A 55,757-nucleotide genomic window follows, 5' to 3' on the forward strand; every position below is an offset into this window, starting at 1 on the left:
CTTCGTCCTCAAGGTGCCCGACGCCACCTTCCCCAGCAAGATCGCCTCCGGTGCCGGCTCCATCGTCGACCACCGCGAGTACCGGGCCGACCGCCTCCGCACCGACGGCGGGGCCGTCGGGTCCGGTCCGTACCGGCTGGACTCCTTCGACGACGGGAAGGCCGTCTTCTCCGTCAACCCCGGGTACAAGGGCTCCGCCAGGATCAAGAACGGCGGCGTCACCCTGAGGTTCTACGACGGCGACCGCAAGGCCCTCGCCGAAGGGCTGGTGAAGGGCGACGTCGACGTCGCCTATCGCGGCCTCGCCGCCGAGGACATCCGGAGGTTCGAGGACTCCCCGGCCGACGGCGGGAAGGGCGTCGAGGTGGTCGAGGGCTCCAGCGCCGAGGTCCAGTACCTGGTCTTCAACATGAAGGACCCGGTCGCCGGCAGGCTCGGCGTCCGCAGGGCCATCGCCCACCTCGTCGACCGCCGGGCGCTCGTCCGGGACGTCCACCACTCCACGGCGACCCCCCTGTACTCGGTCGTCCCCGCCGGCATCCTCGGGCACAACACCGCCTTCTTCGACCGCTACGGCGACCGCCCGCGGCCCGACCTCGCGAGGAAGGCGCTCCGCGACGAGGGCATCGAGGGCAAGGTCGAGATCACGCTCCACTCCACGCCCAGCCGCTACGGCCCCGGCACGAACGAGCAGACCGAGGCCATCGCCGCCCAGCTCAACAGGAGCGGGTTGTTCGAGGCCCGGGTGGAGTCCGTCGAGTACGGCCGGTACGAGAAGGAGATCCGGGCCGGCAGGTACGGCGTCTACGTCAAGGGCTGGGTCCCCGACTACCCGGACCCGGACAACTTCGCCCAGCCGTTCTTCGGCAGGGACAACGTCCTCGGCAACCACTACGAGAACGCCGAGATCACCGGCAGGATCATCCCGGACACCGCGGCGGCCGCCGACCGCGGCGCCGCCCGGGACGACTTCGACCGGCTCCAGGACATCGTCGCCGAGGACGTCCCGCTCCTCCCGCTCTGGCAGGCCAAGCAGTACGCCGTCGCCCGCGGCACGGTCTCCGGCCTGGAGTGGACCCTCGACGCGTCCACCGTGTTCCGGTTCTGGGAGATCGGAAAGGACTGACCCCGGCCGGCCGGCCGGCCGGGCGCCGGTGCCCTCCCCGCGGATGCGCCACGGGGGCACCGGCGCCGCCCCTCCCCGCCCGCGGGGGCCCGCCGGTCACTGCGCGCCCGGCCGCACCAGGCCGCTCTCGTACGCGTACACGGCCGCCTGCACCCGGTCCCGCAGCCGCAGCTTCGTCAGCACGTGGCCCACGTGCGTCTTCACCGTCGTCTCCGAGACGAACAGGTCCGCCGCGATCTCCGCGTTCGACAGCCCCCGCGCCACCAGCTTCAGCACCTCCACCTCCCGTTCCGTCAGGGTGTTCAGCGCGTCCGGCACCGGCTCGTCCCCCGACGGCAGGTGACCGGCGTACTTGTCCAGCAGCCGCCGCGTGATGCTCGGCGCCAGCATCGCCTCGCCGGCCGCCACCACCCGGATCGCCTGCACCAGCTCGTGCGCCGGGGCGTCCTTCAGCAGGAACCCGCTCGCCCCCGCCCGCAGCGCCTCCACCACGTACTCGTCCAGGTCGAAGGTGGTCAGCACCAGCACCTTCGCCGGGCCGTCCCGTCCCGGCCCCGAGATCCGGCGCGTCGCCTCCACCCCGTCCATCCGCGGCATCCGCACGTCCATCAGCACCACGTCCGGCTGGAGCGCCCGCACCCGCTCGAGTGCCTGCAGGCCGTCCCCGGCCTCACCCACCACCGTGATGTCCTGCTCCGCCTCCAGAATCATCCGGAAACCGGTACGCAGCAGCGGCTGGTCGTCGACCAGTAGGACGCGGATGGCCACGGGCACTCCTCAAGAGATCGCTGGATCCGGCCCATTCTGCCCCGACCCGGCCGACCGCACCGGCAGCGGGTAGACCGGGGGAGTCCCCCCGAACTCCGGGCAGAACGCCCGGTGGTCGCACCAACCGCACAGCTTCGTCGGCCGCGGCCGCCAGTCGCCCGTCTCCGTCGCCCTCCGGATGGCCTCCCACAGGGCCAGCAGCTTCCGCTCCACCCGCCTCAGGTCCGCCATCACCGGGTCGTACGTCACCACGTCGCCGCTGCCCAGGTACACCAGCTGCAGCCGCCGCGGCAGCACCCCCTTCAACCGCCACACCACCAGCGCGTAGAACGTCATCTGGAACAGCGCGCCGTCCCCGTACTCCGGGCGCGGCGCCCTGCCCGTCTTGTAGTCGACGATCCGCACCTCGCCCGACGGCGCCACGTCGACCCGGTCGATCACCCCCCGCAGCCGGAGCCCCGACTCCAGCTCCGTCTCCACGAACAGCTCCCGCTCCGCCGGCTCCAGCCGCGTCGGGTCCTCCAGCGCGAACCACCGCTCGACCAGGTCCTCGGCCTCCCGCAGCCAGCGCCCCAGCCGCTCCCCGTCCGCGTCGCCCTCGAACAGCGAGGCCAGCTCCGGACGCGACTCCAGCAGCCGCGACCACTGCCCGGGGACCATCGCCCGCGCCCTCGGAGCCGTGCGCTCGGCCGCCGGGTCGTCGAAGAGGCGCTCCAGCACCGCGTGCACCAGGGTGCCCCGCGTCGCCGCCGGGCTCGGCTTCTCCGGCAGCCTGTCGATCACCCGGAACCGGTACAACAGGGGGCACTGCATGAAGTCCCCGGCACGGGACGGCGAGAGCGACGCGGGCGGCTGCGGGCACGAGGTCATGTCCCCGACCCTATGACCCGCCACCGACAGCCGTCGGCATACCATCGACGGCGGGGAACACCGCACTCCGCATGACCGGGCGGGGACGACCCCGGCCCACCCGCCCCCACGCCGAAGGGAACCCGTGAACCAGGACGACGAGAACGGCGAGGGCACGCGCCCGCGGTCCGCGCCCACCCGAGACACCCCCGGCTCCGACGGGCGGCGCCGCGCCGAGCCCGGCGGCGGCCTGCTCATGGGCCGGATCCTCGGTGTGCCCGTCTACGTCGCCCCCAGCTGGTTCCTCGTGGCCGCCCTCATCACCTGGGTCTTCGGCGGCCAGCTCGACCGCGTCCTGCCCGAGCTGGGCGGCGCCCGCTACCTGGTCTCGCTGTTCTTCGCCGTCGCCTTCTACGCCTCCGTCCTCGTCCACGAGCTCGCCCACACCGTCGCCGCGCTCCGCTACGGGCTGCCGGTCCGCCGCATCCAGCTCCAGTTCTTCGGCGGCGTCTCCGAGATCGAGAAGGAGTCCGAGACCCCGGGCCGCGAATTCGTCCTCGCCTTCGTGGGCCCCCTCCTCTCCCTCGTGCTCTCCGGCGCCTTCTACGCCGGGCTGCACGCCGTCGAACCCGGCACGGTCCCCGGCGTCCTCCTCGCCGGCCTGACGATCTCCAACCTGCTCGTCGCCGCCTTCAACCTCCTGCCCGGCCTCCCCCTCGACGGCGGCCGGATGCTCCGCGCCGTCGTCTGGAAGGCCACCGGCGACCCCATGAGCGGCACCGTCGCCGCCGCCTGGGCGGGCCGGGCCCTGGCCGTCGCCGTCCTCCTCGGCCTGCCCCTGCTCACGCGGACCGGCGTCCTGGGCGGCGCCGCGGACCCCAGTGGCATGGACACGGTCATGGACGCGCTCCTCGCCGCCATCCTCGCCGCGATCATCTGGACCGGCGCCGGCAACAGCCTCCGCATGGCCCGCCTGCGCGAACGCCTCCCCGCCCTGCAGGCCCGCACCCTCACCCGGCGCGCCGTCCCCGTCCCCCCCGAGACCCCGCTGTCCGAGGCGCTCCGCCGCGCCAACGAGGCCGGGGCCCGCGCGCTCGTCGTCGTCGACGGCCGGGGCGAGCCCACCGCCCTCGTCCGCGAGACCGCCGTGGCCGGCGTGCCGCGGCACCGCCGCCCCTGGGTCGCCGTCAGCGGCCTCGCCCAGGACCTCACCGACGGCATGAGGATCCCCGCCGACCTCGCGGGCGAGGCCCTCCTCGAAAGGCTCCGCGAGACCCCCGCCACCGAGTACCTCGTCGTCGAGGAGACCGGCGAGGTGTACGGCGTGCTGTCCACCGCCGACGTCGAGCGCGCCTTCGTCCGGGCCATGGCCCGCCCGGGCCCCGCCCGCCGCTGACCGGTCCCGCCCCGCGCCGTGGTCCGGGCCCCCGTCACCGCCGGGTACCCTGGTCACATGTCCGAACCGACCGGTGCCGCCCGCCGTCGCGGGCCCTTCGAGGTCGGGGACCAGGTCCAGCTCACCGACCCCAAGGGACGCCACTACACGTTCACGCTCGAGGCCGGGAAGAACTTCCACACCCACAAGGGTTCCTTCCCGCACGACGAGCTGATCGGCGCCCCCGAGGGCAGTGTTGTCCGTACCACGGGAAACGTCGCCTACCTCGCGCTGCGCCCCCTGCTCCCCGACTACGTCCTGTCCATGCCCCGCGGGGCCGCAGTCGTCTACCCGAAGGACGCGGGCCAGATCCTCGCCTTCGCCGACATCTTCCCCGGCGCCCGCGTCGTGGAGGCCGGCGTCGGCTCGGGTTCGCTCAGCAGCTTCCTGCTCCGCGCCGTCGGCGACAGCGGCATGCTCCACTCCTACGAGCGCCGCGAGGACTTCGCGGAGATCGCCAAGGCCAACGTGGAGCGCTACTTCGGAGGCCCCCACCCCGCCTGGCGCCTCACCGTCGGCGACCTCCAGGACAGCCTCACCGACACCGACGTCGACCGCGTCATCCTGGACATGCTCGCCCCCTGGGAGTGCCTGGAGGCCGTCTCCAAGGCCCTCGTCCCCGGCGGCATCCTCTGCTGCTACGTCGCGACGACCACCCAGCTCGCCCGGACCGTCGAGTCCGTCCGCGAGATCGGCTGCTACGCCGAGCCGCAGCCCTGGGAGTCGATGATCCGCAACTGGCACGTCGAGGGGCTGGCCGTCCGCCCGGACCACCGCATGATCGGCCACACCGGCTTCCTCGTCACCGCCCGCCGCCTCGCGGACGGCGTCGAGCCGCCCATGCGCCGCCGCCGCCCCGCCAAAGGGCGCCTACGGCGAGGACTACGAGGGCCCGAACAAGGGCTGACCCGGCGGGCAACGCCGCGGCGCCGCCCCGGACTTCCCCCGCCGAGCCGGGAACTCCGGGACGGCGCCGCGGCGTTCACCCGGCCGGTGCGCGAACCCGCGCCGGCCGGCCCGGACAGGGGCCGCCACCCCGGGTTCCCGCCGCCCGCGGGGTGTGGAACGATGCTGGCCACTGCCCGCGGCGGCGTCCCACCGCCACCGCACGACCACAGGAGACAGCCCGCGTGCAGACCTCCGCCGCCCCGGACCTCGCGCACACCCACGCCCGCCCCGCGCACTGGCTCGCGACCGCCGCCGCCCTGGCCGGGGTCGTCGTCCTGGCCTCCCTCACGCAACCCGCCCCGGCCACCGCCACCGATCCCGCCACCGCCCGCCCGGCGCCGGTGGCCGGAGCGTCCGCCCCCGACGCGGCGTCCGCCGCGTACCCGCTGGACTGCGCCGGGGCCCCCACCGCCGTCCCCAGGACCGCCTCCGGCGACCTCGACGGCGACGGGCGGCCCGAGACGGTCGCCGCCGTCCACTGCCGGGCCGGCTCGGGCACTCCGCCGCAGGGCCTCTACGTCCTCACGGGCGCGGACGGCACCGCGAAGGGCGCCCGCGTGGTGGCGACCCTCGTCGACCCCGCGGACGCCCTCACGGTCGGAGACCTCGCCGTGCGTGACGGCCTGGTCACGGCGACCCTGCTCGGCTACTCGTCCCCCGGCGTGCCCCGCTGCTGCCCCGACGAGCGCGAGGCCGCCGAATGGCGGTGGTCCGGCGGCGCGTTCCTCCGCGCCGCCGCGACCACCCGCTGACGGACGGCTACTCGGCGTCCGGGCCGTACACCTCGACCCCGTCCGAGGCCCTCCGCACGTGGATGCAGTCGCCCGGGCACTCCTTCGCCGAGTCCACCACGTCCCGCAACAGCGGCAGCGGCACCGGCGCCGTCGCGCCCGGCTCCTGGAGGAGCTCGTCGTCGGGGCTCTTCACATAGGCCAGGCCGTCGATGTCGAGTTCGAACACCTCCGGCGCGTACTGGGCGCAGATCCCGTCCCCGGTGCAGAGGTCCTGGTCGATCCAGACCTCCAGAGCCTCCCCGGCGGCCGTGGTGGGGGCCTCGTGCTGCGCGGTCATATGCCCTGCCGTTTCCTGCCTCGGTGAAGCGTCGGGAAGTAAGTCCGGCCCGCCCTGACGGGTGTTGGCCACTGACGACGATACAACCGGGCCGCTTTCCGATGTTGGTGGGTGGGTATTCCCTTCCCGTGGGGAAAGCGCAAGGGTGAAGATCGGACACACCTCGAGAGTCTTTGTGATCTAGGGGTTTCAACCACCACCCACGCAGGTAGGGTCTGGAAGCGTCCAGCTCCCTTTGGAGGAGGTGAGGACCGTGGCAGCCCACGACGACGACATCAACCGCGGCATCCGGCCGGGGCGGGGGTCTGAGGACCCCGCCGGCCAGGTTGCCTATCTCGAGCAGGAAATCGCCGTCCTGCGACGCAAGCTCGCCGACTCTCCGCGGCACACGAGGATTCTCGAGGAGCGGATCGTCGAGCTGCAGACCAGTCTGGCCGGCGTGTCCGCGCAGAACGAGCGGCTCGCCAACACGCTCCGTGAGGCCCGCGACCAGATCGTGGCCCTCAAGGAGGAGGTCGACCGCCTTGCCCAGCCGCCGGCCGGCTTCGGCGTCTTCCTGCAGGCCAACGAGGACGGCACGTGCGACATCTTCACCGGCGGCCGCAAGCTCCGTGTGAACGTCAGCCCCAGCGTCGAGCCCGACCGGCTCCGGCGGGGCCAGGAGGTCATGCTCAACGAAGCGCTCAACGTGGTCGAGGCCATGGACTTCGAGCGCGCCGGGGACATCGTCACCCTCAAGGAGATCCTCGAGGACGGCGAGCGCGCCCTGGTCATCGGCCACACCGACGAGGAACGGGTCGTACGGCTCGCCGAGCCCCTGCTGGACGCCACCATCCGGCCCGGCGACGCCCTCCTGCTCGAACCCCGTTCCGGCTACGTCTACGAGGTCATCCCCAAGAGCGAGGTCGAGGAGCTCGTCCTCGAGGAGGTCCCGGACGTCGACTACGACAAGATCGGCGGCCTGGGCAACCAGATCGAGCTGATCCGCGACGCGGTCGAGCTCCCGTACCTCCACCCCGACCTGTTCAAGGAGCACGAGCTCCGGCCCCCGAAGGGCATCCTGCTGTACGGCCCTCCCGGCTGCGGCAAGACCCTTATCGCCAAGGCCGTCGCCAACTCCCTGGCGAAGAAGGTCGCCGAGGTGACCGGGCGGCCCGCCGGCAAGAGCTACTTCCTCAACATCAAGGGCCCCGAGCTCCTCAACAAGTACGTCGGCGAGACCGAGCGGCACATCCGCCTGGTCTTCCAGCGGGCCAGGGAGAAGGCGTCCGAGGGCACCCCCGTCATCGTCTTCTTCGACGAGATGGAGTCCCTCTTCCGCACCCGCGGCTCCGGCGTCAGCTCGGACGTGGAGAACACGATCGTCCCGCAGCTGCTCGCCGAGATCGACGGCGTCGAGGGGCTCGAGAACGTCATCGTCATCGGAGCCTCCAACCGCGAGGACATGATCGACCCGGCGATCCTCCGCCCCGGCCGCCTCGACGTGAAGATCAAGATCGAGCGTCCGGACGCCGAGGCCGCCAAGGACATCTTCGCCAAGTACCTCACCCCGTCGCTGCCGCTCCACGCGGAGGACCTCGCCGAGCACAACGGCTCCAAGGAGGCCGCGGCGCAGGCCATGATCCAGTCGGTCGTGGAGCAGATGTACGCGGAATCCGAGGAGAACCGGTTCCTCGAGGTCACGTACGCCAACGGCGACAAGGAGGTCCTGTACTTCAAGGACTTCAATTCCGGCGCGATGATCCAGAACATCGTCGACCGGGCGAAGAAGATGGCCATCAAGGCCTACCTCGACCAGAACCAGAAGGGCATCCGGGTCTCCCACCTCCTCCAGGCGTGCGTGGACGAGTTCAAGGAGAACGAGGACCTGCCCAACACCACCAACCCGGACGACTGGGCCCGCATCTCCGGGAAGAAGGGCGAGCGGATCGTCTTCATCCGCACCCTCGTCACCGGAAAGCAGGGCGCGGACACCGGGCGCTCCATCGACACGGTGGCCAACACCGGCCAGTACCTCTAGGAGCGCGCGGAACCGGCTGCGGACGCCCCCGGACCCCCGAAAGGGGGAGGGCCGTCCGCAGCCGGCCGCGTTCCACCGGGCGCCGCCGGGCACGGGCCGCACCGGAGCAATGGCGCAATCGATCTCCCCTCCGGCGCGAAGGCGTTCTAGGCTCGTCCGTACCGCCGAATCGCGCAGTGCGGGGTCGGGCACCGCACACGCATCGGAGAACCGGTACTCGGGCGCCGCCCCCGCACGGGGGTGCCGCCGGGCAAGGAGGGCCGCATGACCGTACGGCGAGTAATGGGCATCGAGACGGAGTACGGGATCTCCGTCCCCGGCCATCCCAACGCCAATGCCATGCTCACCTCGTCCCAGATCGTCAACGCCTACGCGGCGGCGATGCACCGGGCGCGCCGCGCCCGCTGGGACTTCGAGGAGGAGAACCCGCTGCGGGACGCCCGCGGCTTCGACCTCGCCCGCGAGGCCGCCGACTCCAGCCAGCTCACCGACGAGGACATCGGCCTCGCCAACGTCATCCTGACCAACGGCGCCCGCCTCTACGTGGACCACGCCCATCCGGAGTACAGCGCGCCCGAGGTCACCAACCCCCGCGACGCCGTCCTGTGGGACAAGGCCGGCGAGCGGATCATGGCCGAGGCCGCCGAACGGGCCACCCAGCTGCCCGGCGCCCAGCCCATCCACCTCTACAAGAACAACACCGACAACAAGGGCGCCTCCTACGGCACGCACGAGAACTACCTCATGAAGCGGGAGACCCCCTTCTCGGACATCGTGCGCCACCTCACGCCCTTCTTCGTCTCCCGCCAGGTCGTCACCGGCGCCGGCCGCGTCGGCATCGGCCAGGACGGCCAGGAGCACGGCTTCCAGCTCAGCCAGCGGGCGGACTACTTCGAGGTCGAGGTCGGGCTGGAGACGACACTCAAACGGCCCATCATCAACACGCGCGACGAGCCGCACGCCGACGCCGAGAAGTACCGCCGCCTCCACGTCATCATCGGCGACGCCAACCTCTCGGAGATCTCCACCTACCTGAAGCTCGGCACGACCGCGCTGGTCCTGTCGATGATCGAGGACGGCTTCATCACCGTCGACCTCGCCGTCGACCAGCCGGTGCGCACGCTGCACCGGGTCTCGCACGACCCGACGCTCCGGCAGCCGGTCACGCTCCGCAGCGGCCGGACACTGACCGCCGTGCAGCTCCAGATGGAGTACTGCGAGCTGGCCCGCAAGTACGTCGAGAACCGTTTCGGCGCCGACGCGGACGAGCAGACTACGGACGTCCTCACCCGCTGGGAGGACACGCTCAGCCGGCTGGAGAGCGACCCCATGAGCCTCGCCGGGGAACTGGACTGGGTGGCGAAGCTGGAGCTCATGGAGGGGTACCGGCGCCGCGACCGCCTCGGCTGGGACGCCGCGCGCCTGCACCTGGTGGACCTCCAGTACGCCGACGTGCGCCCCGAGAAGGGTCTGTACAACCGGCTGGTGGCCCGCGGGCGCATGAAGCGCCTGCTGGACGAGGCGGAGGTGGAGCGGGCCGAGAGGCGGCCTCCCGAGGACACCAGGGCCTACTTCCGCGGCCGCTGCCTGGAACAGTACGCGGACGACGTCGCCGCGGCGTCCTGGGACTCCGTGATCTTCGACCTCCCCGGACGCGACTCCCTGCAGCGGGTCCCCACACTGGAGCCGCTGCGGGGCACCCGGGAGCACGTGAAGGAGCTCCTGGACCGCTGCCGCACGGCCGAGGAACTGGTCCGGACCCTTTCGGGTGGCTGAAAGGCGCTTCGGGGAGCCGCCACAGGGAATCATGGAGGTGGCCCGGACGTCGAGAAAGACGGGGCCGATGTCGGACCGGGCTTGTAGGGTCCGACCTTGAGACACCTGACCAGGCGGGCAATCCGAGCGGGGTGAGGGATATGGCGACCAAGGACACCGGCGGCCAGCAGAAGGCCACGCGTTCCACCGAGGAGGTCGAGGACCAGGCACCCGAGGCGCAGGCCTCGGAGGACCTCAGGGAGCGCCACGAGAAGCTCAGCGACGACGTGGACTCGGTCCTCGACGAGATCGACGACGTGCTCGAGGAGAACGCCGAGGACTTCGTGCGCTCCTTCGTGCAGAAGGGCGGCCAGTGACGGCCGCGTGACCTCCGGGGCGGAGGCGGGCCGGGAGCGGGGGAGGCGGAGCGCCGTGTGCGGTGCGGCGGGACCGTGCCGCGCGCGGCGCTCGCCCGCGGACGGCCGGGAGCCGTGGTCCCGGAAGGGCCGCCGCCGGGTCCGCCCGGCCGCCCCCCGGCGGGATGTGGATCTTCACCCTGCTCCGGGTAGGGTCCCTGGCGTACTGTGCTTCAACTGCAATCCGGCCATCGGCAAGCCGAGAGATGACCCCGGTGTCATCAGGCGGGCCGCCGCATATGTGGAGGGGAACTCGTGGAAGCAAACACCCGTGGCACCGGGCGTCTGCCGGCTGCCTTCCTGACGCCCGGGTCCTCGTCCTTCATGGACTTCCTCGCCGAGCACTCTCCGGAGCTGCTCCCCGGGCGCCGGACGCTGCCCGCGGTGCAGGGCGCGGTCGAGGCCCCGCACGGCACGACGATCGTCGCCGCCGCGTTCCCCGGGGGCGTGGTCCTCGCCGGGGACCGGCGCGCCACCATGGGCAACATGATCGCGCAGCGCGACATCGAGAAGGTCTTCCCGGCCGACGAGTACTCGGCCGTGGGCATCGCCGGCACGGCGGGCCTCGCCGTGGAGATGGTGAAGCTGTTCCAGCTGGAACTGGAGCACTTCGAGAAGGTCGAGGGCGCCCAGCTCTCCCTGGAGGGCAAGGCGAACCGGCTCTCCACGATGATCCGCGGCAATCTCGGCATGGCCATGCAGGGCCTTGCCGTGGTCCCGCTGTTCGCCGGCTGGGACGTGGACCGCGAGAAGGGCCGGATCTTCTCCTACGACGTCACGGGCGGGCGCTCCGAGGAGCAGGGGTTCGCGGCGACGGGTTCCGGTTCGCTGTTCGCGCGCGGGTCGATGAAGAAGCTCTACCGCGAGGACCTCACCGAGCAGCAGGCCGTGACGCTGGTGGTGCAGGCGCTGTACGACGCGGCGGACGACGACTCGGCGACGGGCGGGCCCGACGTGGCGCGCCGCATCTACCCGATCGTCACGGTGATCACCGAGGACGGTTTCCGCCGGCTGGCGGAGGCGGAGGCGTCGGACGTGTCGCGCGCGGTGCTGGAGCGCCGGATGGACCAGCCGGACGGTCCACGCGCCGAGCTGCTCTGAGGTTGCCCCGATGTTCCCGCCACTGACAGAAAGGCACGGATAGCCGGTGTCGACGCCGTTCTACGTCTCACCCCAGCAGGCCATGGCCGACCGGGCGGAGTACGCCCGCAAGGGCATCGCGCGGGGCCGGAGCCTCGTCGTGATGCAGTACGCCGACGGCATCGTCTTCGTCGGCGAGAACCCGTCCCGCGCGCTGCACAAGTTCAGCGAGATCTACGACCGGATCGGCTTCGCCGCCGCCGGCAAGTACAACGAGTACGAGAACCTGCGGATCGGCGGCGTGCGCTACGCGGACCTGCGCGGCTACACCTACGACCGCGACGACGTGACGGCGCGCGGACTGGCGAACGTGTACGCGCAGACGCTCGGCACGATCTTCTCCAGCGTCGGCGAGAAGCCGTACGAGGTGGAGCTGGTCGTCGCCGAGGTCGGCACGTCGCCGGAGGGCGACCAGATCTACCGGCTGCCGCACGACGGCTCGATCGTGGACGAGCACGGTTCGGTGGCCGTCGGCGGCAACGCCGAGCAGATCAGCAGCTTCCTGGACCAGCGGCACCGTGACGGGATGTCGTTGGCGGAGGCGCTGAAGCTTGCGGTGCAGGCCCTGTCGCGGGACACCAGCGGCAGCGAGCGGGAGATTCCCGCGGAGCGCCTGGAGGTGGCCGTGCTGGACCGCACGCGCCCGCAGTCGCGGAAGTTCCGGCGGATCACGGGCCGACAGCTGGTGCGACTGCTGGCGGCCCAGGAGCCGGCGACGGCTCCCACGGACGCCGCGGACGACGCCGAGGACCCGGAGGGCTCCGAGGGGTAGGCGCCGCCCGGTGGTTCCCCGGCCCCGGTCCGCCCTCCGGCGGCGGACCGGGGCCTTCGCCGTGCGTCAGCCGGGCGGCGGGGCGGTGGAGGCCCGTACCCGCAGCGCGACGGGCAGGTTCCCGCGGGGTGGGGTGCGGCCGTCGAGGACGGCGAGGAGGGCCTCCATGCCGCGCTCCCCGACCCGTTCGGCGGGGAGGGCGACGGTGGTGAGCTCCGGTTCGACGGCGGTGGCGAGGGCCAGGTCGTCGAAGCCGGTGACCGACACGTCCTCGGGGACGCGCAGGCCGAGGCGGCGTACGGCCTTGCACGCGCCGGCCGCGATGAGGTCGTCGTCGCAGACGAGGGCGGTGGGGCGGGGGCCCGGCGCGGTGAGGGCGAGCGCGGCGGCCCCGCGTGCGCCGGACACGTCCAGGGGCGTGGGGAAGGTGCGCACGGCGGCGTCGCGGCGGTGGGCGAGGGCGGCGGCGAGCGCCCGGGCGCGCACGTCGAAGGTCCAGGAGGGCACGGCGGACGCCAGATGGGCGAAACGGCGGTGGCCGAGGGCGAGGAGGTGGTCCGCCACCCGGCGCATACCGTCGGCGATGTCGAGGTTGACCTGCGCGGCGGAGCCCGGGTCGGCGGGGTCGCTGTCGAGCATCACGAGTGGCAGGTCCGGGTCGCGGAAGGCGCCGAGGGCGTCGGCGGCCATGGACGAGGCGATGACGCCGTCGAGGGCCGCACGGGCGGACGCGAAGGGGTCCCTGGCCGGACCGATCCCCTGCGGGGAGGGGTAGAGGACCACACCGAAACCGTGGCGGGCGGCGACGGCCGAGGCGCCCGCGTGGACGCGTGCGAAGAACTCGTTGGTGAGGGCCGGGACGACGAGGAGCACGGTGCGGGTGCGGCCCAGCCGGAGGTTGCGGGCGGCGAGGTTGGGGCGATAGCCGAGCCGACGGGCCGTGTCGCGGACGAGCTCGGCGGTGCGCTCGGAGACGCGGCCGTGCCACTTGCCGCCCATCACGAGGGAGACGGTGGCCTGGGAGACGCCGGCCGCGCCGGCGACGTCGCGGCTGGTGGGGCGGGGCCCGCCGAGTGGTTCCGGAGCCTTCACGCGCGTCCGCCTCCGTGGGTTCTTCCGGGGCCGCCGCGCCGGTGCGGGACGGTCGGCCGGGTGCGCGGGTGGATCCGCGGATGCCGACATGGTACGTATGACGAGGGAAGTTATACGTAAAACCCCGGCACGGGCCGGGGAGGAGGAGCGGGCGATGGCTGCGGCGGGCGGCGGGTACGCCGACATACTCAGGGCTCCGCACGCGCTGCGGCTGCTGGTCGGCACGCTGGTCGGCCGGCTCCCGAACGGCACGGCCCACCTCGCGATCGCGATGTTCACGCGCGCGGAGGGCGGCGGCTACAGCCTCGCCGGGGCCCTGGCCGCCGTGTACGGGCTGGCGACGGCGGCGGGCCAGCCGCTGCTGGGGCGGGCCGTCGACCTCCACGGCCAGCCGCGGGTGCAGCTGCCGGCGGCCCTGGTGTCGGCGCTGGGGGCGGTGTGGCTGGCGGTGGCCGGGATCGGGTCGCTGCCGGCGGCGTTCGCCGCGGTGGCGGTGGCCGGGTTCTTCACCCCGCCGCTCGAGGGCGGACTGCGCGCGCTGTGGCCGAGCGTCCTGGGGAGCGGGGACCGGGTGCACCGCGCGTACGCCCTGGACGCCGTGGCGCAGGAGGTCATGTTCACGGTCGGCCCGCTGCTCGTGACCGTCCTGGTGTGGCTCCGGTCGCCGGCGGCGGCGCTGCTGGTGGTCAACGCGGCGGGCGTCCTGGGCGCCCTGTCCGTGGTCGTTTCGGCCCCCTCGCGCGCGTGGCGCTCGGAGCCGCGCGAGGCGCACTGGCTGGGGGCGCTGCGGTCGCCCGGGCTGCTCGCGCTGCTGGCGGCGTTCTTCTTCGTCGGCCTGGCGATGGGATCGATCACGGTGGCCGCGCTGGCGTACGCGGACCTGAACGGGGGCGACACCGTGTACGGGGCGCTGCTGGCGGCGCTGGGGCTCGGCGCGCTCGCCGGCGGGCTCGTGTACGGGGCGCGGTCGTGGGCGGGGGAGCCCGAGGCGCGGCTGCGCCTGCTGGTGGGACTGCTGGCACTGGGCTACCTGCCGTTGGTGCTGGTGCCCGGTGTGGTCCCCATGGCGGTGCTGGCCGCCGTGGCGGGCGTCTTCCTGGCGCCGGCCATCGCCTGCGCGTTCGTCGTCGTGGACCGGCACGCGCTGCGCGGCACGGTGACGGAGGCGTTCTCGTGGCTGGTGACGGCGTTCGGGGTCGGCGCCGCGGCGGGGACGGCCACGGCGGGTCCGGCGGTCGAGCTGGCGGGCGTGCCCTGGAGCTTCGCGGTGGCCGGGGCCGGCGGGGCGGCGGCGCTCCTGGTGCTGGTGGCGGCCCGGCGGGTGCTGGCCGCCCCGCCGGGGCCGGAGGGGCCGCAGACGGGGGCGGGGAGCCGGCCGGAGGCGGGGAAAACGGCGCCCGCGTCGGAAAACGGTGGAAGCGGTGCCGTCGAACCCGGTTTCATCGAGAGCCGTCGGGCGTAATGTTCTGTCATGGACCGCCGCATTTTCGGGCTGGAGAACGAGTACGGCGTCACGTGCACGTTCAGGGGACAGCGCCGACTGTCTCCTGACGAAGTGGCGCGCTACCTCTTCCGCCGTGTCGTGTCATGGGGCCGCAGCAGCAACGTCTTCCTGCGGAACGGCGCCCGCCTCTACCTCGACGTGGGTTCGCATCCGGAATACGCGACGCCGGAATGCGACAACGTGACCGAGCTGGTCACGCACGACAAGGCGGGCGAGCGCATTCTCGAAGGTCTGCTCATGGACGCCGAACGCCGCCTGCACGAGGAGGGGATCGCGGGCGACGTCTACCTCTTCAAGAACAACACCGACTCGGCGGGAAACTCCTACGGCTGCCACGAGAACTACCTCGTGGCGCGGCACGGGGAGTTCTCGCGGCTCGCGGACATCCTCATCCCGTTCCTCGTCACCCGCCAACTGGTGTGCGGCGCGGGCAAGGTGCTGCAGACCCCGCGCGGCGCCGTGTACTGCGTCAGCCAGCGCGCGGAGCACATCTGGGAGGGCGTCAGCTCGGCGACGACCCGCTCCCGTCCGATCATCAACACGCGCGACGAGCCCCACGCCGACGCCGAGCGCTACCGGCGGCTGCACGTCATCGTCGGCGACTCCAACATGTCGGAGACGACGACGCTGCTGAAGGTCGGCGCGACCGACCTGGTGCTGCGGATGATCGAGGCCGGGACGGTCATGCGGGACCTCACCCTGGAGAACCCGATCCGGGCGATCCGCGAGGTCAGCCACGACATCACCGGCCGGCGCAAGGTCCGCCTGGCCAGCGGCCGGGAGGCGTCCGCGCTGGAGGTGCAGCGCGAGTACTACGAGAAGGCGGCCGACTTCGTCGACCGGCGGGGCCTTCGCACGGGCACGGCGGCGCGGGTCCTGGAGCTGTGGGGCCGCACACTGGAGGCGATCGAGACGGAGGACCTGGACCGGGTCGACACCGAGATCGACTGGGTCATCAAGTACAAGCTGCTGGAGCGGTACCGGGCCAAGCACGACATGACCATGTCGCATCCGAGGATCGCGCAGATAGACCTCGCGTACCACGACATCCACCGTCGGCGGGGCCTGTACTACCTGCTGGAGAGGAAGGGCCGGACGGCCCGGGTCTGCAACGACCTGAAGATCTTCGAGGGCAAGTCGGTGCCGCCGCAGACCACCCGGGCACGACTGCGCGGCGACTTCATCCGGCGGGCCCAGGAGCAGCGCCGGGACTTCACGGTGGACTGGGTGCACCTGAAGCTGAACGACCAGGCGCAGCGCACCGTGCTCTGCAAGGACCCGTTCCGGTCGGTCGACGACCGGGTGGAGAAGCTCATCGCCGGTATGTGAGCGCGCCCGGCGCGTCGGGCCCCGCACCGGAACGCCCGGTGCGGGGCCCGACGCGTGGGCGGCCGCCCACGGTCGGGGAAGCGCCACGGGGGCGCACACTCCTCGTGCGGCGCCTCCCGCACGTCGTAGAGTGGCGCGCACCCAACCGCAAGATCGGTCCCCGACCAGATACGAGGCTTCCCGTGCGTCGTCGCTCCCTCCTCCTCGCCGTGCCCGCCGGCCTGCTCACCCTGTCGGCCTGCGGTGACGAAAAGTCAGACCAGGACAAGGACCGGGTCGCCGAGAGCCCGTCGGCACCGGAGCCGGGCGCGTCCGCGAAGATCGTGGACGGGCCGCTGCCCGCCATCACGGGCGGCGCGAAGTTCGGCGAGAAGCCGACCGTGGCCAAGGGCTCCGGCAAGCCGTCCACCGACCTGGCCGTGAAGACGGTCATCGCCGGCTCCGGCGCGGCGGTCGCCGAGGGCGACTACGTCCGGGCTCACTACCTGGGCCAGATCTGGGACACGGCGAAGGTCTTCGACAACTCGTACGACCGCAAGCAGCCGCTCGTCATCCAGCTCCAGCAGGGCGCGATCATCGACGGCTGGCGCCTCGGCCTGGCCGGCCGGAAGGCGGGAAGCCGCGTCGAGATGGCCGTCCCGCCGGCCCTGGGCTACGGCTCGCAGGGCCGCGACGGCATCAAGGGCACGGACACCATGGTCTTCGTCATCGACGTCGAGGAGACCTTCAACGGCAGGTCCTCCGTCAAGGGCGAGGAGGTCCCGCAGGACGACGCGGCCCTCCCGAAGGTCGGGACGAACACGGACGGCAAGGCGCCCGCCATCACCGTCCCGAAGACCGCCGCGCCGAAGAAGCTCGTGGCGAAGTACGTCCTGGAGGGCGACGGCGAGGAGGTGCAGCCGACCGACAAGCTGCTGCTCCAGTACAAGGGCGTGCTGTGGAACGGCGGCAAGGAGTTCGACTCCAGCTACTCCCGGCAGGAACTCGCCGCCTTCTCGCTCCAGCAGCTGATCAAGGGCTGGCAGGAGGGCCTCGCCGGCAAGAAGGTCGGCAGCCGCGTCATGCTGGTCGTGCCCCCGGACAAGGGCTACGGCGACCAGGCCTCCGAGAAGATCCCCGCCAACTCCACGCTGGTCTTCACGCTCGACATCCTGGCGAAGGTGTAAGACTGTGCGGGTTGTGCACAAACGATCAACAGGAGCACTGACGTGAGCATCGACAAGCCCGAGGTCGACTTCCCGGGTGGCGAGCCGCCGGCGGATCTGGAGGTCAAGGACATCTGGGTCGGCGACGGCGCCGAGGCCAAGGCCGGCGATGTGGTGAAGGTCCACTACGTCGGTGTGTCCTTCTCCTCCGGCGAGGAGTTCGACGCCTCCTGGAACCGCGGGACGCCGCTGCAGTTCCAGCTCGGCGTCGGCCAGGTCATCCCCGGCTGGGACCAGGGCGTCCAGGGCATGAAGGTCGGTGGCCGCCGCCAGCTGACCATCCCGCCGCACCTGGCCTACGGGGACCGCGGCGCCGGCGGCAAGATCAAGCCGGGCGAGACGCTGATCTTCGTCTGCGACCTCGTCGCGGTCTGATCCGGCCCCGCACGTGAAGGGGGCGCGCACCTCCACCGGTGCGGGCCCCGCCCCGGCTCCGGGCGGGCGGGGCGGGCGGGCGGGCCCGCCCCGCGGACGGGACGGGCCCGCAGGCCGGCGCGACTTTGGCCGCGCGCGCCCGGAGCGGTACGGTCATCGGGCGACAGGGAATCCATACGAAGAGGTGCTGGGCGTCGATGGCCATTGCCAAGGCCGAGCGGCTGATGAATCTCGCGCTGTGCCTGCTGGGCACGCGGCGGCCGCTCACCAAGCGCGAGCTGCGCGGCTCCATCGAGGCGTACGTCGAGGCGTTCGGCCTCGGCGACGGCGGGCCCTCCCCGACCGACGACTCCTTCAACCGCATGTTCGAGCGCGACAAGGACGACCTGCGCGAACTCGGACTGGTCATCGAGACGGTGGAGAACCTGGACGGCGAGACCGGCTACCTCGCCCGCCGGGACTCCAACCGCCTGCCGCCCATCCAACTGGACGCCGAAGAGGCCGCCGCCCTCGGCCTCGCCGCCAAGGTCTGGCAGCAGGCCCGCCTCGCCGGAGCCGCCAGCGGCGCCCTGCAGAAGCTCCGCGCCGCCGGCATGCCGGAGGCGGAGGACCCCTACGACGACCGGCCCGGCGCCCTAGAACCGCGCATCCCGGTCCGCGAGGCCGCCTTCGAGCCGCTGATGCTCGCCTGCCGCGACCGCCGGCCCGTCGTCTTCGAGTACCGCAAGTCCAACGCCGCCCGCGCCGAGACCCGGCACGTCGAGCCCTGGACCCTGGAGTGCTGGCGCGGTCACTGGTACCTCGCCGGCTGGGACCGGGACCGCGGTGCCGAGCGCGTCTTCCGGCTCTCCCGGATCACCGGCAGGGTCCGCTCCCGCGCCGGTGCCTTCACCGCGCCCGTCCCGGACGTCTCCACCGTCCGCGAGGCCGTGGAGCGCTGGGCGGGCGAGAGCGCCACCCGCACGGCGCTGATCCGGCTGCGCGCCGACTGCGGCTATCCGCTGCGCGCCCGGGCCCTGGCCGTGCGGGACCTCGGCGACGGCTGGGACGAGCTGGAGATCCCGTACGGGCACGGCCTGGACGCCTGGCTCGCCGAATTCGGACCCGACGTCGTCGTACGGGAACCGGCGGACCTCCGCGCCGACGTGGTGGACCGGCTGCGCGCCGTCGCCGAGGGCAGCTGACCGGCGGACGCCGGGGAAAGAGGACGGACGAGCGATGGCCACCAACGCGATCGACCAGACCAGGCGGATGCTCTCCCTGGTGACCTACCTGCGGGAACGCCCCGGCGCCCACGTCGGGGACGTGGCCCGCGCCTTCGGCATCACCGAGGCCGAGCTGATCGCCGACCTCGACGTCCTGCCCATGTGCGGCACCAGCTTCCGCGGCGGCGACCTGCTCGACATCGACACCGACGGCGAGCGGATCTGGTGGCACAACCCCGACGACGTGGCCGAGCCGCTGCGCATCGCCGCCGACGAGGCCACCGCCCTGCTCGTCGCCGCCCGCGCCGTCGCCACCCTGCCCGGCCTCCGGGAGGGCGACCGCGAGGCCCTGCTGCGCGCCACCGCCAAACTGGAGGCCGCCGCGGGGGAGGCGGCCGGCGCCAGCTCCCGGCTGTCGGTCACCTTCGAGTCCGAGGGCGGCGTCTTCGCGGAGGTCGACCGGGCCGTCTCCGAGCGGCGCCGGCTCTGGCTGCGCTACTACTCCCCGGCGCGCGACGAGTTGACGGAGCGTGAGGTCGACCCGATCCGGCTGTTCGCCGTCGGCCACACCTACATGGAGGCGTGGTGCCGGCTCTCCGAGGCCCGGCGCACCTTCCGCCTGGACCGGGTGGCCGAGATCCGCATCCTCGACGAGCCGTCCGCGCCCCCGGAGATCGAGCTGCGTGACCTGTCCGAAGGTCTCGTCCAGCCCTCCGCCGACGACCCCGAGGTCGTCGTCGAGGTCGGCCCCGGCGGCCGCTGGGTCGCCGAGTACTACCCGCACGACAGCGCCGAGGAGCTGCCCGACGGCGGGCTGCGCATCACCCTGCGCACCCCCGACCCGGCCTCGCTGCGGCGGCTGGCCCTCCGCCTCGGCCGGGACGGGCGCATCGTCTCCCCGGAGGCGCTCGCCGAGAGCGCGCGCCGCGCGGCGCGGGAGGCACTCGCCGCGTACGGTGCCCAGGACTGACACCGCGCCCGGCAACCGGAACCACGCCGCATCGGAAGGGGAGAGAACCCATGGGAGACACGGCCCTGCTGCCCGGCACCCCGCAGCCACGCCACCCGGTCCTCTTCAAGGCCGCCTGTCCCGAGTGCCGGGCCCGGTGCGAACTGTCCCCGGCCTCCCTGCGGCTGGCCATCGGCGCCAGCCGGCGTACCACCTTCTACTCCTTCACCTGCCCCGAGTGCGGCTCCGCCGTCCGCAGACCCGCCGGGGAGCGCATCGTCGAGCTCCTCACCGGCGGCGGGGTGCGGACGCTCCGGCTCCACTCCACCGCCTGACACGGTCTAGGCTCTGCCCATGCTCTGGTCCATGCTCGCCGTCGCTCTGGGGTTCCTCGGTACCGCCGTCCTGGGCCTCCTCGGCGTCCGGGTGTTCGTCGAGGTCCGGCGTCTCGGCCGTCAGGTGGCGCGGACCGCGGAGCGGATCGGCCGCGCCGCCGAGGAACTGGAGAAGGCCTCGCTCCACCTCGCGCGGGCCGGGGACGGCCTGCCGCACCGCCGGTCCGCGGCCGGCGGGGGCGGGACGCCCCGCACCCCGTCCCCCTGACCCCTTCCCGGAGGTACGCCGGGGCATTGCCCCCGTTCACCGGCGAGGGTTACGATGAATGCCCGCGCGGGCGGCCCGCAGAGTCACGCGTCCGCACCGCTCCGGTTCAGGACCTCGGTCAGAAGGTAGGGAAACATGGGTCAGGTCGGTATCTGGCATCTGGCCATCGTCGTGGGGATCTTCGTGCTGCTGTTCGGCGCGAAGAAACTGCCGGAGGTGGCCCGCTCGCTCGGCAAGTCCGCCCGTATCCTCAAGAGCGAGGCCGCCGCCATGAAGAGCGACGGCGCGGCCCGGGACGGCGCGTCGCAGGCGGGTACCGCCGAGCAGGCCGCCGCGCCGAGGACCATCCAGGCCGCTCCCGGCGACGTCGCGTCCGCCCGCCCCGTGGACGAGCCCAAGCGGACCGCCCAGGGCTGACGCCCGCGGTCCGCCGCCCACCACAGGCACACGGGTGGCCGCCCGGACGGGTGGCCGTCCTCCGAGTAAAGGACGTGGCTTGCCCAGGTCTGCCCGCAAGACGCCCAAAGACCCCGAGGGGCGGATGCCCCTCGTCGACCACCTGCGCGAGCTCCGCAACCGGCTGGTCAAGTCCCTGCTGGCCTTCATCCCGCTGATGATCGTGGCGCTGTGCTTCGCCAAGGACATCGGCGAGTTCCTGAGCCTGCCCGTGCCCCGCTGCCACGGCGAGTTCGATCCCGCGGCGCAGGCCAGCAAGTGCGCCGTGCTCTCGCAGACGGGCCTGACCTCCCCCTTCACCACCTTCGTCAAGGTCGGCGTCGGGACCGGCCTCATCGCCTCCGCCCCGGTCTGGCTGTACCAGCTGTGGGCGTTCATCGCGCCGGGCCTGCACCGGAGCGAGAAGAAGTACGCGATCTCCGCGGTCGCCCTCGGCACGCCGCTGTTCCTCGCCGGCGGCTATCTCGCGTACTGGGTCCTGCCGCACGCGGTGCCGCTGCTCCTCAGCTTCAGCGTCGACGGTTCGGTGAACTACATCACCGTCGACGACATGATCGGCATGACCGTCAAGCTGGTCCTCGCCTTCGGCCTCGCCTTCCAGCTGCCGCTGCTGCTCATCCTGCTCAACATGGGCGGCGTGGTCAGCGGCGTGAGGATGCTCGGCTGGTGGCGCGGGATGGTGATGGGCATCGCGATCTTCGCGGCGATCGTCACGCCCACCGACCCGTTGTCCATGATCGCGCTCCAGGTGCCGCTCACGGCGCTGTACTTCGCGGCCGTCGGCTTCGCCCTGCTCAACGACCGCCGCCGGCGCCGCCGGCAAGGACCGGAGCTCGACGACGACGAGGCGTCCAGCCTCGACCTCACGCCCGAGCCGCTCGCCCCCGTCGAACCCGTCGCCGCGCCCGCCCTGCCCGAGCAGCCGAGCGAGGGCGTCGGCACCGCTCCGGCCCGGCACGCCGGCCCCTACGACGACGCCACCTGAGCCCGGTCGCCCCACCACGGCGAAACGGCCGGCCGCGCGGGCACGGCGCGGCCGGCCGCCCACCGCGCGCGGTCCGGGGAACACCGCCGCCGGCCCGGCGGTGGACGCCCGAACGGGGCCGAACAAAAGCCGAGCTGACTGTCAGCGGCGGCGGGTAGGCTCGATAGCAAGATGACAGACGACCTCACACCCGCGGAAGCGTACGCGGCCGCCCGGCGCCGGGCGGCCGAGGAGGCCACCGCGCTCCACGCGTTCCGCGCACTCTACGACTTCGAACTGGACCCGTTCCAGATCGAGGCATGCCGCGCCCTGGAGACGGGCAAGGGCGTGCTCGTCGCCGCGCCGACCGGCTCGGGCAAGACCATCGTCGGCGAGTTCGCCGTCCACCTCGCCCTCGAACAGGGCCGCAAGTGCTTCTACACGACGCCGATCAAGGCGCTGTCCAACCAGAAGTACGCCGACCTCGTCAAGCGCTACGGACCCGACGGGGTGGGCCTGCTCACCGGCGACAACAGCGTCAACTCCGACGCGCCCGTGGTCGTGATGACCACCGAGGTCCTCCGCAACATGCTCTACGCGGGCTCCCAGTCCCTGCGCGGCCTGGGCTACGTGGTCATGGACGAGGTGCACTACCTCTCCGACCGCTTCCGCGGCGCGGTGTGGGAGGAAGTGATCATCCACCTCCCCGAATCCGTGACGCTCGTCTCGCTCTCCGCGACCGTCTCCAACGCGGAGGAGTTCGGCGACTGGCTCGACACGGTGCGCGGCGACACGGAGGTGATCGTCTCCGAGAGCCGCCCCGTGCCGCTGTGGCAGCACGTCCTGGCCGGGCGCCGGATCTACGACCTCTTCGAGGAGGAGACCGACCACGGCGGCCGCGGCGTCACCCGCCGCGAGGTCAACCCCGACCTGGTCCGCCTCGCCCGCATGGAGAACTCCCGCACCTACAACCCGCGCGACCGGCGGCGGGGCAAGATGGTCCGCGAGGCCGACCGCGAGCGGGAGCGCCGCCAGCGGTCGCGGATCTGGACGCCGGGCCGGCCCGAGGTCGTCGAGCGCCTCGACGCGGAGGGGCTGCTGCCGGCGATCACGTTCATCTTCAGCCGCGCCGGCTGCGAGGCCGCCGTCCAGCAGTGCCTCCACGCGGGGCTGCGGCTCAACGACGACGAGGCCCGCGCCCGGGTCCGCGAGATCGTCGAGGCGCGCACGGCGTTCCTCCCCACCGAGGACCTGCACGTCCTGGGGTACTACGAGTGGCTGGAGGCGCTGGAGCGGGGCATCGCCGCGCACCACGCCGGCATGCTGCCGACGTTCAAGGAGGTCGTCGAGGAGCTGTTCGTCCGCGGCCTGGTCAAGGCGGTCTTCGCCACCGAGACGCTGGCGCTCGGCATCAACATGCCCGCCCGGTCGGTCGTGCTGGAGAAGCTGGTCAAGTGGAACGGCGAGCAGCACGCCGACATCACCCCCGGCGAGTACACGCAGCTCACCGGCCGTGCGGGCCGGCGCGGCATCGACGTCGAGGGCCACGCCGTGGTGCTCTGGCAGCGCGGCATGGACCCGACGCACCTCGCGGGGCTGGCGGGGACGCGCACGTATCCGCTGCGCTCCAGCTTCAAGCCGTCGTACAACATGGCGGTCAACCTGGTCGACCAGTTCGGCCGGCACCGTTCGCGCGAGCTGCTGGAGACCTCGTTCGCCCAGTTCCAGGCGGACCGGTCGGTGGTCGGCATCTCCCGGCAGGTCCAGCGCAACGAGGAGGGGCTGCAGGGCTACCGCGAGGGCATGACCTGCCACCTGGGGGACTTCGAGGAGTACGCGCGGCTGCGCCGCGAGCTGAAGGACCGGGAGAACGAACTGGCCAAGCAGGGCGCGGCCCAGCGGCGTGCCGCGGCGGCCACGTCCCTGGAGCGGCTCAAGCCCGGCGACGTCATCCACGTGCCGACCGGCAAGTTCGCCGGACTGGCCCTGGTCCTGGACCCCGGTCTGCCCGCGGGGCGGTCCAACGGGCACCGCGGCTTCGACCACCAGGACGGGCCCCGCCCGCTGGTCCTGACGGCGGAGCGGCAGGTCAAGCGGCTCGCGTCGATCGACTTCCCGGTGCCGGTGGAGCCGTTGGAGCGGATGCGCATCCCGCGCTCGTTCAACCCGCGCTCCCCCCAGTCGCGCCGTGATCTGGCGTCCGCGCTGCGGACCAAGGCCGGGCACATCGTCCCGGAGCGGCACCGCAGGCAGCGGTCCGCCGCCGTCGACGACCGGGAGATCACGAGGCTGCGCTCCGCGCTCCGCGCGCACCCGTGCCACGGCTGCGACGAGCGGGAGGACCACGCCCGCTGGGCGGAGCGCTACCACCGGCTGCGGCGGGACACGCGGCAGCTGGAGCGGCGCATCGAGGGCCGCACCAACACGATCGCCCGCACCTTCGACCGGATCGTGGCGCTGCTGACCGAGCTGGACTACCTGCGCGGCGACGAGGTGACCGAGCACGGCAAGCGGCTCGCCCGGCTCTACGGCGAACTGGACCTGCTGGCCAGCGAGTGTCTGCGTGAGCGCGTCTGGGAGGGGCTGAGCCCCGCCGAGCTCGCCGCGTGCGCGTCGGCGCTGGTGTACGAGGCACGGCAGGCCGACGACGCGGTCGCGCCGAAGGTGCCGACGGGCAGGGCGAAGGCGGCGCTGGGCGAGATGGTCCGCATCTGGGGCCGGCTGGACGCGCTGGAGGAGGAGTTCCGGGTCAACCAGGCGGAGGGCGTCGGGCAGCGCGAGCCGGACCTCGGCTTCGCGTGGGCGGTGCACCAGTGGGCGTCCGGGAAGGGCCTCGACGAGGTGCTGCGCGAGGCGGAGATGCCGGCCGGCGACTTCGTCCGCTGGTGCAAGCAGGTCATCGACGTGCTGGGCCAGATCGCGGCGGCCGCTCCGCAGGAGGACGGCGCGGTCGCCAGGAGCGCCCGCAAGGCCGTCGACGGGCTGCTGCGCGGCGTGGTCGCGTACAGCTCGGTGGGCTGACACCCACCGCACGGCGGTGGGAGCCCGGCCGCCGCCGTCCCGCCGTTCACCGGGCGGGCGCCCCGCCCCGGCGGCGCCCGCCACCGGGGCGGGGCGCGCAGGGCCGCCAGGACGGCGGCCGGGGCGGGCGGAGGGACGCGGCTGACGTCACCGGGTACTCCGGTAGGAGCGGACAGCGGAGCGTACCGCTATCCGATAGCGGCACTATCTACAATGGATCCGCCCCGGCGAGGACGGGGGGTGCCGAGCGGAAGCGAGGAGGTGGGCCGGCGTGCGCGTGGGCGAGCTGAGCCGCAGGACCGGGGTCCCGGTACCCACGATCAAGTACTACGTGCGGGAGGGCCTGCTGCCCGCCGGGGAGCTGAGCAGCCCCAACCAGGCCCGGTACGACGGGTCGCACGTCCGCAGACTGCGGCTCGTGCGGGCGCTCGTCGAGGTGGGCGGGCTCTCGGTGGCGGCCGTCCGCGACGTACTGGAGGCCGTCGGGGACCCGGGGCGCCCGGTGCACGAGGTGCTCGGCGCGGCGCACGACCGCATCGCGCCGCGCGCGGTCGGGCCGGACGACGCGGCGCGGGAGGCCGCCCGCAGGCAGGCCGCGGAGCTGATCGCCCGTCGCGGGTGGCGCGTGGAGGAGGGCAACCCGGCGGTCCGGTCCCTGGCCGACGCGCTGGCGGCGTTCAACCGGCTGGGGCACGAGCGGTTCTCGGAGGCGGCGCTGGACGCGTACGCGGGGGCGGTGGAGCGGATCGCCGCCGCGGACATGGCGTACGTGGCGCGGAAGGCGGCCCGGGAGGACCTGGTCGAGAGCGTCGTGGTCGGCACGGTCCTGGGCGACGCGGTCCTCACCTCGCTGCGGCGCCTCGCCCAGGTCGACGCCTCGGCCCGCGCCCACGGCAGGGACCGCCCGGCCGCGGGGGAGTGAGCGGCGGCGCGGGGCGCCCCCGCTCCTCGGCGGGGGCGCTCCGCGCCGCCGGGCCTCAGGCGCCGTCGGCCGTCTCGGCCTCCCTCTGCCGGCGCAGCAGCGCCGGTCCGGCCAGGAGGGCCGTCAGCATCGCGCACGTCACCGCGGCGGTGCCCGACCAGGCCCACGAGTGGCCGAGGCTGCTCCGCAGGAGGTCGACCCCGCTGCTGCCCGCCATCCCGTGCAGCGCCACGACGCCGATGGACAGGGCGGCCGCGGACCCCCAGACGCGCACGGTGTCCCGGACGATCAGCCACTCGCCGAGCACCAGGCACAGCACGGCGACGACGAGGGCCATGGCGTGTGCGTACCCTCCGGACCACAGGGCCGCGAAGTCGGCGGGCAGGTGGAGGACGCCGCAGGCGAACAGGGCGGCCGCGGCGGGCCAGCGGAGCGCGGACCGGGAGGCCGGGACGGCGCCCTCGCCGACCGACTCGGGGGTGAGGACCCTGACAGGCCCCTCCCTTCCCGGGGCCGTGGCCGCCGTCGCGGTGGAGAGGGAACGGGGCGGGCGGACCCTGGGGTCCTCCGGCACCGGCTGGGCGCCGCCCGCCGTGCCCGTGTCCGGGGGTCCGGACGGGGCCGCGGCCGGCCGCGACGGTTCCCGGCCGTCGCCGGTGCCGAGGATGCTCACCAGCTGGACGACGTCCTCGACCGGCCTGCCGACCGCCGCGGCGCGGAGCGTCGTGTCGTTCTCGTCGAGGGTGTGGCCGGCCTCGTTCAACATGGCGACCAGCCGCCGGACCTCTTCCAGGGGCCGGGCCACCGCGGCCGCGCGCAGCGCCTCGTCCGCGGGGCTGTCGACGGCCTTGGTGTGCTTGAGCTGGGTCACCAGCGCGGCGACCTCCTCCAGCGGACGGTACGTGGCCGCCGTCCAGATCAGCGTCCGTATGCGCTCGTCGCCGTCCTCGTCGTCCTCGTCGTCCTCACCGTCCCCGCTGTCCGCGCCCGTGCCCGAGGTCTCGGCGAGCGCGGCGTCGGCGAGCGCGGCGTCGACCGCCGTGCCGGAGCCGGAGGGGCCGGGGGACGCGCCGTCGTCAGGCACGGTGCCGTCGTCCGGCACGGTGTCGGCGGGGTGCGCGTCGGCGGGGTGCGCGTCCGTGTCGACCGGCATGGTTCCCGTACGCACCGCCTCGGCGTCCGGGGGGCCGCGGGCGCGTCCTCGCCGGCCGCGGTCCGTACGCTGCCGGGGTGCGCGGAGCCGACCGCGACGGGCCCCGGGGTGTACGTGCCGCTCGTCCGGGCGGTGGGGGCCGAACCGTCCGCGGGTACGCCGTCCGCGCGCGCGGCCCGGGCGGCCGGCCCCTGCGGGAACGCGCCGTCCGCGGGCACCGTCCCGGCCGCCGCGGTCCCCGCGGCCTCGGCGTCCGCCGCCTCGGGGTGCGGGGTGCCGGAGCGCGTCGCCCCGTCGTGGGCGGCGTTCGCGGGGACGGCGGCCGGGACGGTGGGGGCCCCGGTCGGGACCCGGATGCCGGACGCCTGCTCCCGGGAGGGAGCCGCCCCAGTCGCAGGGGTGGTGGGGTCTTCGGTTGTCATGGCGTGGCTCCGTTCGCCGGACTCCGGTGAGGCGCACACCGTGTCGGTCGTCGTGCGCCGACCCGGCGCGCGGTCTGCTTCAAGTAACGGGCGGACCCGACGACTGCGCCATCCGGGAAGGGCGGACGGGGTAACCGCCCCCCGCCGCCCGGGCCGCACGGGGACTCGCGTCCGGGCGGCGGGGGAGCACGCGAGCGGCCCCGGCGCCGGGCGGACCCGGTGCCCGCGACGGTTGCGACACGGCGAAGGGCGGCCACCGGTCCGCGTACGGTTTCGGTCCCGGACGCCCCTCCGACGGTGTGCCCGCCAACGGCCCGGCGACCGCACTGCCAGGTGCGACCGCTCGTGCCCGGCGGCCTGCTCGTGCCGGTGGGTGCGCGGGTCGGCGGTCGCGCTCGTGCCGGTGGGCGTGCTCGTGCCGATGGGTGTGTGGGCCGGCGGCCGTACCCGTGCCGGCGGCCGTGCGCATGCCGACGGGCGTGGTTCCGGCCGGATCACGCCCCCTTCGCGCGGGCGGGACACCGGGAGGCGGAACTCCCCGCCCGCCTTCTCCGCCGGGGGCACCGCCGGGCGCCGGGTGCGAAAGCTCCGGAGGATGCGGCGCCCCGGTGCCCGCCGGCGGACCGGCGGAAAGCCCGCGGGGTGCGGGCACGCGCGTCGGCCGCGCACGGACCGACGGCCCCCGCCGTGCCCACCGGTCGGCGGGCACGGCGGACCGGTTCCCTACGAGGACCGCTCCTCGCGCTCCACCTGGGCGTTCCACTCGCGCTTGACCGCGCGCCACGCCTCGTCCGACTGACCCAGGCGCCAGTAGCCCGAGATCGACAGGCGCTCCAGCGGGACGCCGCGGTCCCTGCGCAGGTACCGGCGAAGTTCCCGCACCGCGCCGGCCTCGCCGTGGACGAACGCGTGGACGGCGCCCCCGGGGAAGTCCAGGTCCCGCACGGCCTCGACCAGCGCCTCGCCGACCGGACGGCCGCGGCGCGGCAGCCAGCGGACCTCCGCACCGGCCGGGGCGTCGATCTTCAGCTCGTCCTCCGCCCCGTCCACCTCGATGAACGCGTGCGCCACGGCGCCGTCCGGCAGTGCCTCCAGCGCCGCCGCGATCGCGGGCAGGGCGCTCTCGTCCCCCGCCAGCAGATGCCAGTCGGCCTCCGGGTCCGGCGCGTACCCGCCGCCCGGACCGATGAACCGGACCGTCTCGCCGACCCGCGCCCGTGCCGCCCACGGCCCGGCCAGCCCCTCGTCGCCGTGCACCACGAAGTCGATCGTCAGCTCCCGCCCGACCGGGTCCCAGGCGCGCACCGTGTACGTGCGCTGCGCCGGCCACCGGTCGCGCGGCAGTTCCTCGCGGATCCGCTCCAGGTCGAACGGCTCGGGGTACGTCACACCCTCCGGAGGGAACAGGATCTTGACGTAGTGGTCGGTGAGGCCGCTGGTGGCGAAGGAGTCCAGTCCCTCGCCGCCGAGCACGATCCGCACCATGTGCGGAGCGATCCGCTCCGTGCGCACCACCTGTGCCTCGTGGGCCTTCGGTGTCCTGCGGGACGGCTCATCCGCCACGGCGTACTCCCCGGAGAGTGGTTTCTTAGGCATGCCTAAGCTAACACTTCATCGGGGGAGGGCGGCGAGCAGGCGCTCCAACGACCCGCCCAGGCGCCACCTTTCCGCCAAAGCGCGCAGCGCCTGCGGATCCTTCGGGCCGGCCGGCAGCGCCGGATCGAAGGGCGGCAGCGGAACGTCGTCCGCGACCCGCACCACCTTCGGCGCGACCGCCAGGTACTCCCGCGCCCCGTCCAGACGCCGCCGCTGCGCCGGGGTCAGCCCCGACGCCGGGTCGTCCACCGCGGCGACGACCCCCGCCAGGTCCCCGAAGGACTCCAGCAGCTTCGCGGCGGTCTTCTCACCGACGCCGGGCACCCCCGGCAGCCCGTCGCTCGGGTCGCCCCGCAGCGTGGCGAAGTCCGCGTACCCCGGGCCGTCCACGCCGTACTTGCCGCGCAACCACTCCCCGTCCACCACCTGGAGCGTGCCCACGCCCTTGACCGGGTACAGCACCCGCACCCCGCGCGCGTCGTCCACCAGCTGGAACAGGTCCCGGTCGCCCGTGACGATGTCCACCGGCCCGGCCGCCCGGCCCGCGAGCGTGCCGATCACGTCGTCCGCCTCGTACCCGGCGACGCCCACGCGCGCGACGCCCACCGCGTCCAGCACCGCCTCGATCACCGGGACCTGCGGCGCCAGCGTGTCCGGCACCTCCTCCTCGTCCGGTGTACCGGGACCCGTCTCCGCGGCGACCCGGTGCGCCTTGTACGAGGGGATCAGCTCCACCCGCCAGGCCGGCCGCCAGTCGGCGTCCATGCAGGCCACGAGGGTGTCCGGGCGGTGGTCGACCACCAGCCGGGCGATGAAGTCCAGCAGGCCGCGCACGGCGTTCACCGGCGTGCCGTCCGGAGCGCGCACCGAGTCGGGAACCCCGAAGTGGGCCCGGAAGTACAGGGAGGGGGTGTCGAGCAGGAGACACCTGCTGGCTGGGGTCGGCATGCGGTCAGGATCGCACGCCGAACCGCCGCGCCCGGAACCGCCGGGAGGCCGCCGCCGGGCGGGCCGGCGCGGGGCCCGGCCGGCCGCTGACGGGGCCGCGGGACCGCGCCGGGGGAGCCCGGGTGCCGCCTCCCGCCCGGGTGCGGCATCGCGCGCTCCCGGCCGCGCCCCCGGCCGGATGGCCGGCGCAACGCTTCGGCCGTTTGCGCTACTCGGGGGGTACTCGCGCTGCGTAAGGTTGTCGGGAGAGGAGGGAAGGGAGGGAAGACATGGACGACAAGGAGACACCGCGGGTCGGCGCGGCCGTGCGCAGGAGGCGCAGGGCGCTGTCGTTGACCCTCGCCGCCGTGGCCGAGCGCAGCGGCCTGTCCGTGCCCTTTCTCAGCCAGATCGAGAACGAGCGCGCCCGCCCCAGCACGCGCTCCCTGGAGTGCATCGCCGACGCGCTGAAGACCACCGCCGTCGAGCTGCTCGACGCGGGCGACGCCGCCCGCACGGTCGACGTCGTACGGGCCGCGGCGTGCGCCGACGACCCGGGCGCCCCGGCCGGCGTCCGCGCGCTGGTGCGCGGCGAGCACCAGATGCACGCCGACGAGTTCACCGGCGAGCACGACGCCGGCCGCGAGCTGGTCCTCCGCAACGACGCCCTGCTGTACGTCGCCGACGGCACCGTCGAGGTGGAGGCCGAGGGCCGCGCGTACCGGCTGGAGCGCGGCGACACGCTCTACCTGTCCGGCGGGGTCCGCCACCGCTGGCGTGCCTCCGGGCCCGGCACACGCGTCCTGGCCGTGTCGGTGGCGCCCCACATGGAGGCGGCGGAGCGGTGATCCGCGTCGTCTCCCTGGTGCCGTCCCTCACCGAGGCCGTCGCCGTGACCGCGCCCGGGGCCCTGGTCGGCCGCACCGACTGGTGCACCCGTCCGGCGGGCCTCGAAGCGCCCCGGATCGGCGGCACGAAGAACCCGGACGTCTCCGCGATCACCGCGCTCCGCCCCGACCTCGTCGTCGCCAACGAGGAGGAGAACCGTCCCGGCGACCTGGCCGCCCTGCGCTCCGCCGGCCTCGACGTCCTGGTCACCGAGGTCCGCGGCCTGGAGCAGGCGCTGCGCGAGCTGGACCGGGTCCTGCGCGCCTGCGGCGTCCCCTCCAGGCCCCGCTGGCTCGACGAGGCCGAGGCCGCCTGGGCCGCGCTCACCCCGGACGGGCCGCCCCGCGCGGCGGTCGTGCCGATCTGGCGGCGGCCCTGGATGGTGCTCGGTCGCGACACGTTCGCCGGCGACCTCCTCGCCCGCCTCGGCGTCGCCAACGTGTACGCGGACCATCCCGAGCGCTACCCGCGCGTCCCGCTCGACGAACTGCGCGCCGGCGGCGCCGACCTGGTCGTCCTGCCCGACGAGCCGTACCGGTTCACCGCCGACGACGGGCCCGAGGCGTTCGGCGGCCTGCCCGCCGCGCTCGTCGACGGCCGGCACCTCACCTGGTACGGGCCGTCCCTCGTCCATGCGCCCCGGGTACTGGGGCGGGCCCTGCGAGCAGCGATCCGTTGACCAGGCCGCGCACCGTCCCCGACGCCGCCGCCAGCCACCCGGCGGCCAGCAGGGCGTAGAGCGCCACCGCCGTCCCGCCGAGCGCCGCCAGACCCGTGTGCCGGGCCAGCGCCGCCGTGCCCGTCACGCACGTCCCGACGGGGAAGGTGAACGCCCACCACGTCATCGCGAAGCGCATCCCGCGCCGCCGGGCCCGCACCACCAGCGCCCCGGCCAGCGCCAGCCACAGCAGCGCGAACCCCGCCACCGGCAGTCCGTACGCCACGGCGAGCCCCCGCGCGTACGGCACGCCCGGCGCCGCGTCCGCGAGGGCGCCCGCCGCGGTCACCGACTGGCCCAGCGGCCCCAGGACCAGCAGCAGCGCCGGCACCGCCGCGTCCGGGGGAGGACCGGCCGTCACCAGCCGGCTGAAGACCGGCGGCAGGATCAGCAGCGTCGCCAGCAGACTCATCCCGAACATGCCGTGGCAGCCGGCGAGCAGCGTCGCCCGCGCCTGCCCCTCCGGGAGGTACGGCGCCAGCGGCGGCCCGGTGGCCGCCGACACCATCGGCGCGACCACCGGCAGCAGCCACAGCGGCGACGGCGCCTCGACGCGGTGCCGCACCACCATCAGGTACGGGACGCCCACCGCCACCACCAGGCCGGCCACCGTCCCCGACACCCACAGCGCGGCCGACAGGGCCACCGCCGGCCCCTCGCCGAGCCGGTCCCTCCCCAGGAGCAGCGTTCCGCCGCCGACCGAGGTCAGCGCCATCGACAGACAGCCGTAGAACGGCGCGACCGCCGGGTCCAGCAGGTGTGCCCGCGCCTGGTCGCGGTGGCGCGCCCAGTGCACGGCCCGGGCGCCCAGCAGCACGGCCAGCGCCAGCAGCGCCAGGGCCCACAGCGCCGTACAGGCCGTGCGCAGACCCGGCGGGCGCAGGGGCAGGCCGGCCCCCGCGGTGCCGAGGATCCCGGTGCCCATGACGGCGGCGTAGAAGTTGGGGCCCAGGTGCCGCACGCCGACGGCGCGCGGGCGCGGGCGCGGGCGGGTGCGGAGCGGGAGCCGGGGACGGGGCTGGGGGCGGACGGCGGTGGCCATGGACCCACCCTCCCCGGACGGAACCCCCCCGACCAGGGGTCTTGTCTCTATGAACCCATAAGCTGGTTTTATGACCCTCTCCCATCGCGTGCCCGACCTCGGATCCCTGGAGCTGCTGCTCGCCGTCGCGCGACACGGCAGCCTCGGCCGGGCGGCCCGCGAGGTCGGCATCACGCAGCCCGCCGCCAGCGGCCGCATCCGCTCCATGGAGCGGCGCCTGGGCGTGGCCCTCGTCGACCGGTCGCCCCGGGGCTCCCGGCTCACCGAGGCGGGGGCGCTCGTCACCGACTGGGCGCGGCGCGTGGTGGAGGCGGCGGAGGCGTTCGACGCGGGGGCCCAGGCGCTGCGGGACCGCCGCGACTCCCGGCTGCGCGTCGCCGCCTCGATGACCATCGCCGAGTACCTGCTGCCCGGCTGGCTCGTCGCCCTGCGCGCCGAGCGGCCCGGCACGGCCGTGTCGCTGCGGGCGGGCAACTCCGCCGCCGTCGCCGCCCTGCTGCTCGCGGGGGACGCGGACCTCGGGTACGTGGAGGGCCTCGCCGTGCCGGACGGGCTGGACGGCGTGGTCGTCGCCCGCGACCGGCTGGTGGTCGTCACGGCGCCGTCGCACCGCTGGGCCCGGCGCCGGGCCGCGGTCGCGCCCGCGGAACTGGCCGGGACGCCGCTGGTGCTGCGCGAGTACGGCTCGGGGACGCGGCAGGTCCTCGACTCGGCGCTGGCCGCGCACGGGGGGCTCGCGGCGCCGCTGATGGAACTGGCGTCGACGACGGCGGCGAAGGCGGCCGCCGTGAGCGGTGCCGGGCCGGCCGTCCTCAGCGAACTGGCGGTCACCGAGGAACTGGCGTCCCGTCGCCTGGTGGAGGTCCCGGTCGAGGGCGTCGACCTGCGCCGCGCCCTGCGCGCCGTGTGGCCGACCGGTCCCCGCCCCACGGGTCCGGCGCGGGACCTGCTGTCCCTGTCGCGGACCCGCTGAGCCCCGCGGGTCCCGCTCTCCCGGCTCCGCGCCTGCCGCGTCCCCCGCGCCGCCGCGCTTCCCGCGCCGGCCCCCGTCGTACCCGCACCGCCGAGGCCCGGCGCCGGCCCTCCTCCCGCGCCTCCCGCACCGGAACGGCCCGTGCCGCGCCGGCCGGGGACGGGCGGGCACCGGCCCGGCGCCCCCACCACCCCGCTCCGGGTGCCGACTACCCTGACGTCATGAGCATGACGACATCGCCGGGCTGGTACCCCGACCCGGCGGCGCCCGCGGTGGAGCGCTGGTGGGACGGTACGGAGTGGAGCGGGCACACCCGCCCCGCGGACGGCCCGCCGCCCGCGGCGGTCGTCGTCCCCCCGAAGCGGTTCGGCGGCCGGCCCGCCCGGGTCGCCGTCGCGGCGCTCGCCGTGGCGGCGGTCGCGTCCGCCGCGGTCCTCCTCCGCCCCGGCGGGGAGACCCCGACCGCCCCGCCGCCCTCCCCGGGGGCCGCCGCCCCGTCCGTCCCCGCACCGTCCGCGTCCGGCCCGGCGGCCGGGCCGTCCGCCGCCCCGGCCGAGGGCGGCGCCCTCCTGGTCGACCAGCTCAACGGCGTCGGCCTGCCCCTGCCGAAGGGCTGGGAGAAGGCCGAGCCCGGCATCGACCAGGCCCCGGCCATGGTCACGGCCGGCGACCACCGGTGCCCCGACGGCACCCGCCCCTGCCACCCCGGCCGCGTCCTGTCCCGCACGCTCGCCTCCGCCGCCCCCACCCACCGGGCGATGGCCGAGGCGGACGTCGCGCAGGCCGCCGAGCAGCTGTACGGGGAGGACGCCCTCGACGGCAGGCCGTACGGCGGCGTCACCGGCCACCGGGTCGTCGCCGCCCGCGAGACCGTCGTCGCGGGCCGCACCGGCTACCTCGTCCGCTGGCGCGCCACCACGGGCAGGGGTCCCGGCGGCCACGTCCAGTCGCTGGTCTTCCCGTCGCCCGGCGGCGCCGAGCAGCCCGTCGCCGTGCGGTTCGCCTTCGACGCCGGGCCGGACGGGCCGCCGCTCTCCGTCATGGACGAGATCACCCGGGGGATCCGCCCCCTCGACGGCCCCGCGACCGGCGGCGTGGGAAGCAGCCTCGCCCCCGGGGACGGCGGCCGGCCCGGGGCCTACAGGAACGTCCGCCCCTCGCCCCGGTAGGTGGGCACGGCCGCCGTCACCCGCTCGCCCTCGATCAGGTGCAGCCGGTCGAACCGCTCGCACAGCTCCCCCGCCTTGGCGTGCCGGAACCACACCTTGTCGCCGATCAGCAGGTCGTCGGCGGTCGGGCCCAGCAGCGGCGTCTGCACCTCGCCCGCCCCCTCCATCGGGTCGTACCGCAGTCCTTCCGGCAGGTACGGCACCGGCAGCCGGTCGCGGCCCGGCGCGCCCGACGCGGGGTACCCGCCGCCCAGCACCGTCACGACGCCCACGCCCGGCCGGCGCACCACCGGCTGCGCGAACAGGGCGGCGGGCCGGCCGCTGAACGACGTGTAGTGGTCGAACAGCCGGGGCACGTACAGCCCCGACCCCGCCGCGACCTCCGTCACCGCCTCCTCGGCCGCCGTGTGCTGCACGCTCCCGGTGCCCCCGCCGTTCACGAACTCCAGGTCCGGTGCCACGGCCCGCACGGCCGCCACCACGGCCGCCCGCCGCTCCGCCAGCTCCCGCCGCGCCACCGACTGCATCAGCCGCACCGCCCGCGACCGCAGCGGCCGGCCCGCCACCGCGTCGCCGACCCCCGCCACGTGCCCCTCGTACGCCATCAGCCCCACCAGCCGGAATCCGGGCCGGCGCGCCACGGAGCGGGCGAGATCCGCCAGTTCGGCCGGCTCCCGCAGCGGCGACCGCAGCGCGCCGACGCGTACGCGCCCGCCGAGCAGCCGCAGCGACACGTCCAGCTCCAGGCAGATCCGCAGCTCCTCCCGGCCGCCCCCGCGCGCCGCCTCGATGAGGTCCAGCTGCGCCGGGTCGTCCACCGTCACCGCGACGGCGCGCGCGAGGCGGGCGTCGGCGGCCAGTTCCGCGAAGCCGGCGCGGTCCGCGGACGGGTACGCCAGCAGCACGTCGTCGAAGCCGGCCCGCGCCAGCCACAGCGACTCGTCCAGGGTGAACGACATCACCCCCGCGAAGCCGGGCCGCGCCAGCACCCGCTCCAGCAGCGCGCGGCAGCGCAGCGACTTGCTCGCGACCCGGACCGGCTTGCCCCCGGCGCGGTGGACGAGGTCGCCGGCATTGGCGTCGAAGGCGTCCAGGTCGACGACGGCGAGCGGAGCACCGAGGTGTGCGACGGCCCGGTCGTAACGGGTGCGATCGGTGGCGTGGGGAGTCATGGACCAGAGGGTGCCAGGCCCTGTTACCGGTGGGTAGGGGGCTGTGGGCGGGACGTTCCGGTCAGATCCGCCCCGAGGTGCGGCCGTGTTCCCCCGGGCCCGCCGGCAGCCTTTAGAGTGACGCCTACACGCCGGAACGGGCCTGCTCCGACGGCGTCACCGGTACGAGCACGAGGGGAGGCGGATGAGCACCGAGGCACGGCGCCCGGCCCCCGGCCCGACTCCCCGGAGGGGACCGCGACCCGCCCCCTCCCCGTTCCTCCCCGCTCCGCCCCGGCCCGCCCGGCCCGGACGGAGGACGGGCGGGGCGGGGACCCCCGCCGCCCGGTGCCCCCGCCCGCCGGCTCCCCGCCCCGGGACGCCGCCGCGGCGCCTTCCCGGCCCCCCCGCCCGCACGCCCGCGGATGCGGTGCCCGGCGGCGGCCCCCGCCCGCCCGGGCCCGGCACCCCGGCGGCCCCGGGCGTGTCCGGCGGCACGGTACCCGGACCCGCCGGTGCCGACCGGACGCCGGCCGGGGGCGGGGCGCCCGCCCGGCCCCCGGCCGCCCCGCCCGCCCGGCGAGAGGGCGCGGCCGCGGTCCCGGGCACGAGCGCCCGCCCGGCCCCCGGAGGCGAGCCGCACCAGCCGGCCGCCCCCGCACCGGCGCCGCGGCCCGGTGGCTCCACCGCCCCCGCGGGGCGCCCGGCCGCCGCCCGGGACCGGGTCCGCGACGGCGACCGGGCGCCCGCCCCCGACGGCCGTCCGCTCCCGGTCCGGTGCCGCGGGAGCCCGCCGCCCCGGTCCCACCGGGCGCCGCCCTCCCGGCCCCCGCCGACCCGCCGCTCGGGGGCGGGGCGCCCGCCCTGCCCGACCCGCGCCGCGCGGAGCCCGGCGGCCGGCCCCTGCCCGCCGCGCGGCCCCCCGCCGCGGCCCCGGCGCCGTACCCGCCGGCGTACTGGGCCGTCCCGCCCGAGACGTCCCGCGAGACGACCGTGCGGCTGCGGCCCGTCCCCGCCCCGCGCCGCTCCGCGCGGACCGCGGCGGCCGTCGCCTGCCTCGTCCTCGGGATCGGGCTCGTCGCCGGGTCGGCCGCCGGGACCTGGGTGCTCCGGGACCCCGGCGGCGCGCCCGGCCGCACGCCCTACACCGAGGCCGCCGCGCTCTGGCACAGCGTCCCCGTCGACTCGCTCTTCCCCCGCGTCCTCGAAGGCGCGGACGCAGGCCCGGGCGGGGCGGACCGCTCCTGGACGCGGGTCGCCGTCGCACCCGACGCGCCTTGCGCCGCCGTGCTCCGGCCGCGGCTCGCCGCCGCCCTCGCACCCGCCGGTTGCCTGCGCGTGCTCCGCGCCACCTACACCGACGCGACCTCCAGCAGCGTCACCACCGTCGGCCTGGTCTTCACGGAGGGCGACGCCGCCGGCATGACCGCCCTGCGCGCCCGCTTCACCGACGGCGGCCTCGACAGGAGCCCCGACCTCATACCCCCCGCGTTCGCCGCCCCCGGCACCGTCGCCGCCGGGTTCGGCGACGCCCAGCGGGCCAGCTGGCACGTCAACGTCCTCACCGAGGTCCCCGTGGTCGTGTACGGCGTCTCGGGCTTCGCGGACGGCCGCCCCGTGCCCCGGCCCGAGCCCGCCCGGCAGGCGACGGCCGAGGGCCGGACCACCGCCCCCGCGCAGGCCGGGCTCGGCCACGAGGCGCGCGGCCTCGCCGACCGGACGGAGCGGGCCCTGCGCGCGGCGGTCGCCGGAGCGGTCGGGGGACCCGCGGGGAAGGGGGAGCGGTGAGGCACGCCCGCACCGCCGGCACGGCGGGCACCGCCCGGCTGCTCCTCGCCGCCCTCACCGCCGCCGCCCTCGCGCTCCTCCCCGCGGCCCCGGCCCGCGCGGACGGCATCCGCGCCCGCCAGTGGGGCAACGAGGCGATCAACGCCGAGCGGGCCTGGGACACCACCAGGGGCGAGGGCGTCACCGTCGCCGTCCTCGACACCGGGGTGGACGGGACCCACCCCGACCTCGTCGGCAACGTCCTTCCCGGCAGGGACCTCGTCGGCTTCGGCGCCCGGCGCGGCGACCGGGCCTGGGCCCGCCACGGCACCGCCATGGCCGGCATCATCGCGGGCCACGGACACGGTCCGGGCAACGGCGACGGAGTCGTCGGAGTCGCCCCCGAGGCCAGGATCCTCCCCGTCCGGGTCATCCTCGAAGGCTCCGACGGGGCGCGCGCCCGCGCCCGCCAGACCCGCGGCGGCGCCCTGGCCCAGGGCATCCGCTGGGCCGCCGACCAGGGCGCCGACGTGATCAACCTCTCCCTCGGCGACGACAGCGAGTCCGCCCACCCCGAGGCCGCCGAGGACGCCGCCGTCCAGTACGCCCTGGCCAAGGGGGCCGTCGTCGTCGCCTCCGCCGGCAACGGCGGCGAGAAAGGCGACCGCGTCTCCTACCCCGCCGCCTACCCGGGCGTGATCGCCGTGACCGCCGTCGACCGCTACGGCGCCCCCGCCCCGTTCTCGACCAGCCGCTGGTACGCCGCGGTCAGCGCGCCCGGCGTCGACGTGGTCATCGCCGACCCCGACCGCAGGTACTACGAGGGCTGGGGCACCAGCGCGGCCGCGGCGTTCGTCTCCGGCGCCGTCGCCCTCGTCCGCGCCGCCCACCCCGGCCTCACGCCCTCCCAGATCAGGAAGCTGCTCGTCGACACCGCGCGCGACGGCCCCCAGGAGGGCCGCGACGACCACAAGGGGTACGGGACGGTCGACCCGGCCGCCGCGATCGAGGCGGGCGCCGCGCTCCGTCCCGCCGACCTCAAGGCGGCCGCCGCCGGCTACGACCGCCGGTACTTCGGGCCCGGCCCGCGCCGCGACCCCGAGCCGGGGGAACCCGTCGGCCTCCTCGCCCCGGTCGCGGGCGGAGCCGGCGTGCTGCTGGTGGCGACCGCCGCCGCGCTGTGGCGCGGAGGGCGCCGCACGGGGTGAGCAGGCCGCCCGGATAGGCTCGGCGCGTGGCGCTCAAGGACATCCCCGACCCCGGTTTCCCCGACGACGACGGCTCCGCCGACCCCCGGCTCGCCGAGGCCCTCGCGGCCTGGGCCGAGGACCGCGGCGCCGAGCCGCGCGTGCTGGAGGCGCTGAAGGGGGCCCGGCTCCTCGTCCCCGTCGTCGCCCTCCTCGGCGAGGTCGAGGAGGACGGGAACGGCCTGCGCCGCGAGAAGACCAGCGACATGGCCGTGCCCACGCTCACCGCGGGCGACCGCCGCGCACTGCCCGCCTTCACCTCCGCCGACGCGCTGGCCCGCTGGGACCCGGCGGCCCGCCCCGTCGCCGTACCGCTCCACCGGGCGCTCCAGGCGGCCGCCCACGAGAAGGCCGACACGCTCCTCCTCGACCTGGCGGGCCCGGTGCCGTACGAGCTGACCGGCCGGGCGCTGCTCGCCCTCGCCGAGGGCCGCACCGGCACCGACCCCCTCGCGGACCCCGCCGTCACCGCCGCCGTGCGCGCGGTCGTCGCCGCCGAGCCGGCGGTGCTGCGCGCGCACCTCCGGCGGGGCGGCGGCGCGGACGGCACGCTCGCCCTGGTCCTCGCCCCCGACGCGGTCCCGGCGGAGGCCGCGCGCCGCGTGGCGACGGCCCTGGCGGCGGACGGGACGCTGAGGGCCCGCCTGGTGCGGGGCCTCGACCTGGCGGTGCTGCCGGCCGGGGCCGCCCCGCCGGGCGAGCCCTTCTACGCGAGGGGGTAGGGGAGGGGCCGGATCAGCCGAAGACCGGGCCGGTGTACTTCTCGCCCGGCCCCCGGCCCGGCTCGTCCGGCACCAGCGACGCCTCGCGGAACGCCAGCTGCAGGGACTTCAGCCCGTCCCGCAGCGGCGCCGCGTGGAAGGAGCTGATCTCCGTCGCACTCGCGTCCAGCAGACCCGCCAGGGCGTGCACCAGCTTGCGGGCCTCGTCGAGGTCCTTGTGCGCGTCGCCCTCCTCGGTCAGCCCGAGCTTCACGGCCGCGGCGCTCATCAGGTTCACCGCGACCGTGACGATCACCTCCACCGCGGGGACCTCCGCGATGTCGCGGGTCATGGCGGCGAAGTCGGGGCCGGGTTCGCTGGGCGTGGCGTCACTCATGCCCCACACGATAGGCGGTCGCGCCACCCGCCCGGCCCCGCCGGCCCGGTTGGGTCCACCGGCGGGCAGCTGGTAGCCTGGTGTGACGACCGGCCGGAACCGATGAGTTCCGGCCCACAAGTGGAGGCTCCGTCTCCCACCTGGCCACCCCCCGGGGCGGCGGGTCACCGGTCAGGCGGCGCCCATCGTTCCGTACGGACGATGGACCCGCCCGAGTACAGCGCCCCGCGGCACGCCGTGGCGGTGCTCCGGTATCGCCAGGAGCCCCGCCTGTGTCCCGTCCGGGGCATTTTTCATGCACCGGCGCGGTTGGTCTCAGAACAGACGTTACGCGTCCGTCCGCCAGGCGGTCGCGTGGTGCTACCGAGGAGGATCCATCAGCGCCGAGCCCCGCATCAACGACCGGATTCGCGTTCCCGAGGTGCGACTTGTCGGTCCCAGCGGCGAGCAGGTCGGAATCGTTCCGCTCGCCAAGGCCCTGGAGCTTGCCCAGGAGTACGACCTCGACCTGGTCGAGGTCGCGGCGAACGCCCGTCCGCCCGTGTGCAAGCTCATGGACTACGGCAAGTTCAAGTACGAGTCGGCCATGAAGGCCCGTGAGGCGCGCAAGAACCAGGCGCACACGGTCATCAAGGAGATGAAGCTCCGGCCGAAGATCGACCCGCACGACTACGACACCAAGAAGGGTCACGTCGTCCGGTTCCTCAAGCAGGGCGACAAGGTCAAGATCACGATCATGTTCCGCGGACGCGAGCAGTCCCGGCCGGAGCTCGGCTACCGGCTCCTGCAGCGGCTCGCGGAGGACGTCCAGGACCTCGGTTTCGTCGAGTCGAACCCGAAGCAGGACGGCCGCAACATGATCATGGTTCTCGGTCCGCACAAGAAGAAGACCGAGGCCATGGCCGAGGCCCGCGAGGCGCAGGCCGCCCGCAAGGCGGAGCGCCAGGGCCAGCCCGCCCAGGCGGATCCGTCCGCCGAGTAGCCCGCAAGGCCGTGTCCGGGGCATCCCGCCCGGGACCCGAAACCGATCCACCTGACGCTCCCGCGCGCCGGTCCCCGGACCGGCTGGGAGCGCCACTGACGAGGAGATGACGGCGCTATGCCGAAGAACAAGACGCACAGCGGTGCCAAGAAGCGCTTCAAGATCACCGGCTCGGGCAAGGTGCTCCGCGAGCGCGCCGGCAAGCGCCACCTGCTCGAGCACAAGTCGTCCAAGCTGACGCGCCGCCTCACCGGCAACGCCGAGATGGCCCCGGGTGACAGCGCCAAGATCAAGAAGATGCTGGGCATCTGACCCCGATCACCTGATCCGAAGCCCCCGGAAGCCGGGACCCATTCGTTTCCGGGCCGTGTGACCGTTCCCGCGGCCCCGCTACAAGGAGTCAACAAGTGGCACGCGTCAAGCGCGCAGTCAACGCTCACAAGAAGCGCCGTGCGATCCTCGAGCAGGCCAGCGGTTACCGCGGCCAGCGCTCCCGCCTGTACCGCAAGGCGAAGGAGCAGGTCACCCACTCGCTGGTCTACAACTACAACGACCGCAGGAAGCGCAAGGGCGACTTCCGCCAGCTGTGGATCCAGCGCATCAACGCCGCCGCCCGCGCCAACGGCATCACGTACAACCGCTTCATCCAGGGTCTGAAGGCCGCCAACGTCGAGGTCGACCGCAAGATCCTGGCCGAGCTCGCGGTCAACGACGCCACCGCGTTCGCCGCCCTCGTCGAGGTCGCCCAGAAGGCCCTCCCGAGCGACGTCAACGCACCGAAGGCCGCCGCCTGATCCCCCGGGCCGCCGTTCTTCCGACCGGACCCGCAGGCCCCGAGCCTGCGGGTCCGGCGCGTTCGCCGTCCCGCCACGACCCCGACCCCGCAGTCAGAAAGAGCCGCCGAGCACCATGGGAACCCCCGAGCTGATCTCCCCGCGTTCCCCGCGCGTCGCCGCTGCGCGGCGCCTCGCCAAGCGGAACTTCCGGAGCAAGGAGCGCCGGTTCATCGCCGAGGGGCCGCAGGCCGTCCGCGAGGCCGCCGGGCACCGGGGGCCGGACGGCGAGCCGACGCTGCGCGAGCTCTTCACCACCGCCGAGGCGGCCACCCGGTACGCCGCCATCGTCGACGCCGCCCGCGCCGCCGGGGCCCGCGTCCACCACGCCTCCGACGCCGTCCTCGCCGAGATCTCCCAGACCGTCACCCCGCAGGGCATCGTCGGCGTCTGCGGCTTCCTCGACTCGCCGTTCGAGGCGGTCCTGGCGGCCCGCCCCCGGCTGGTCGCCGTCCTGGCCCACGTACGCGACCCCGGCAACGCCGGCACCGTCCTGCGCTGCGCCGACGCGGCCGGCGCCGACGCCGTCGTCCTCACCGACGCCTCCGTCGACCTGTACAACCCCAAGTCCGTCCGCGCCTCCGTCGGCTCCCTCTTCCACCTGCCGGTCGCCGTCGGCGTTCCCGTCCGGCAGGCCGTCGCCGGCCTGAAGGCCGCCGGGGCCCGCGTCCTCGCCGCCGACGGCGCCGGCGCCGACGACCTCGACGCCGAGCTCGACGCGGGCACCATGGGCGGCCCCACCGCGTGGATCTTCGGCAACGAGGCCTGGGGCCTTCCGGAGGAGACCCGCGCCCTCGCGGACGCCGTCGTCCGCGTCCCCATCCACGGCAAGGCCGAGAGCCTGAACCTGGCGACCGCCGCCGCCGTGTGCCTCTACGCCTCCGCCCGGGCGCAGCGGGCGGCCGGAGGGTGCCGCCGCGTCACCCCGAGCTAGTAGGGTGACGGGCTCGGAGACCCGTCGCGCGACACTGAGGGTGGGGACACGGGGATGACGCTCGGCACGAGCAGCCACGCGGAGGACCGCGGCGCCTTAACGCGCCGGGCGGCCCGCCGCGGCGCCCCCGCGCGCGACCCGGGCGCCCCCGCCGTCCGGGAGTGCGACCCGGACGACATGCCCGACGGACTCGTCGTCGCCGACGCCGACGGCCGGATCGCCTGCTTCAACGCCCAGGCCGCCCGGATCACCGCCGTCCCCCGCGAGCGGGCGCTCGGCCGCCCCCTGGAGGAGGCCCTCCCGCTGGAGGACCTCAAGGGGCGCCGCTGGTGGCCGCTGACCGACCCGTACGGCGGCCTCGCCATCCGCACCGGCCAGCCCGAGCGCTACCTGCTGCTGCCCGGCGGCCGGGAGGTCCTCGTCGCCGCCCGGTACGTGAGGGACGAGCCGCTCGGCCCGGTCCGCCGCGTCGTGGTCACGCTCCGCGGCGCCGAGGCCCGCCGCCGCAACGAGCGCAGCCACGCCGAGCTGATCGCCACCGTCGCCCACGAGCTGCGCTCCCCGCTGACCTCCGTCCGGGGCTTCACCCAGACCCTCCTCGCCAAGTGGGAGCGGTTCACCGACGACCAGAAGCGGCTCATCCTGGAGACCGTCGACGCCGACGCCAACCGCGTCACCCGGCTCATCACGGAGCTGCTCGACATCTCCCGCATCGACTCCGGCCGGCTGGAGGTGCGCCGCCAGCCCGTCGACGTCGCCGCCGCGGTCGGCCGCCACGTCCAGGGGCTCACCGCCCGCGGGCAGCCGCCCGACCGCTTCTTCGTCCGCGTCCGCCGCCCCCTGCCCGAGCTGTGGGCCGATCCCGACAAGGTCGACCAGATCCTCGGCAACCTCCTGGAGAACGCCGTGCGGCACGGCGAGGGGACCGTCACCGTCGAGGTGGCGCCCACCGGTCCGCAGGACGACGAGACGGGAACGGCGGTCACCGTGAGCGACGAGGGTCCCGGTATCCCCGAGGAGTCGATGGGCCGCGTCTTCACCCGCTTCTGGCGGGGGAGCACCCGCGGTGGCACCGGCCTCGGCCTGTACATCGTCAAGGGACTCGTCGAGGCCCACGGCGGCACCATCACCGTCGGCCGCGCCCCCGCGGGCGGCGCGGAGTTCCGATTCACCCTGCCCGTGGGAGCCCCGACGTACCTGACCCGTGGGATCTGATCCCGCCGGTCCGGACCCGGTGGAGCCCACGGGCCCGTCCGAGACAGTCACGCCCCCGTTAGACTCGGCCATTGGCACCTTTGCGTCCTCGGTCGTCGAGCGGGGGCTCCAGCCAGCCCATTCGGAAGCACGGGAAGAGATGTCGGCACCCAACAAGTCGTACGACCCAGTCGAGGTCGAGGCACTGAAACCGGAAGAGATCGAGCGCATGCGGGACGAGGCGCTCGCCGCCTTCGCCGCCGCCGGCGACCTCGACGAACTCGCGCACGCGAAGGTCGCCCACACGGGCGGCACCTCACCCCTCTCCCTCGCCAACCGGGAGATCGGCGCCCTGCCCCCGCAGGCCAAGGCCGAGGCGGGCAAGCGCGTCGGCCAGGCGCGCGGCGCGGTGTCCAAGGCCCTGGCCGCCCGCCAGGCCGAACTGGAGGCCGAGCGCGACGCCCGGGTCCTGGTCGAGGAGGCGGTGGACGTCACCCTCCCCCACGACCGCACCCCGGCCGGCGCCCGGCACCCGCTGACCACCCTCATGGAGCGCGTCACGGACGTCTTCGTCTCCATGGGCTACGAGGTCGCCGAGGGCCCCGAAGCCGAGGCGGAGTGGTTCAACTTCGACGCCCTCAACTTCGTCCCCGACCACCCGGCCCGCCAGATGCAGGACACCTTCTTCGTCCGGGGGCCCGGGGGCACCCGCGACGACGAGTCCGGCATCGTGCTGCGCACCCACACCTCGCCGGTGCAGGCGCGCACGCTCGTCGACCGCGAGCCGCCCGTGTACGTCGTCTGCCCCGGCCGCGTCTACCGCACCGACGAGCTCGACGCCACGCACACCCCGGTCTTCCACCAGATCGAGCTCCTCGCCGTCGACGAGGGCCTCACGATGGCCGACCTCAAGGGCACCCTCGACCACATGGTCCGGGCGCTGTTCGGGCCGGACATGAAGACGCGGCTCCGCCCGAACTTCTTCCCGTTCACCGAGCCCTCCGCCGAGATGGACATGCTCTGCTACGTCTGCCGGGGCGAGTCCGTCGGCGACGCGGAGCACCCCTGCCGCACCTGCGGCAGCGAGGGCTGGATCGAGCTCGGCGGCTGCGGCATGGTCAACCCCAAGGTGCTCGTCGCCTGCGGCGTCGACCCGGAGAGGTACAGCGGCTTCGCCTTCGGGTTCGGCATCGAGCGGATGCTGATGTTCCGCCACAACGTCGAGGACATGCGAGACATGGTCGAGGGCGACGTCCGGTTCACCCGGCCGTTCGGGATGGAGATCTGATGCGGGTCCCGCTTTCGTGGCTGCGGGAGTACGTCGACCTGCCGGCGACGGAGACCGGCCGCGACGTACAGGCCAAGCTGGTTTCGGCCGGCCTGGAGGTCGAGACCGTCGAGCGGCTCGGCGCCGGCCTCACCGGCCCCCTCGTGGTGGGCAGGGTCCTCACCGTCGAGGAGCTGACCGAGTTCAAGAAGCCGATCCGCTTCTGCACCGTCGACGTCGGCCAGGCCAACGGCACCGGCGAGCCCCAGGAGATCGTCTGCGGCGCGCGGAACTTCACCCGGGGCGACAAGGTCGTCGTCGCCCTCCCGGGCGCCGTCCTGCCCGGCGACTTCCGCATCGCCGAGCGCAAGACCTACGGCCGGATGTCGCGCGGCATGATCTGCTCCTCCGACGAGCTCGGCATGGGCGACGACGGCACCAAGGGCATCGTCGTCCTGCCGCCCGAGCACGAGGTGGGCACCGACGCCACCGCCCTGCTGGAGCTGTACGACGAGGTCCTCGACATCGCCGTCACACCCGACCGCGGCTACTGCCTGTCGATGCGCGGCGTCGCCCGCGAGACGGCCATCGCGTACGGGCTGCCGCTGCGCGACCCGGCGCTCCTGGACGTGCCCGCGCCGAACTCGTACGGCCACCCGGTCCAGGTCACCGACCCCGTCGGCTGCCCGCGCTTCACCGCGCGCACCGTCGTCGGCCTCGACCCCGAGGCCCGGTCGCCGATCTGGCTGCAGCGCCGCCTCCAGAAGGCCGGCATGCGCCCGGTCTCCCTGGCCGTCGACGTCACCAACTACGTGATGCTCGAACTGGGCCAGCCGCTCCACGCCTACGACCGCAGCCGCCTCGACGGCCCGATCGGGGTGCGCCGCGCCGAGCCCGGTGAGAAGATCACCACCCTCGACGGCACCGTCCGCGCCCTCGACCCGGCCGACCTCGTCATCACCGACGACCGCGGCCCGATCGGCATCGCGGGCGTCATGGGCGGTGCCGACACCGAGATCGCCGACGCCGGGGCCGACCCGGGGACGGGCCAGGTCCGCGGCACCACCGAGGTCGTCGTCGAGGCCGCGCACTTCGACGCGATCTCCGTCGCCCGTACGGCCCGCCGCCACAAGCTGTCCTCCGAGGCGTCCAAGCGGTTCGAACGGGGCGTCGACCCGCAGGCCACGGCCGCCGCCGCGCAGCGCGCCGTCGACCTGCTGGTCCTCCTCGCGGGCGGCACGGCCGAGGCGGGCGTCACCGAGATCGTCGCGCCGGGCGCCCCGCGCACGATCGCCATGCGCGCCGACCACCCCGACCGGGTCGCGGGCGTCGCCTACGGCCGCGAGACCGTCGTCCGCCGCCTCCAGGAGGTCGGCTGCGACGTGGCCGGGCAGGACGAGCTGGTCGTCACCGTCCCGTCCTGGCGCCCCGACCTGGGCGAGCCGAACGACCTCGCCGAGGAGGTCATCCGGCTGGAGGGGTACGAGAACCTCCCCTCCACGCTGCCCAGGCCGCCCGCCGGCCGCGGGCTCACCGAGCGCCAGCGCACCCACCGCCGCGTGGGCCGCGCCCTGGCCGGCGCCGGGTACGTCGAGGCGCTGAACTACCCGTTCGTCGGCGAGCAGGTCCTCGACCAGCTCGACCTCCCGGCGGACGACCCCGCCCGCCGGGTCGTCCGGGTCGTCAACCCGCTCTCCGACGAGGAGCCCGCGCTGCGCACCACACTGCTGCCCGGCCTCCTCGCCGCGCTGCGCCGCAACGACGGCCGCGGCAGCCACGACCTGGCCCTCTTCGAGACCGGCCTGGTCTTCCGCGCCGCCGCCGAGCCGGGCGTCGCGGTACGGCCGCCCGCCGACCGCCGTCCCACCGACGAGGAGCTCGCCGGCCTCGACGCGGTCCTGCCCGAGCAGCCGCGGCACGTCGCCGTGGCCCTCGCCGGAGCGCGCGAGCAGGCCGGCTGGTGGGGCGGGGGCCGCCCGGCCGACTGGGCCGACGCGATCGAGGCCGCCCGCATCGTCGCCCGCGAGGCCGGCGCCGAGCTGACCGTCCGCAGGGGCCGGTACGGCCCGTGGCACCCGGGCCGCTGCGCCGAGCTGCTCGTCGTCGCCGACGGCGCCGAGCGGACCGCGGGCCACGCCGGCGAGCTGCACCCGCGCGTCCTCAAGGCGCTCGGCCTGCCCGACCGGACCTGCGCGATGGAACTCGACCTCGACCTCGTCGAGCGGGCCTCCACCGGGCCCGTGCCCGCCCCGCGGATCTCCGTGTTCCCGGTGGCCACGCAGGACGTCGCCCTGGTCGTCGACGAGGACGTGCCGGCCGCCGAGGTGGAGCGCGCCCTCCGTGAGGGCGCGGGCGGGCTGCTGGAGTCCATCCGGCTGTTCGACGTGTTCACCGGCGAGCAGATCGGCGGGGGCCGCAAGTCCCTGGCGTACGCGCTGCGGTTCCGCGCCGGGGACCGCACGCTGACCGTCGAGGAGGCCACGGCCGCCCGCGACGCCGCCGTGGCGCTCGCCGCCGAGCGCACCGGGGCCGCGCTGCGCGGCGCCTGACGCCCCGCCGCCCGCACGGAGGGGCGCGTCCGGACCGCCGGGCGCGCCCCTCCCGTTCTTCCCGCGGCCGAGGACGCCGGGACGTTCGCGCGGCCCCCCACCCGTCCGGGCGGGGAGCCCGGCGGCCGCTCCCCGCGGGCCCGGGCGGCCGGCGGAGGCGTCCCGGCCGGAGCGGGGCGGTCGGTGCCGTCCGCGGGCGGCGCCGCAGTCCCGTGCGCGCGGAGCGGGCCCGTACCGCGTCCGCCCGCCCCCGCGCGGCGCCCCCGGAGCCGGGCGCGGCCCCGACGGCGCCGGCCGGAAGCGCACGCAGGGTGTCCCGGGCGCCGCGCCGGCGGACGGGGCGCGGTGGCTTCAGGAGTACGTGTAGAAGCCGGAGCCCGTCTTGCGGCCCAGGCGGCCCGCGTCCACCATGCGCTGGAGCAGCGGGGGAGCCGCGTACAGGGGCTCCTTGTACTCGGCGTACATCGAATCGGCGACCGAGGCGACCGTGTCGAGGCCGATCAGGTCGGACAGCCTCAGCGGACCCATGGGGTGGGCGCAGCCCATCTCCATGCCGTTGTCGATGTCCTCACGGCTGGCGATGCCCGACTCGAACATCCGGATCGCCGACAGCAGGTACGGGATCAGCAGCGCGTTCACCACGAAACCGGACCGGTCCTGGGCCCGGATCGCGTGCTTGCCGAGCACCTTCTCGACCACGGTCTGGGACCGGCCGATCGTGCTCTCCGAGGTGGTCAGCGCGGGGATCAGCTCGACCAGCTGCTGGACCGGAGCCGGGTTGAAGAAGTGGATGCCGATGACCTGGTCGGGACGGGACGTCGCCACGGCCAGCTTCACCAGCGGGATGGAGGAGGTGTTGGACGCCAAGATGGCGTCCTCCCGGGTCACCACCTGGTCGAGGACCTGGAAGATCTCCGTCTTGACCTGCTCGTTCTCGACCACCGCCTCGATGACCAGGTCGCGGTCGGCGAACTCCCCGAGGTCGGTCGTGAAGCTCAGCCGGGTCAGCGCCGCGTCGCGCTCCTCCTCGCTGATCTTGCCGCGCCGGGCGGCCCGGTCGAGGGAGTTGTACAGCCGGGTGCGGCCGATCTCCAGCGCCTCGCCGGTGGTCTCGGCCACCTTGACCTCGAGGCCGCTGCGGGCGCACACCTCCGCGATGCCCGCTCCCATCTGACCGCAGCCCACCACTCCGACGCGTGCAATGTCGGCCATTGAGTCCGTCACCTCGTGCCTTTCGCTGATCTCCGGGTGGCGGGGCGGCCGTATGGTTCCGGCACCCCCGCCTCGACCCCACGACGTTACTCCGTTCGCGCGGATCGACGACCTTCCGGGCCGGGCATGCTCTGCGAGGACGGCCGTACGGCCCGGAGCGCCCGCTTTCGCCCCTCGGGGCGCACGGGGTGCGCAGCGGCCGGAACGACCCCGGCGGCGCACGAGGACCGGGGCCGGCCGGGACCGGAGCGGACGGGCACCGACGGGAAGGCAGGGGTGACGCATGGGACACGGGGACGGCGGCGGGGTCGGGCGGCGCGGACTGGTCGCGGGAGCGGCGGGACTGGTGGCGTCGCTGCTGGCCACCGGTGACGCGGCCGGCGCGGCGGGACCGGGCCGGAGAAGCGGCGGCGGGGGCGGACCCCGGCGCGGCGGAGGCGGCGGGCCCCGGCGCGGCGGCGCGCGCACGGAGGAGTTCCGCGGCATGTGGGTGGCGACGGTCGCCAACCGCGACTGGCCCTCCCGGGCCGGACTGCCCGCGGCCGACCAGCGCGCCGAACTGGTCGCCCTGCTCGACCGGGCCGTGGAGCGCCGCCTCAACACGGTGATCCTCCAGGTGCGGCCGACCGCCGACGCCCTGTGGCCCTCGCCGTACGAGCCGTGGGCCCAGTGCCTCACCGGCGTCCAGGGCCGGGATCCCGGCTGGGACCCGCTCGGCACCGCCGTCGCGGAGGCCCACCGGCGCGGCCTGCGGCTGCACGCCTGGTTCAACCCGTACCGCGTCGCCACCCACGCCGACCTCTCGCGGCTGGCCGAGGGCCACCCGGCGCGCCGCAACCCGGACTGGGTCGTCCCGCACGGCGGGAGGCTCTACTACGACCCGGGCCTGCCGCAGGTCCGGCGCTTCGTCCAGGACGCGATGCTCGACGCCGTGCGCCGCTACGACATCGACGCCGTCCACTTCGACGACTACTTCTACCCCTACCCGGTCGCCGGGCAGGTCTTCGAGGACGACGCGTCCTACGAGGCGCACGGCGGCGGCTTCCCCGACCGGGCGGCCTGGCGACGGAACAACGTCGACCTGCTGGTCCACGAGACGTCCCGGCGGATCAAGGAGGTCAAGCCGGAGGCGGGGTTCGGCATCAGCCCCTTCGGGATCTGGCGCAACGCCACCACCGACCCGCGCGGCTCCGACACGCGCGGCCTGCAGGCGTACGACGACCTGCACGCCGACACCCGCACCTGGGTCAAGGAGGGCTGGATCGACTACGTCGCCCCCCAGCTGTACTGGCACATCGGATTCGGGGCCGCCGACTACGCCGCCCTCGTGCCGTGGTGGAGCGACACGGTGCGCGGCACCGGCGTCCACCTCTACGTGGGGGAGGCCCTCTACCGGGCCGGGGACCCGGCGGCGCCCGCCCCGTGGCAGGACCCGGCGGAGCTGTCCCGGCACCTCACCCTCGCCCGCGGCCACGACCAGGTGCTGGGGCACGTCTTCTTCGGAGCCCGGGACGTGGTCGCCGACCGGATCGGGGCGATGGCCAGGGTCGTGGCCGACCACTACCCGACACCGGTCCACCCCCCGGGGTGGTGAGGCGCGCGGGGGACGGGGAGAAGCCCGGCGGGACGCTCAGGCGCCTTCCCCGGACCGCCCCTTGGGGCGCACGACGGCGTCCGGGCCCGGGGACATCACGGCCTCGTGCCCGTCGTCGTCGAAGCGGACGCGGTACGGCGGGTGGCCGTGCTCGCCCAGGACCTCGACGATCTCGGCCGTACGGTCGTGCCGGCCGACCACGCGGCCGTGCACCAGCAGCTTGTCGCCCACGGTTGCTTCCATCGGGAGTGACCTCCTTGCGCCGATTTGTCCGTACGTGGGAGTCTACGTCGGCAGGTGTGGTCCCTGTCACCCGGAGCGCGTCCGCCGGTCCTCAGAACCCGGGCGCCGACCCGGTGAGGAACTCGGCCCCGTCCAGCAGCTCCGGCGTAAGCCGCACCCCGGTCAGCCGCTCCGCCAGGGCGAACGCGGCCTCCGCCGCCACCTCCGGGTCCGCGCCGTCGTCGCACGGGTCGAAGCCGACCTCCCGCATCAGCGCCACCGCCCCCTCCGGCCCGGCACCGCCCCGCGCGTACGGGAGGAGCGGCTCGAAGCGCAGCCGCGGCTCGCCGTCCGCGTACCGGCTGAAGTGGTCCACCGCGTTCACGTTCCGGAAGTGCGCGACCAGTTCGGTGCCCCGCGACAGGGGGGCCGCCGCCTCGTCGAGGCTGCCCAGGTAGCCGTTCGGCTCCACCATCAGCGTCCAGCCGTCGATCGCGCACAGGCCCAGGAAGTGCCGGTCGCCACCGGACTCCTTCCAGGCTTCCGCCGCGGCCCCGACCAGCGCGGCTATCCCCGCCACCCGCCCGTCCGCACGCGCGTGCAGGCGCCGGAGCGCCTCCTCCGGGGGGATCGCGCGCACCAGCGTCACGCAGTAGGCCTCGATCAGGTCCGGGCAGTGGTCACCGAGCCAGCGGTAGTCGGCGGCAGTCGCGTTCATGCCCCGATCGTGGCAGCCGCCCCTGACAACAAGCGCTCTCTCTGTGACTATTCGACCGTGAAGGAGACGAACGCTTTCGATGCGTATGAGATGTCGACCGACCCTGATCGACTCGACCGCGCACAGATCCACCGGTGGCTGTCCACCGACACGTACTGGGCGCTCGGCCGCAGCCGAGGGAAGCAGGACGCCGCGATCGACGGCTCGCTCAACTTCGGGGCGTACGCGAAGGAGGGCGGCGCCATGGCCGCGTACGCGCGCGTGGTCACCGACCTCGCGACGTTCGCCTGGCTCTGCGACGTGTACGTGGCCCCCGCCGCCCGCGGCGGGGGCCTCGGCACCGCCCTGGTCGCGGCCGTCCGCGACCACCTCGCGCCGTACGGCGTCAACCGCGTCGCACTGGCCACTCGGGACGCCCACGGCGTCTACGGGAAGGCCGGCTTCACGCCCCTGGAGGACCCCCGGGAGTGGATGACCCTGGACCCGCGGCGGCGGCCCGGGCCGGCGGGGGCGCGGGACGCCCGCCCCGACGGCACAGGCTAGCCTGAGCCCCACGATGAACCGTCTGACCACGTCATGGGGCGACCACGCGCTCACCCGCTTCCCCGAGCACCCCCGCGACCCCCTCCGGGCCTGGGACGCCGCCGACGAGTACCTGCTGCGGCACCTCGCCGAGCCGGACGCTCCCGCCCTCGCCGGGACCGTCGCCGTGGTCGGCGACCGCTGGGGCGCGCTGGCCACGGCCCTGGCCGACCACCCGGACACCGGCTCCGCCGCGGAGCTGGTGCAGATCACCGACTCGTACCTCGGCCGCGAGGCCACCCGGGCCAACCTCGCCCGCGCCGGCCACGCCGAGGACCGCGTGCGCCTCCTCACCACCCGGGACACCCCGCCGGAGCGCGTCGACGTCCTGCTGGTCCGCGTGCCCAGGAGCCTGGCCCTCCTGGAGGACCAGTTGCACCGCCTGGCACCCGCCCTGCACGCGGGGACCACCGTCGTCGGCACCGGCATGGTCAAGGAGATCCACACCTCCACGCTCACCCTCTTCGAGCGGCTCGTCGGCCCCACCCGCACCTCCCTCGCGGTGCGGAAGGCCCGGCTCGTCCACGCCACCCCCGACCCGGCCCTCACGCGCCCGCGCAACCCCTGGCCGCACCGGTACGCCCTGCCCGCCGACGCCCCGGCGGTGGCCGGGCTGACCGTCGTCAACCACGCGGGCGTCTTCTGCGCCGACCGCCTCGACATCGGCACCCGCCTGTTCCTCAAGCACCTGCCGACCGGCCTCGGCGCCGCCCGCGTCCTCGACCTGGGCTGCGGCAACGGCGTGGTCGGCCTCGCCGTCGCGGTCGCGGAACCCGACGCCGAGGTGGTCCTCACCGACGAGTCGTACCAGGCCGTCGCCTCCGCCCGGGAGACGTTCCGCGCCTCCGCGCCGCCCGGCGCGAAGGCCCGCTTCGTCGTCGGCGACGGCACCGCCGACGTACCCGACGGCTCGGTCGACGTGGTCCTCAACAACCCGCCGTTCCACAGCCACCAGGCCGTCACCGACGCGACGGCCCGCCGGATGTTCACCGCCGCGCGCCGCGTGCTGCGCAGCGGCGGCGAACTGCGGGTCGTCGGCAACCGGCACCTCGGCTACCACGTGACGCTGCGCCGCGTCTTCGGCGACTGCGAGATCGTCGGCAGCGACCCGAAGTTCGTGGTGCTGCGCGCCGTCAAGCGCTGACCTACCCGCCCGCGCGGGCGCGCCGGTGCGCGGCCCCCCGTCCGCGGGTCGCGCGCCGGCGCGAGCAGTACCGGCGCGGCGGGGACGGCCCTGACCGAGTGACGGGAGGAGCGGTCATCGGCGTGCACCCCGGCAACGCAACGCATCCGGTGTGGTTTTCCGTCACGTGCGTAACGTGCCGCGGTGGGAGACCGCCACCCCCTCACCCGCTGCGCGGCCGGCGCCGTTCTGGCCCGCACGGGCGACGAGACGGCCGGACCCGCGCTGCTCCCCGCAGCCGCCGCCCTCCTGGGGAACGCGCTGCTCACGCGCCTGCCGGGGCGCCCGCACCGGAGGCGGTGCTCCGGGCGGCGACCCTCCTCCGGGCGCCGCCCTGCTGCCCGCAGCCGCGGCCGGTCACCCCGCCGCACTCCCGGCGGCCGTGGCGATCGCGGGGCCGGGGGAGGGGCCGCAAGCCCACGGCGGTGTTCGCGATCCGGCACGGAGGCGCCCGGCCGGCCGTGCGCCCGGGTCTTCACGACCGGCGCCGGCCTGGAGAGCAGCAGCTTCGCGCCGGGCACGGCCGTCGCGGGGCCGCTCGCGGGGGCCTCCCCGCCGCGCGCTGTCGGCGGCCGCCGCCGTACAGCTCCTCGCGGCGGCCGTCAGCGCTCCGGCAGGGCGGTCCCGCACCGCGCGCAGTACCGCACCTCGGCGCCCTCGGGAGCGAGCCGGCCGCACTCGGGACACACCCGGTCCAGCAGGCAGGCCGGCTCACCGCCCTCCTGCCGCCCGGCACCGCCCGCCCGGCCGATCGTCATACCGGGACGCCGGCGGTGCACCGTGAGGTAGTCCAGCCCGTGCGGCCCCGCCACGAGCCCCCGCCGCGCCCCGTGCGGCAGCCACACGACGCACCCGGCCTCCAGCGCCTCCGACCCGGCGCCGCCCGTCTCCAGCCGCCCCCGGCCGCTCACCACGAACACCAGTACGTCGAGGTCGGCCTCCACGTGGACGGCCACCTCAGCGCCGGGCGCGAGCCGCACCACGTTGGCGTCGAGCTGCCGCTCCTGGGCGGCGAGCCGCCACAGGGCACCGCCGCGTTCGGCGGGCATCGCGCGGACGAGGTCGGACATCCGGGCGAGCACGCTCGCCTTCGGGGGCACTGCCACGTTGTTCCTCCCGAGAACACCGGCGGGGTGAGGGCCACCGGATCGTAGCGAGTCGCCGCCCCCGACGCGCGGCAGCGGTCAGCGCGCCCCGGCGGCCAGCGCCCGCACCGCCCTCTCCAGCCGCTCCCGGCGCGCCCGCGGGGTGCGGGCCTGCAGCAGCAGGATCCGGCCGACACCACTCTCCGTATCCCGGATGCGACCATCCGGCCGCCACCATGATCATCTGAGGGGAGGCGTCGAGCGGGGGATCGCACGTGCGCGACGGCGAGGCGTCTTCCCGTCTGCGGACCAGAGGATCGTCCGGACCGAGCGCATTGTGGCGAAGGAGAAGCGAGCCGGTGTCCCGAGGACGCGTCCTGACGGCGGCCGCCGCCGTGCTCGCCCTGCCGGGCTGCCTGCCGGGCTGCTCGCCCGCGCCCACCGCCCTGGAGGGCTGCACGGGGGAGCGGGCGGTCGGCGCGACCTCCGGGCAGCTCGCCGGCACCTACCGGGGGGAGGGCGACGCGGAGGGCGTGACGCTCACCCTGAAGGCGCCGGAGAGCAAGCCGGGAAGCGGCACGGTCACCGTGCGCGACTGGCCGACCGGCGACTGGCACCGCGGCGAACTCGGCGAGACCTTCGACGGGTCCGGCACCTGGTCCGTGGTGCAGGGCGGCACCGCGGCCACCGAGTTCGCGCGCCTGTCCCTCTCGTTCACCGCGCCGAAGCGCTTCCTGGAGGGGGACACCCTCGACTCGCTGTCGATCGCCGAGGGCGACGGGCGCACTCACCCGTACGCGGAAGGCGACCCGGACGTCTGCCCCGCCTTCCGGCTGCGGCCGCAGGGTTGAGACCGCCCCGCCACGCCCCGCCGGCTGTGGGCCGTCAGGCGTGGCGGGAGCGGTACAGGTCGCGGATCAGCGCGATCTCCGCGCCGTGGTGGAGCAGCTCCTGATTGACCCACCAGACGATGTCGACGAACGGGTCCTCGGGGTCGCTGCCATGGGGGTACGTGCTGTGGCCCACCGTGTCCAGGGCGCGGTCGTCGGCGGCCAGCAGGACGTTCCGCCAGGCCGTCGCGGCCGCGTCGAACTCGGCGATCGCGCCGGCCGCGTCTCCACTCGTGCGGTAGTCGTCCCTGGTCAGGGCGTGGGTGCCCGCGGTGTGGTCGGCCCGCAGGGCCAGCAGTTCGCTGAGGTGGCTCAGCCGCCAGGCGAGCGTGGTGAAGGGCGGCGGGACCGGGTGCGGGGCGGGCGCGGTGTCACGCCCCCAGTCGCCCGTGCCGCCCAGGGCGGTCGCGCGCGGCCCCGGCCCGTCCGTGCGGCG

The 55,757-nt window shown here is 75.0% G+C and carries 54 protein-coding genes and 1 pseudogene (2 of these 55 cut by a window edge); 40 read left to right on the plus strand and 15 right to left on the minus strand.

Going from position 1 to position 55,757, the window contains the following annotated elements:
• Nucleotides 1-1,126, plus strand: partial view of an ABC transporter substrate-binding protein gene (locus tag LUW75_RS20500; protein ID WP_250336919.1) — the 3' portion only. 461 nt of this gene lie to the left of the window's left edge; the window shows 1,126 of its 1,587 coding nt (coding positions 462-1,587); its start codon lies off the left edge, out of view; its stop codon occupies nucleotides 1,124-1,126.
• A 96-nt stretch (nucleotides 1,127-1,222) separates the two neighbouring features.
• Here the strand turns inward: LUW75_RS20500 and LUW75_RS20505 are convergent, their stop codons facing one another.
• A complete protein-coding gene (locus LUW75_RS20505; RefSeq protein WP_250336920.1) occupies nucleotides 1,223-1,894 on the minus strand; it encodes a response regulator in 672 nt (223 codons plus the stop codon).
• A gap of 9 nt (nucleotides 1,895-1,903) precedes the next feature.
• Nucleotides 1,904-2,764: a RecB family exonuclease gene (locus tag LUW75_RS20510; RefSeq protein ID WP_250336921.1), complete on the minus strand. Its 861-nt coding sequence runs from the start codon at nucleotides 2,762-2,764 to the stop codon at nucleotides 1,904-1,906.
• Nucleotides 2,765-2,888: 124 nt separating this feature from the next.
• Here LUW75_RS20510 and LUW75_RS20515 point away from each other — a divergent pair, with 124 nt between their 5' ends.
• From LUW75_RS20515 to LUW75_RS20525, 3 genes and pseudogenes are all read left to right on the plus strand, one after another.
• Nucleotides 2,889-4,139, plus strand: coding sequence for a site-2 protease family protein (locus tag LUW75_RS20515; protein ID WP_250336922.1), 1,251 nt, complete (start codon nucleotides 2,889-2,891; stop codon nucleotides 4,137-4,139).
• A 57-nt stretch (nucleotides 4,140-4,196) separates the two neighbouring features.
• Nucleotides 4,197-5,085 (plus strand): annotated as a pseudogene (locus LUW75_RS20520) (tRNA (adenine-N1)-methyltransferase).
• Nucleotides 5,086-5,308: 223 nt separating this feature from the next.
• Nucleotides 5,309-5,878, plus strand: a complete 570-nt coding sequence (locus tag LUW75_RS20525; protein WP_250336923.1) for a hypothetical protein — start codon at nucleotides 5,309-5,311, stop codon at nucleotides 5,876-5,878.
• 7 nt (nucleotides 5,879-5,885) lie between these two features.
• On the opposite strand, the gene LUW75_RS20530 is transcribed toward LUW75_RS20525, so the two are convergent.
• Complete coding sequence (locus tag LUW75_RS20530; protein ID WP_250336924.1) at nucleotides 5,886-6,197, minus strand: ferredoxin; 312 nt, start codon at nucleotides 6,195-6,197, stop codon at nucleotides 5,886-5,888.
• A gap of 253 nt (nucleotides 6,198-6,450) precedes the next feature.
• On the opposite strand from LUW75_RS20530, the gene arc reads away from it, so the two are divergent.
• The 6 genes from arc to prcA all read left to right on the plus strand — a co-directional run bounded on the left by arc (nucleotide 6,451) and on the right by prcA (nucleotide 12,300).
• Nucleotides 6,451-8,217 carry a proteasome ATPase gene (arc, locus tag LUW75_RS20535; RefSeq protein WP_250336925.1) on the plus strand — a complete coding sequence of 589 codons (1,767 nt, stop codon included), beginning with the start codon at nucleotides 6,451-6,453 and terminating at the stop codon, nucleotides 8,215-8,217.
• 264 nt (nucleotides 8,218-8,481) lie between these two features.
• The gene (gene dop / locus LUW75_RS20540; protein WP_250336926.1) at nucleotides 8,482-9,993 is read left to right on the plus strand and encodes a depupylase/deamidase Dop; all 1,512 of its coding nucleotides are present in this window, start codon (nucleotides 8,482-8,484) and stop codon (nucleotides 9,991-9,993) included.
• Nucleotides 9,994-10,133: 140 nt separating this feature from the next.
• On the plus strand, nucleotides 10,134-10,349 hold the full coding sequence (locus LUW75_RS20545) for a ubiquitin-like protein Pup (protein WP_250336927.1): 216 nt from the start codon (nucleotides 10,134-10,136) through the stop codon (nucleotides 10,347-10,349).
• Between the two features lie 166 nt (nucleotides 10,350-10,515).
• Nucleotides 10,516-10,692: an endonuclease domain-containing protein gene (locus LUW75_RS20550; protein WP_284453853.1), complete on the plus strand. Its 177-nt coding sequence runs from the start codon at nucleotides 10,516-10,518 to the stop codon at nucleotides 10,690-10,692.
• Nucleotides 10,644-11,489, plus strand: a complete 846-nt coding sequence (prcB, locus tag LUW75_RS20555; RefSeq protein ID WP_250336928.1) for a proteasome subunit beta — start codon at nucleotides 10,644-10,646, stop codon at nucleotides 11,487-11,489. Before LUW75_RS20550 ends, prcB begins: the two co-directional genes overlap by 49 nt.
• Before the next feature lie 46 nt (nucleotides 11,490-11,535).
• Complete coding sequence (prcA, locus tag LUW75_RS20560) at nucleotides 11,536-12,300, plus strand: proteasome subunit alpha (protein ID WP_250336929.1); 765 nt, start codon at nucleotides 11,536-11,538, stop codon at nucleotides 12,298-12,300.
• 66 nt (nucleotides 12,301-12,366) lie between these two features.
• Here the strand turns inward: prcA and LUW75_RS20565 are convergent, their stop codons facing one another.
• On the minus strand, nucleotides 12,367-13,392 hold the full coding sequence (locus tag LUW75_RS20565) for a LacI family DNA-binding transcriptional regulator (protein ID WP_250336930.1): 1,026 nt from the start codon (nucleotides 13,390-13,392) through the stop codon (nucleotides 12,367-12,369).
• A gap of 154 nt (nucleotides 13,393-13,546) precedes the next feature.
• Between LUW75_RS20565 and LUW75_RS20570 the strand changes: the two genes are divergently transcribed.
• The 12 genes from LUW75_RS20570 (at nucleotide 13,547) to LUW75_RS20625 (ending at nucleotide 25,925) form a co-directional block, all read left to right on the plus strand.
• Nucleotides 13,547-14,854 carry an MFS transporter gene (locus LUW75_RS20570; protein ID WP_250336931.1) on the plus strand — a complete coding sequence of 436 codons (1,308 nt, stop codon included), beginning with the start codon at nucleotides 13,547-13,549 and terminating at the stop codon, nucleotides 14,852-14,854.
• A gap of 9 nt (nucleotides 14,855-14,863) precedes the next feature.
• Nucleotides 14,864-16,225: a Pup--protein ligase gene (pafA, locus tag LUW75_RS20575; protein ID WP_250336932.1), complete on the plus strand. Its 1,362-nt coding sequence runs from the start codon at nucleotides 14,864-14,866 to the stop codon at nucleotides 16,223-16,225.
• A 182-nt stretch (nucleotides 16,226-16,407) separates the two neighbouring features.
• Nucleotides 16,408-17,391 (plus strand): FKBP-type peptidyl-prolyl cis-trans isomerase, encoded by a 984-nt coding sequence (locus tag LUW75_RS20580; RefSeq protein ID WP_250336933.1) that lies wholly within the window; start codon nucleotides 16,408-16,410, stop codon nucleotides 17,389-17,391.
• Between the two features lie 42 nt (nucleotides 17,392-17,433).
• On the plus strand, nucleotides 17,434-17,805 hold the full coding sequence (locus LUW75_RS20585) for an FKBP-type peptidyl-prolyl cis-trans isomerase (protein ID WP_250336934.1): 372 nt from the start codon (nucleotides 17,434-17,436) through the stop codon (nucleotides 17,803-17,805).
• 197 nt (nucleotides 17,806-18,002) lie between these two features.
• Nucleotides 18,003-18,989, plus strand: coding sequence for a helix-turn-helix transcriptional regulator (locus tag LUW75_RS20590; RefSeq protein ID WP_250336935.1), 987 nt, complete (start codon nucleotides 18,003-18,005; stop codon nucleotides 18,987-18,989).
• A gap of 34 nt (nucleotides 18,990-19,023) precedes the next feature.
• Nucleotides 19,024-19,980: a helix-turn-helix transcriptional regulator gene (locus LUW75_RS20595; protein WP_250336936.1), complete on the plus strand. Its 957-nt coding sequence runs from the start codon at nucleotides 19,024-19,026 to the stop codon at nucleotides 19,978-19,980.
• Nucleotides 19,981-20,030: 50 nt separating this feature from the next.
• Nucleotides 20,031-20,294, plus strand: coding sequence for a hypothetical protein (locus LUW75_RS20600; protein WP_250336937.1), 264 nt, complete (start codon nucleotides 20,031-20,033; stop codon nucleotides 20,292-20,294).
• 19 nt (nucleotides 20,295-20,313) lie between these two features.
• Nucleotides 20,314-20,562, plus strand: coding sequence for a hypothetical protein (locus LUW75_RS20605; RefSeq protein ID WP_250336938.1), 249 nt, complete (start codon nucleotides 20,314-20,316; stop codon nucleotides 20,560-20,562).
• A 135-nt stretch (nucleotides 20,563-20,697) separates the two neighbouring features.
• A complete protein-coding gene (gene tatA, locus LUW75_RS20610; RefSeq protein ID WP_250336939.1) occupies nucleotides 20,698-20,979 on the plus strand; it encodes a Sec-independent protein translocase subunit TatA in 282 nt (93 codons plus the stop codon).
• Between the two features lie 79 nt (nucleotides 20,980-21,058).
• Nucleotides 21,059-22,003 (plus strand): twin-arginine translocase subunit TatC, encoded by a 945-nt coding sequence (gene tatC, locus LUW75_RS20615; RefSeq protein ID WP_250336940.1) that lies wholly within the window; start codon nucleotides 21,059-21,061, stop codon nucleotides 22,001-22,003.
• Between the two features lie 171 nt (nucleotides 22,004-22,174).
• Nucleotides 22,175-25,003 (plus strand): DEAD/DEAH box helicase, encoded by a 2,829-nt coding sequence (locus LUW75_RS20620; protein WP_250336941.1) that lies wholly within the window; start codon nucleotides 22,175-22,177, stop codon nucleotides 25,001-25,003.
• Nucleotides 25,004-25,274: 271 nt separating this feature from the next.
• The gene (locus tag LUW75_RS20625; protein ID WP_250336942.1) at nucleotides 25,275-25,925 is read left to right on the plus strand and encodes a MerR family transcriptional regulator; all 651 of its coding nucleotides are present in this window, start codon (nucleotides 25,275-25,277) and stop codon (nucleotides 25,923-25,925) included.
• A 55-nt stretch (nucleotides 25,926-25,980) separates the two neighbouring features.
• Here LUW75_RS20625 and LUW75_RS20630 read toward each other — a convergent pair whose 3' ends face one another.
• The 3 genes from LUW75_RS20630 to LUW75_RS20640 all read right to left on the minus strand — a co-directional run bounded on the left by LUW75_RS20630 (nucleotide 25,981) and on the right by LUW75_RS20640 (nucleotide 30,044).
• Nucleotides 25,981-27,093, minus strand: coding sequence for a hypothetical protein (locus LUW75_RS20630; protein WP_250336943.1), 1,113 nt, complete (start codon nucleotides 27,091-27,093; stop codon nucleotides 25,981-25,983).
• A gap of 1,130 nt (nucleotides 27,094-28,223) precedes the next feature.
• A complete protein-coding gene (locus tag LUW75_RS20635; protein WP_250337749.1) occupies nucleotides 28,224-29,063 on the minus strand; it encodes a siderophore-interacting protein in 840 nt (279 codons plus the stop codon).
• Nucleotides 29,064-29,111: 48 nt separating this feature from the next.
• Nucleotides 29,112-30,044 (minus strand): 5'-3' exonuclease, encoded by a 933-nt coding sequence (locus LUW75_RS20640; RefSeq protein ID WP_250336944.1) that lies wholly within the window; start codon nucleotides 30,042-30,044, stop codon nucleotides 29,112-29,114.
• A gap of 269 nt (nucleotides 30,045-30,313) precedes the next feature.
• On the opposite strand from LUW75_RS20640, the gene LUW75_RS20645 reads away from it, so the two are divergent.
• Together LUW75_RS20645 and LUW75_RS20650 are read left to right on the plus strand one after the other, a co-directional pair.
• Nucleotides 30,314-30,871 (plus strand): helix-turn-helix domain-containing protein, encoded by a 558-nt coding sequence (locus tag LUW75_RS20645; RefSeq protein WP_250336945.1) that lies wholly within the window; start codon nucleotides 30,314-30,316, stop codon nucleotides 30,869-30,871.
• Nucleotides 30,871-31,590 carry a helical backbone metal receptor gene (locus tag LUW75_RS20650; protein WP_250337750.1) on the plus strand — a complete coding sequence of 240 codons (720 nt, stop codon included), beginning with the start codon at nucleotides 30,871-30,873 and terminating at the stop codon, nucleotides 31,588-31,590. Before LUW75_RS20645 ends, LUW75_RS20650 begins: the two co-directional genes overlap by 1 nt.
• Here LUW75_RS20650 and LUW75_RS20655 read toward each other — a convergent pair.
• On the minus strand, nucleotides 31,517-32,671 hold the full coding sequence (locus LUW75_RS20655; RefSeq protein WP_250336946.1) for a TDT family transporter: 1,155 nt from the start codon (nucleotides 32,669-32,671) through the stop codon (nucleotides 31,517-31,519). The genes LUW75_RS20650 and LUW75_RS20655 overlap by 74 nt on opposite strands.
• 70 nt (nucleotides 32,672-32,741) lie before the next feature.
• On the opposite strand from LUW75_RS20655, the gene LUW75_RS20660 reads away from it, so the two are divergent.
• Both LUW75_RS20660 and LUW75_RS20665 read left to right on the plus strand, forming a co-directional pair.
• Entirely contained in the window at nucleotides 32,742-33,644 is a 903-nt protein-coding gene (locus LUW75_RS20660) for a LysR family transcriptional regulator (RefSeq protein ID WP_250336947.1), read from the plus strand.
• Between the two features lie 221 nt (nucleotides 33,645-33,865).
• Nucleotides 33,866-34,813 carry a DUF2510 domain-containing protein gene (locus LUW75_RS20665; RefSeq protein WP_250336948.1) on the plus strand — a complete coding sequence of 316 codons (948 nt, stop codon included), beginning with the start codon at nucleotides 33,866-33,868 and terminating at the stop codon, nucleotides 34,811-34,813.
• Here LUW75_RS20665 and LUW75_RS20670 read toward each other — a convergent pair.
• Nucleotides 34,783-35,985, minus strand: a complete 1,203-nt coding sequence (locus LUW75_RS20670; RefSeq protein ID WP_250336949.1) for an amino acid deaminase/aldolase — start codon at nucleotides 35,983-35,985, stop codon at nucleotides 34,783-34,785. The two genes, LUW75_RS20665 and LUW75_RS20670, sit on opposite strands and share 31 nt — an antisense overlap.
• Before the next feature lie 756 nt (nucleotides 35,986-36,741).
• On the opposite strand from LUW75_RS20670, the gene LUW75_RS20680 reads away from it, so the two are divergent.
• From LUW75_RS20680 to LUW75_RS20690, 3 genes are read left to right on the plus strand one after another with little or no spacing between them, the layout of a single operon-like run.
• On the plus strand, nucleotides 36,742-37,752 hold the full coding sequence (locus LUW75_RS20680; RefSeq protein ID WP_250336950.1) for a hypothetical protein: 1,011 nt from the start codon (nucleotides 36,742-36,744) through the stop codon (nucleotides 37,750-37,752).
• Nucleotides 37,749-38,939, plus strand: coding sequence for a type VII secretion-associated serine protease mycosin (mycP, locus tag LUW75_RS20685; RefSeq protein ID WP_250337751.1), 1,191 nt, complete (start codon nucleotides 37,749-37,751; stop codon nucleotides 38,937-38,939). The genes LUW75_RS20680 and mycP overlap by 4 nt, the downstream gene beginning before the upstream one ends.
• Nucleotides 38,940-38,965: 26 nt before the next feature.
• Complete coding sequence (locus LUW75_RS20690) at nucleotides 38,966-39,700, plus strand: SseB family protein (RefSeq protein WP_250336951.1); 735 nt, start codon at nucleotides 38,966-38,968, stop codon at nucleotides 39,698-39,700.
• 13 nt (nucleotides 39,701-39,713) lie between these two features.
• On the opposite strand, the gene LUW75_RS20695 is transcribed toward LUW75_RS20690, so the two are convergent.
• A complete protein-coding gene (locus LUW75_RS20695) occupies nucleotides 39,714-40,076 on the minus strand; it encodes a DUF1844 domain-containing protein (protein ID WP_010476247.1) in 363 nt (120 codons plus the stop codon).
• 295 nt (nucleotides 40,077-40,371) lie between these two features.
• Here LUW75_RS20695 and infC point away from each other — a divergent pair, with 295 nt between their 5' ends.
• The 7 genes from infC (at nucleotide 40,372) to pheT (ending at nucleotide 47,835) form a co-directional block, all read left to right on the plus strand.
• Complete coding sequence (gene infC / locus LUW75_RS20700; protein WP_250336952.1) at nucleotides 40,372-41,058, plus strand: translation initiation factor IF-3; 687 nt, start codon at nucleotides 40,372-40,374, stop codon at nucleotides 41,056-41,058.
• A gap of 117 nt (nucleotides 41,059-41,175) precedes the next feature.
• On the plus strand, nucleotides 41,176-41,370 hold the full coding sequence (gene rpmI, locus LUW75_RS20705; protein WP_010476245.1) for a 50S ribosomal protein L35: 195 nt from the start codon (nucleotides 41,176-41,178) through the stop codon (nucleotides 41,368-41,370).
• A 95-nt stretch (nucleotides 41,371-41,465) separates the two neighbouring features.
• Nucleotides 41,466-41,852: a 50S ribosomal protein L20 gene (rplT, locus tag LUW75_RS20710; RefSeq protein ID WP_250336953.1), complete on the plus strand. Its 387-nt coding sequence runs from the start codon at nucleotides 41,466-41,468 to the stop codon at nucleotides 41,850-41,852.
• A gap of 115 nt (nucleotides 41,853-41,967) precedes the next feature.
• Nucleotides 41,968-42,825 (plus strand): TrmH family RNA methyltransferase, encoded by an 858-nt coding sequence (locus tag LUW75_RS20715; RefSeq protein WP_250336954.1) that lies wholly within the window; start codon nucleotides 41,968-41,970, stop codon nucleotides 42,823-42,825.
• Nucleotides 42,826-42,879: 54 nt separating this feature from the next.
• On the plus strand, nucleotides 42,880-44,040 hold the full coding sequence (locus LUW75_RS20720) for a sensor histidine kinase (RefSeq protein ID WP_250336955.1): 1,161 nt from the start codon (nucleotides 42,880-42,882) through the stop codon (nucleotides 44,038-44,040).
• A 139-nt stretch (nucleotides 44,041-44,179) separates the two neighbouring features.
• Complete coding sequence (gene pheS, locus LUW75_RS20725) at nucleotides 44,180-45,307, plus strand: phenylalanine--tRNA ligase subunit alpha (RefSeq protein WP_250336956.1); 1,128 nt, start codon at nucleotides 44,180-44,182, stop codon at nucleotides 45,305-45,307.
• Entirely contained in the window at nucleotides 45,307-47,835 is a 2,529-nt protein-coding gene (gene pheT / locus LUW75_RS20730; RefSeq protein ID WP_250336957.1) for a phenylalanine--tRNA ligase subunit beta, read from the plus strand. Before pheS ends, pheT begins: the two co-directional genes overlap by 1 nt.
• Nucleotides 47,836-48,186: 351 nt before the next feature.
• On the opposite strand, the gene LUW75_RS20735 is transcribed toward pheT, so the two are convergent.
• Nucleotides 48,187-49,047 (minus strand): 3-hydroxybutyryl-CoA dehydrogenase, encoded by an 861-nt coding sequence (locus LUW75_RS20735; RefSeq protein ID WP_250336958.1) that lies wholly within the window; start codon nucleotides 49,045-49,047, stop codon nucleotides 48,187-48,189.
• A 283-nt stretch (nucleotides 49,048-49,330) separates the two neighbouring features.
• Here LUW75_RS20735 and LUW75_RS20740 point away from each other — a divergent pair, with 283 nt between their 5' ends.
• A complete protein-coding gene (locus LUW75_RS20740; RefSeq protein WP_250336959.1) occupies nucleotides 49,331-50,641 on the plus strand; it encodes a glycoside hydrolase family 10-like protein in 1,311 nt (436 codons plus the stop codon).
• A 36-nt stretch (nucleotides 50,642-50,677) separates the two neighbouring features.
• Here the strand turns inward: LUW75_RS20740 and LUW75_RS20745 are convergent, their stop codons facing one another.
• Nucleotides 50,678-50,884, minus strand: coding sequence for a DUF1918 domain-containing protein (locus LUW75_RS20745; protein ID WP_250336960.1), 207 nt, complete (start codon nucleotides 50,882-50,884; stop codon nucleotides 50,678-50,680).
• 91 nt (nucleotides 50,885-50,975) lie between these two features.
• Nucleotides 50,976-51,581 (minus strand): DUF6461 domain-containing protein, encoded by a 606-nt coding sequence (locus tag LUW75_RS20750; protein WP_250336961.1) that lies wholly within the window; start codon nucleotides 51,579-51,581, stop codon nucleotides 50,976-50,978.
• 90 nt (nucleotides 51,582-51,671) lie between these two features.
• On the opposite strand from LUW75_RS20750, the gene LUW75_RS20755 reads away from it, so the two are divergent.
• Both LUW75_RS20755 and LUW75_RS20760 read left to right on the plus strand, forming a co-directional pair.
• A complete protein-coding gene (locus LUW75_RS20755; protein ID WP_250337752.1) occupies nucleotides 51,672-52,124 on the plus strand; it encodes a GNAT family N-acetyltransferase in 453 nt (150 codons plus the stop codon).
• Between the two features lie 13 nt (nucleotides 52,125-52,137).
• Nucleotides 52,138-53,307: a methyltransferase gene (locus LUW75_RS20760; protein ID WP_250336962.1), complete on the plus strand. Its 1,170-nt coding sequence runs from the start codon at nucleotides 52,138-52,140 to the stop codon at nucleotides 53,305-53,307.
• A gap of 641 nt (nucleotides 53,308-53,948) precedes the next feature.
• On the opposite strand, the gene LUW75_RS20765 is transcribed toward LUW75_RS20760, so the two are convergent.
• Entirely contained in the window at nucleotides 53,949-54,452 is a 504-nt protein-coding gene (locus tag LUW75_RS20765) for a hypothetical protein (protein ID WP_462933762.1), read from the minus strand.
• A 338-nt stretch (nucleotides 54,453-54,790) separates the two neighbouring features.
• On the opposite strand from LUW75_RS20765, the gene LUW75_RS20770 reads away from it, so the two are divergent.
• Nucleotides 54,791-55,282, plus strand: a complete 492-nt coding sequence (locus LUW75_RS20770) for a hypothetical protein (protein ID WP_250336963.1) — start codon at nucleotides 54,791-54,793, stop codon at nucleotides 55,280-55,282.
• A gap of 34 nt (nucleotides 55,283-55,316) precedes the next feature.
• Here LUW75_RS20770 and LUW75_RS20775 read toward each other — a convergent pair whose 3' ends face one another.
• Nucleotides 55,317-55,757, minus strand: partial view of a DinB family protein gene (locus LUW75_RS20775; protein WP_250336964.1) — the 3' portion only. 180 nt of this gene lie beyond the right edge of the window; 441 of the gene's 621 nt are visible here — the last part of the coding sequence; its start codon lies off the right edge, out of view; it ends in the stop codon at nucleotides 55,317-55,319.

Source organism: Streptomyces sp. MRC013, assembly GCF_023614235.1.
Lineage (GTDB): Bacteria > Actinomycetota > Actinomycetes > Streptomycetales > Streptomycetaceae > Streptomyces.

What these genes read in the sequence shown, in the direction of transcription:
- LUW75_RS20605 (WP_250336938.1), top strand. Translation starts at nt 20,314, where the DNA reads ATGCTCTGGTCCATGCTCGCCGTCGCTCTGGGGTTCCTCGGTACCGCC.
- LUW75_RS20665 (WP_250336948.1), top strand. Translation starts at nt 33,866, where the DNA reads ATGAGCATGACGACATCGCCGGGCTGGTACCCCGACCCGGCGGCGCCC.
- LUW75_RS20715 (WP_250336954.1), top strand. Translation starts at nt 41,968, where the DNA reads ATGGGAACCCCCGAGCTGATCTCCCCGCGTTCCCCGCGCGTCGCCGCT.
- pheT (WP_250336957.1), top strand. Translation starts at nt 45,307, where the DNA reads ATGCGGGTCCCGCTTTCGTGGCTGCGGGAGTACGTCGACCTGCCGGCG.
- LUW75_RS20660 (WP_250336947.1), top strand. Translation starts at nt 32,742, where the DNA reads ATGACCCTCTCCCATCGCGTGCCCGACCTCGGATCCCTGGAGCTGCTG.
- infC (WP_250336952.1), top strand. Translation starts at nt 40,372, where the DNA reads ATGCACCGGCGCGGTTGGTCTCAGAACAGACGTTACGCGTCCGTCCGC.
- dop (WP_250336926.1), top strand. Translation starts at nt 8,482, where the DNA reads ATGACCGTACGGCGAGTAATGGGCATCGAGACGGAGTACGGGATCTCC.
- LUW75_RS20530 (WP_250336924.1), bottom strand. Translation starts at nt 6,197, where the DNA reads ATGACCGCGCAGCACGAGGCCCCCACCACGGCCGCCGGGGAGGCTCTG.
- LUW75_RS20655 (WP_250336946.1), bottom strand. Translation starts at nt 32,671, where the DNA reads ATGGCCACCGCCGTCCGCCCCCAGCCCCGTCCCCGGCTCCCGCTCCGC.
- LUW75_RS20640 (WP_250336944.1), bottom strand. Translation starts at nt 30,044, where the DNA reads ATGCCGACCCCAGCCAGCAGGTGTCTCCTGCTCGACACCCCCTCCCTG.
- LUW75_RS20645 (WP_250336945.1), top strand. Translation starts at nt 30,314, where the DNA reads ATGGACGACAAGGAGACACCGCGGGTCGGCGCGGCCGTGCGCAGGAGG.
- LUW75_RS20510 (WP_250336921.1), bottom strand. Translation starts at nt 2,764, where the DNA reads ATGACCTCGTGCCCGCAGCCGCCCGCGTCGCTCTCGCCGTCCCGTGCC.
- LUW75_RS20735 (WP_250336958.1), bottom strand. Translation starts at nt 49,047, where the DNA reads ATGGCCGACATTGCACGCGTCGGAGTGGTGGGCTGCGGTCAGATGGGA.
- rpmI (WP_010476245.1), top strand. Translation starts at nt 41,176, where the DNA reads ATGCCGAAGAACAAGACGCACAGCGGTGCCAAGAAGCGCTTCAAGATC.
- LUW75_RS20670 (WP_250336949.1), bottom strand. Translation starts at nt 35,985, where the DNA reads ATGACTCCCCACGCCACCGATCGCACCCGTTACGACCGGGCCGTCGCA.
- LUW75_RS20545 (WP_250336927.1), top strand. Translation starts at nt 10,134, where the DNA reads ATGGCGACCAAGGACACCGGCGGCCAGCAGAAGGCCACGCGTTCCACC.
- LUW75_RS20600 (WP_250336937.1), top strand. Translation starts at nt 20,031, where the DNA reads ATGGGAGACACGGCCCTGCTGCCCGGCACCCCGCAGCCACGCCACCCG.
- LUW75_RS20570 (WP_250336931.1), top strand. Translation starts at nt 13,547, where the DNA reads ATGGCTGCGGCGGGCGGCGGGTACGCCGACATACTCAGGGCTCCGCAC.
- LUW75_RS20595 (WP_250336936.1), top strand. Translation starts at nt 19,024, where the DNA reads ATGGCCACCAACGCGATCGACCAGACCAGGCGGATGCTCTCCCTGGTG.
- LUW75_RS20760 (WP_250336962.1), top strand. Translation starts at nt 52,138, where the DNA reads ATGAACCGTCTGACCACGTCATGGGGCGACCACGCGCTCACCCGCTTC.
- LUW75_RS20740 (WP_250336959.1), top strand. Translation starts at nt 49,331, where the DNA reads ATGGGACACGGGGACGGCGGCGGGGTCGGGCGGCGCGGACTGGTCGCG.
- LUW75_RS20620 (WP_250336941.1), top strand. Translation starts at nt 22,175, where the DNA reads ATGACAGACGACCTCACACCCGCGGAAGCGTACGCGGCCGCCCGGCGC.
- tatA (WP_250336939.1), top strand. Translation starts at nt 20,698, where the DNA reads ATGGGTCAGGTCGGTATCTGGCATCTGGCCATCGTCGTGGGGATCTTC.
- LUW75_RS20590 (WP_250336935.1), top strand. Translation starts at nt 18,003, where the DNA reads ATGGCCATTGCCAAGGCCGAGCGGCTGATGAATCTCGCGCTGTGCCTG.
- LUW75_RS20745 (WP_250336960.1), bottom strand. Translation starts at nt 50,884, where the DNA reads ATGGAAGCAACCGTGGGCGACAAGCTGCTGGTGCACGGCCGCGTGGTC.
- LUW75_RS20750 (WP_250336961.1), bottom strand. Translation starts at nt 51,581, where the DNA reads ATGAACGCGACTGCCGCCGACTACCGCTGGCTCGGTGACCACTGCCCG.
- pheS (WP_250336956.1), top strand. Translation starts at nt 44,180, where the DNA reads ATGTCGGCACCCAACAAGTCGTACGACCCAGTCGAGGTCGAGGCACTG.
- LUW75_RS20695 (WP_010476247.1), bottom strand. Translation starts at nt 40,076, where the DNA reads ATGAGTGACGCCACGCCCAGCGAACCCGGCCCCGACTTCGCCGCCATG.
- pafA (WP_250336932.1), top strand. Translation starts at nt 14,864, where the DNA reads ATGGACCGCCGCATTTTCGGGCTGGAGAACGAGTACGGCGTCACGTGC.
- LUW75_RS20720 (WP_250336955.1), top strand. Translation starts at nt 42,880, where the DNA reads ATGACGCTCGGCACGAGCAGCCACGCGGAGGACCGCGGCGCCTTAACG.
- LUW75_RS20755 (WP_250337752.1), top strand. Translation starts at nt 51,672, where the DNA reads ATGTCGACCGACCCTGATCGACTCGACCGCGCACAGATCCACCGGTGG.